At 70.4% G+C, this 55782-nt stretch carries 57 protein-coding genes and 1 tRNA gene (2 of these 58 only partly in view); 33 read left to right on the top strand and 25 right to left on the bottom strand.

Annotated features, from left to right (window positions below; genetic code table 11):
* A protein-coding gene (locus tag BA062_RS39945) for a hypothetical protein (protein WP_110340903.1) crosses the window boundary here: on the bottom strand, nucleotides 1-49 show its beginning. It extends 353 nt beyond the left edge of the window; only the first 49 of its 402 coding nucleotides appear in the window; the start codon lies at nucleotides 47-49; its stop codon lies off the left edge, out of view.
* A gap of 90 nt (nucleotides 50-139) precedes the next feature.
* On the opposite strand from BA062_RS39945, the gene BA062_RS25245 reads away from it, so the two are divergent.
* Nucleotides 140-424 carry a LysR substrate-binding domain-containing protein gene (locus tag BA062_RS25245; RefSeq protein WP_110341029.1) on the top strand — a complete coding sequence of 95 codons (285 nt, stop codon included), beginning with the start codon at nucleotides 140-142 and terminating at the stop codon, nucleotides 422-424.
* A gap of 785 nt (nucleotides 425-1209) precedes the next feature.
* On the opposite strand, the gene BA062_RS25250 is transcribed toward BA062_RS25245, so the two are convergent.
* The 4 genes from BA062_RS25250 to BA062_RS25265 all read right to left on the bottom strand — a co-directional run bounded on the left by BA062_RS25250 (nucleotide 1210) and on the right by BA062_RS25265 (nucleotide 6635).
* Entirely contained in the window at nucleotides 1210-2655 is a 1446-nt protein-coding gene (locus BA062_RS25250; RefSeq protein ID WP_110340904.1) for an amidohydrolase family protein, read from the bottom strand.
* A gap of 665 nt (nucleotides 2656-3320) precedes the next feature.
* Nucleotides 3321-3394 (bottom strand) — tRNA-Pro (locus BA062_RS25255).
* A 29-nt stretch (nucleotides 3395-3423) separates the two neighbouring features.
* The gene (locus tag BA062_RS25260) at nucleotides 3424-4365 is read right to left on the bottom strand and encodes a metallophosphoesterase (RefSeq protein ID WP_110340906.1); all 942 of its coding nucleotides are present in this window, start codon (nucleotides 4363-4365) and stop codon (nucleotides 3424-3426) included.
* Nucleotides 4366-4475: 110 nt separating this feature from the next.
* Nucleotides 4476-6635 (bottom strand): transglycosylase domain-containing protein, encoded by a 2160-nt coding sequence (locus BA062_RS25265; RefSeq protein ID WP_110340908.1) that lies wholly within the window; start codon nucleotides 6633-6635, stop codon nucleotides 4476-4478.
* 290 nt (nucleotides 6636-6925) lie between these two features.
* On the opposite strand from BA062_RS25265, the gene BA062_RS25270 reads away from it, so the two are divergent.
* Nucleotides 6926-7219 (top strand): WhiB family transcriptional regulator, encoded by a 294-nt coding sequence (locus tag BA062_RS25270; protein ID WP_110340910.1) that lies wholly within the window; start codon nucleotides 6926-6928, stop codon nucleotides 7217-7219.
* 18 nt (nucleotides 7220-7237) lie between these two features.
* Here BA062_RS25270 and bagB read toward each other — a convergent pair whose 3' ends face one another.
* The 3 genes from bagB to BA062_RS25285 are packed head-to-tail and all read right to left on the bottom strand — an operon-like array spanning nucleotide 7238 to nucleotide 9658.
* On the bottom strand, nucleotides 7238-8374 hold the full coding sequence (gene bagB / locus BA062_RS25275) for an ATPase BagB (RefSeq protein WP_110340912.1): 1137 nt from the start codon (nucleotides 8372-8374) through the stop codon (nucleotides 7238-7240).
* The gene (bagA, locus tag BA062_RS25280) at nucleotides 8371-9372 is read right to left on the bottom strand and encodes an ATPase BagA (RefSeq protein ID WP_110340914.1); all 1002 of its coding nucleotides are present in this window, start codon (nucleotides 9370-9372) and stop codon (nucleotides 8371-8373) included. Before bagA ends, bagB begins: the two co-directional genes overlap by 4 nt.
* Before the next feature lie 37 nt (nucleotides 9373-9409).
* Nucleotides 9410-9658 carry a hypothetical protein gene (locus tag BA062_RS25285; protein WP_110340916.1) on the bottom strand — a complete coding sequence of 83 codons (249 nt, stop codon included), beginning with the start codon at nucleotides 9656-9658 and terminating at the stop codon, nucleotides 9410-9412.
* A gap of 32 nt (nucleotides 9659-9690) precedes the next feature.
* Here BA062_RS25285 and sp36 point away from each other — a divergent pair, with 32 nt between their 5' ends.
* The 11 genes from sp36 (at nucleotide 9691) to pqqB (ending at nucleotide 16852) form a co-directional block, all read left to right on the top strand.
* Nucleotides 9691-9852: a Sp36 family protein gene (gene sp36 / locus BA062_RS25290; protein WP_003068074.1), complete on the top strand. Its 162-nt coding sequence runs from the start codon at nucleotides 9691-9693 to the stop codon at nucleotides 9850-9852.
* Nucleotides 9853-9856: 4 nt separating this feature from the next.
* Complete coding sequence (locus tag BA062_RS25295) at nucleotides 9857-10312, top strand: RidA family protein (protein ID WP_110340918.1); 456 nt, start codon at nucleotides 9857-9859, stop codon at nucleotides 10310-10312.
* Nucleotides 10312-10941, top strand: coding sequence for a hypothetical protein (locus tag BA062_RS25300; RefSeq protein ID WP_110340920.1), 630 nt, complete (start codon nucleotides 10312-10314; stop codon nucleotides 10939-10941). Before BA062_RS25295 ends, BA062_RS25300 begins: the two co-directional genes overlap by 1 nt.
* Before the next feature lie 36 nt (nucleotides 10942-10977).
* Nucleotides 10978-12111, top strand: a complete 1134-nt coding sequence (locus tag BA062_RS25305) for a hypothetical protein (RefSeq protein ID WP_110340922.1) — start codon at nucleotides 10978-10980, stop codon at nucleotides 12109-12111.
* Nucleotides 12112-12115: 4 nt separating this feature from the next.
* Nucleotides 12116-12928 carry an NUDIX hydrolase gene (locus tag BA062_RS25310; RefSeq protein ID WP_245959992.1) on the top strand — a complete coding sequence of 271 codons (813 nt, stop codon included), beginning with the start codon at nucleotides 12116-12118 and terminating at the stop codon, nucleotides 12926-12928.
* Nucleotides 12925-13701, top strand: coding sequence for an MBL fold metallo-hydrolase (locus tag BA062_RS25315; protein ID WP_110340924.1), 777 nt, complete (start codon nucleotides 12925-12927; stop codon nucleotides 13699-13701). The genes BA062_RS25310 and BA062_RS25315 overlap by 4 nt, the downstream gene beginning before the upstream one ends.
* Before the next feature lie 68 nt (nucleotides 13702-13769).
* Nucleotides 13770-13868: a pyrroloquinoline quinone precursor peptide PqqA gene (gene pqqA / locus BA062_RS25320; RefSeq protein ID WP_110340926.1), complete on the top strand. Its 99-nt coding sequence runs from the start codon at nucleotides 13770-13772 to the stop codon at nucleotides 13866-13868.
* A 104-nt stretch (nucleotides 13869-13972) separates the two neighbouring features.
* Nucleotides 13973-14653 (top strand): pyrroloquinoline-quinone synthase PqqC, encoded by a 681-nt coding sequence (gene pqqC / locus BA062_RS25325; protein WP_168214088.1) that lies wholly within the window; start codon nucleotides 13973-13975, stop codon nucleotides 14651-14653.
* On the top strand, nucleotides 14650-14901 hold the full coding sequence (gene pqqD / locus BA062_RS25330; protein ID WP_110340930.1) for a pyrroloquinoline quinone biosynthesis peptide chaperone PqqD: 252 nt from the start codon (nucleotides 14650-14652) through the stop codon (nucleotides 14899-14901). The genes pqqC and pqqD overlap by 4 nt, the downstream gene beginning before the upstream one ends.
* Nucleotides 14902-14927: 26 nt before the next feature.
* Nucleotides 14928-15977 (top strand): pyrroloquinoline quinone biosynthesis protein PqqE, encoded by a 1050-nt coding sequence (gene pqqE, locus BA062_RS25335; protein ID WP_245959998.1) that lies wholly within the window; start codon nucleotides 14928-14930, stop codon nucleotides 15975-15977.
* Nucleotides 15974-16852: a pyrroloquinoline quinone biosynthesis protein PqqB gene (pqqB, locus tag BA062_RS25340; protein WP_110340934.1), complete on the top strand. Its 879-nt coding sequence runs from the start codon at nucleotides 15974-15976 to the stop codon at nucleotides 16850-16852. The genes pqqE and pqqB overlap by 4 nt, the downstream gene beginning before the upstream one ends.
* 33 nt (nucleotides 16853-16885) lie before the next feature.
* On the opposite strand, the gene BA062_RS25345 is transcribed toward pqqB, so the two are convergent.
* The 3 genes from BA062_RS25345 to BA062_RS25355 all read right to left on the bottom strand — a co-directional run bounded on the left by BA062_RS25345 (nucleotide 16886) and on the right by BA062_RS25355 (nucleotide 19654).
* Nucleotides 16886-18136 (bottom strand): MFS transporter, encoded by a 1251-nt coding sequence (locus BA062_RS25345; RefSeq protein WP_245959993.1) that lies wholly within the window; start codon nucleotides 18134-18136, stop codon nucleotides 16886-16888.
* 372 nt (nucleotides 18137-18508) lie between these two features.
* Entirely contained in the window at nucleotides 18509-19183 is a 675-nt protein-coding gene (locus BA062_RS25350) for a Crp/Fnr family transcriptional regulator (RefSeq protein ID WP_005441764.1), read from the bottom strand.
* Nucleotides 19184-19402: 219 nt separating this feature from the next.
* The gene (locus BA062_RS25355; RefSeq protein WP_110340936.1) at nucleotides 19403-19654 is read right to left on the bottom strand and encodes a hypothetical protein; all 252 of its coding nucleotides are present in this window, start codon (nucleotides 19652-19654) and stop codon (nucleotides 19403-19405) included.
* Nucleotides 19655-19747: 93 nt separating this feature from the next.
* Between BA062_RS25355 and nth the strand changes: the two genes are divergently transcribed.
* Genes nth through BA062_RS25375 form a run of 4 tightly spaced genes read left to right on the top strand, consistent with a single transcriptional unit; the run spans nucleotide 19748 to nucleotide 23012 of the window.
* On the top strand, nucleotides 19748-20518 hold the full coding sequence (nth, locus tag BA062_RS25360; RefSeq protein ID WP_210406987.1) for an endonuclease III: 771 nt from the start codon (nucleotides 19748-19750) through the stop codon (nucleotides 20516-20518).
* Nucleotides 20515-21111 (top strand): TlpA family protein disulfide reductase, encoded by a 597-nt coding sequence (locus BA062_RS25365; protein ID WP_110340940.1) that lies wholly within the window; start codon nucleotides 20515-20517, stop codon nucleotides 21109-21111. Before nth ends, BA062_RS25365 begins: the two co-directional genes overlap by 4 nt.
* Nucleotides 21108-21818 (top strand): NUDIX hydrolase, encoded by a 711-nt coding sequence (locus tag BA062_RS25370; protein WP_110340942.1) that lies wholly within the window; start codon nucleotides 21108-21110, stop codon nucleotides 21816-21818. Before BA062_RS25365 ends, BA062_RS25370 begins: the two co-directional genes overlap by 4 nt.
* Nucleotides 21819-21827: 9 nt before the next feature.
* Nucleotides 21828-23012, top strand: a complete 1185-nt coding sequence (locus BA062_RS25375) for a MarP family serine protease (RefSeq protein WP_110340944.1) — start codon at nucleotides 21828-21830, stop codon at nucleotides 23010-23012.
* A 64-nt stretch (nucleotides 23013-23076) separates the two neighbouring features.
* Here BA062_RS25375 and BA062_RS25380 read toward each other — a convergent pair whose 3' ends face one another.
* From BA062_RS25380 to nhaA, 3 genes are read right to left on the bottom strand one after another with little or no spacing between them, the layout of a single operon-like run.
* Complete coding sequence (locus BA062_RS25380; protein ID WP_110341035.1) at nucleotides 23077-24024, bottom strand: alpha/beta fold hydrolase; 948 nt, start codon at nucleotides 24022-24024, stop codon at nucleotides 23077-23079.
* A gap of 20 nt (nucleotides 24025-24044) precedes the next feature.
* Nucleotides 24045-24560, bottom strand: coding sequence for a phage holin family protein (locus BA062_RS25385; protein WP_210406988.1), 516 nt, complete (start codon nucleotides 24558-24560; stop codon nucleotides 24045-24047).
* A gap of 12 nt (nucleotides 24561-24572) precedes the next feature.
* A complete protein-coding gene (gene nhaA, locus BA062_RS25390) occupies nucleotides 24573-25787 on the bottom strand; it encodes a Na+/H+ antiporter NhaA (RefSeq protein WP_110340946.1) in 1215 nt (404 codons plus the stop codon).
* A 181-nt stretch (nucleotides 25788-25968) separates the two neighbouring features.
* On the opposite strand from nhaA, the gene BA062_RS25395 reads away from it, so the two are divergent.
* On the top strand, nucleotides 25969-27429 hold the full coding sequence (locus BA062_RS25395; protein ID WP_110341039.1) for a peptide MFS transporter: 1461 nt from the start codon (nucleotides 25969-25971) through the stop codon (nucleotides 27427-27429).
* Nucleotides 27430-27435: 6 nt separating this feature from the next.
* Here BA062_RS25395 and BA062_RS25400 read toward each other — a convergent pair whose 3' ends face one another.
* The gene (locus BA062_RS25400; RefSeq protein ID WP_110340948.1) at nucleotides 27436-28161 is read right to left on the bottom strand and encodes a VIT1/CCC1 transporter family protein; all 726 of its coding nucleotides are present in this window, start codon (nucleotides 28159-28161) and stop codon (nucleotides 27436-27438) included.
* An 83-nt stretch (nucleotides 28162-28244) separates the two neighbouring features.
* Between BA062_RS25400 and BA062_RS25405 the strand changes: the two genes are divergently transcribed.
* Entirely contained in the window at nucleotides 28245-28718 is a 474-nt protein-coding gene (locus BA062_RS25405; RefSeq protein ID WP_110340950.1) for an OsmC family protein, read from the top strand.
* A 64-nt stretch (nucleotides 28719-28782) separates the two neighbouring features.
* Here BA062_RS25405 and BA062_RS25410 read toward each other — a convergent pair whose 3' ends face one another.
* Nucleotides 28783-29268 (bottom strand): DUF6319 family protein, encoded by a 486-nt coding sequence (locus BA062_RS25410; protein WP_110340952.1) that lies wholly within the window; start codon nucleotides 29266-29268, stop codon nucleotides 28783-28785.
* A 475-nt stretch (nucleotides 29269-29743) separates the two neighbouring features.
* Between BA062_RS25410 and BA062_RS25415 the strand changes: the two genes are divergently transcribed.
* A complete protein-coding gene (locus tag BA062_RS25415; RefSeq protein WP_210406989.1) occupies nucleotides 29744-30553 on the top strand; it encodes a L,D-transpeptidase in 810 nt (269 codons plus the stop codon).
* 82 nt (nucleotides 30554-30635) lie between these two features.
* Nucleotides 30636-31415 (top strand): choice-of-anchor P family protein, encoded by a 780-nt coding sequence (locus tag BA062_RS25420; RefSeq protein ID WP_110340954.1) that lies wholly within the window; start codon nucleotides 30636-30638, stop codon nucleotides 31413-31415.
* Nucleotides 31416-31486: 71 nt separating this feature from the next.
* On the opposite strand, the gene acs is transcribed toward BA062_RS25420, so the two are convergent.
* Complete coding sequence (gene acs, locus BA062_RS25425; protein ID WP_110340956.1) at nucleotides 31487-33478, bottom strand: acetate--CoA ligase; 1992 nt, start codon at nucleotides 33476-33478, stop codon at nucleotides 31487-31489.
* Between the two features lie 181 nt (nucleotides 33479-33659).
* Here acs and BA062_RS25430 point away from each other — a divergent pair, with 181 nt between their 5' ends.
* Together BA062_RS25430 and BA062_RS25435 are read left to right on the top strand one after the other, a co-directional pair.
* Nucleotides 33660-34154 carry a phosphoribosyltransferase gene (locus BA062_RS25430; RefSeq protein WP_110340958.1) on the top strand — a complete coding sequence of 165 codons (495 nt, stop codon included), beginning with the start codon at nucleotides 33660-33662 and terminating at the stop codon, nucleotides 34152-34154.
* The gene (locus tag BA062_RS25435) at nucleotides 34151-34885 is read left to right on the top strand and encodes an oxidoreductase (protein ID WP_110340960.1); all 735 of its coding nucleotides are present in this window, start codon (nucleotides 34151-34153) and stop codon (nucleotides 34883-34885) included. Before BA062_RS25430 ends, BA062_RS25435 begins: the two co-directional genes overlap by 4 nt.
* 5 nt (nucleotides 34886-34890) lie before the next feature.
* Here the strand turns inward: BA062_RS25435 and murQ are convergent, their stop codons facing one another.
* The 6 genes from murQ to BA062_RS25465 form a co-directional block, all read right to left on the bottom strand.
* Nucleotides 34891-35841, bottom strand: a complete 951-nt coding sequence (gene murQ, locus BA062_RS25440) for an N-acetylmuramic acid 6-phosphate etherase (RefSeq protein WP_110340962.1) — start codon at nucleotides 35839-35841, stop codon at nucleotides 34891-34893.
* Between the two features lie 56 nt (nucleotides 35842-35897).
* A complete protein-coding gene (locus BA062_RS25445) occupies nucleotides 35898-36884 on the bottom strand; it encodes a MurR/RpiR family transcriptional regulator (protein ID WP_245959994.1) in 987 nt (328 codons plus the stop codon).
* 171 nt (nucleotides 36885-37055) lie between these two features.
* Nucleotides 37056-38756, bottom strand: coding sequence for a serine hydrolase domain-containing protein (locus tag BA062_RS25450; RefSeq protein ID WP_110340964.1), 1701 nt, complete (start codon nucleotides 38754-38756; stop codon nucleotides 37056-37058).
* Nucleotides 38757-38801: 45 nt separating this feature from the next.
* On the bottom strand, nucleotides 38802-40061 hold the full coding sequence (locus BA062_RS25455) for an exo-beta-N-acetylmuramidase NamZ family protein (protein WP_110341045.1): 1260 nt from the start codon (nucleotides 40059-40061) through the stop codon (nucleotides 38802-38804).
* Nucleotides 40058-41872, bottom strand: a complete 1815-nt coding sequence (locus BA062_RS25460; protein WP_245959995.1) for a glycoside hydrolase family 3 protein — start codon at nucleotides 41870-41872, stop codon at nucleotides 40058-40060. Before BA062_RS25460 ends, BA062_RS25455 begins: the two co-directional genes overlap by 4 nt.
* A gap of 521 nt (nucleotides 41873-42393) precedes the next feature.
* Nucleotides 42394-43230, bottom strand: coding sequence for an HAD-IB family hydrolase (locus tag BA062_RS25465; RefSeq protein WP_110340966.1), 837 nt, complete (start codon nucleotides 43228-43230; stop codon nucleotides 42394-42396).
* A 391-nt stretch (nucleotides 43231-43621) separates the two neighbouring features.
* On the opposite strand from BA062_RS25465, the gene ssd reads away from it, so the two are divergent.
* A complete protein-coding gene (gene ssd, locus BA062_RS25470) occupies nucleotides 43622-44689 on the top strand; it encodes a septum site-determining protein Ssd (protein ID WP_110340968.1) in 1068 nt (355 codons plus the stop codon).
* Here the strand turns inward: ssd and BA062_RS25475 are convergent.
* Entirely contained in the window at nucleotides 44679-45383 is a 705-nt protein-coding gene (locus BA062_RS25475) for an SDR family NAD(P)-dependent oxidoreductase (protein ID WP_110340970.1), read from the bottom strand. The genes ssd and BA062_RS25475 overlap by 11 nt on opposite strands.
* Before the next feature lie 179 nt (nucleotides 45384-45562).
* Here BA062_RS25475 and BA062_RS25480 point away from each other — a divergent pair, with 179 nt between their 5' ends.
* The 7 genes from BA062_RS25480 (at nucleotide 45563) to BA062_RS25510 (ending at nucleotide 50577) form a co-directional block, all read left to right on the top strand.
* The gene (locus BA062_RS25480) at nucleotides 45563-46768 is read left to right on the top strand and encodes a TadA family conjugal transfer-associated ATPase (protein ID WP_110340972.1); all 1206 of its coding nucleotides are present in this window, start codon (nucleotides 45563-45565) and stop codon (nucleotides 46766-46768) included.
* The gene (locus BA062_RS25485; protein ID WP_110340974.1) at nucleotides 46762-47571 is read left to right on the top strand and encodes a type II secretion system F family protein; all 810 of its coding nucleotides are present in this window, start codon (nucleotides 46762-46764) and stop codon (nucleotides 47569-47571) included. The genes BA062_RS25480 and BA062_RS25485 overlap by 7 nt, the downstream gene beginning before the upstream one ends.
* Before the next feature lie 471 nt (nucleotides 47572-48042).
* Complete coding sequence (locus tag BA062_RS25490; protein ID WP_342768955.1) at nucleotides 48043-48603, top strand: type II secretion system F family protein; 561 nt, start codon at nucleotides 48043-48045, stop codon at nucleotides 48601-48603.
* Between the two features lie 30 nt (nucleotides 48604-48633).
* On the top strand, nucleotides 48634-48849 hold the full coding sequence (locus BA062_RS25495) for a DUF4244 domain-containing protein (RefSeq protein WP_110340978.1): 216 nt from the start codon (nucleotides 48634-48636) through the stop codon (nucleotides 48847-48849).
* Nucleotides 48849-49229, top strand: coding sequence for a TadE family type IV pilus minor pilin (locus tag BA062_RS25500; RefSeq protein ID WP_110340980.1), 381 nt, complete (start codon nucleotides 48849-48851; stop codon nucleotides 49227-49229). Before BA062_RS25495 ends, BA062_RS25500 begins: the two co-directional genes overlap by 1 nt.
* Entirely contained in the window at nucleotides 49210-49602 is a 393-nt protein-coding gene (locus BA062_RS25505; protein ID WP_168214089.1) for an Rv3654c family TadE-like protein, read from the top strand. The genes BA062_RS25500 and BA062_RS25505 overlap by 20 nt, the downstream gene beginning before the upstream one ends.
* 333 nt (nucleotides 49603-49935) lie before the next feature.
* Entirely contained in the window at nucleotides 49936-50577 is a 642-nt protein-coding gene (locus BA062_RS25510; protein WP_110340984.1) for a bifunctional DNA primase/polymerase, read from the top strand.
* Here the strand turns inward: BA062_RS25510 and BA062_RS25515 are convergent.
* Nucleotides 50541-52949, bottom strand: coding sequence for a DEAD/DEAH box helicase (locus tag BA062_RS25515; RefSeq protein ID WP_110341049.1), 2409 nt, complete (start codon nucleotides 52947-52949; stop codon nucleotides 50541-50543). The two genes, BA062_RS25510 and BA062_RS25515, sit on opposite strands and share 37 nt — an antisense overlap.
* 227 nt (nucleotides 52950-53176) lie before the next feature.
* On the opposite strand from BA062_RS25515, the gene BA062_RS25520 reads away from it, so the two are divergent.
* Both BA062_RS25520 and BA062_RS25525 read left to right on the top strand, forming a co-directional pair.
* The gene (locus BA062_RS25520; protein WP_110340986.1) at nucleotides 53177-55459 is read left to right on the top strand and encodes a sodium-translocating pyrophosphatase; all 2283 of its coding nucleotides are present in this window, start codon (nucleotides 53177-53179) and stop codon (nucleotides 55457-55459) included.
* Nucleotides 55460-55609: 150 nt separating this feature from the next.
* Nucleotides 55610-55782 carry the start of a hypothetical protein gene (locus BA062_RS25525; protein WP_146240068.1) on the top strand. The gene runs 457 nt beyond the window's last position, so 173 of the gene's 630 nt are visible here — the first part of the coding sequence; the start codon lies at nucleotides 55610-55612; its stop codon lies beyond the right edge, outside the window.

Consider the following 55782-nt stretch of genomic DNA (forward strand, 5'->3'; position numbering starts at 1 on the left):
GATTCATCTGCGCGACGTGGTCGGGGGACATGAATTCTGGGATCTGCATGCTCGCTACTCCTCCTCAGGGCTGGGCGTCGATTATCGCCGCCGCGTCACGCTGAGGGGCCCGCCAGTCGTCGAAACCTCGGGATCACTCATGCGACTGTTGTTTCGGGGCACCGTAGCGCTGGGCTGCTACACAGGGTTGGCCACGACCATCGTTCCTCCCGTGCTGAACGGACTGCGGGCCTCGCATCCCGAACTGACGGTGGACATCTCGGTTGGCGCCGACGACGACCTGCTGCCCGCACTCGATGCGGGCCGCCTGGATGTTGCCAGCCTGTACGGCAGGTTCTCTCCGGCCGATCTGCGCCGGGAGGTCGCCCACGAGACCGAGGTGATGGCGCTCCTCCCCGCAGACCACCCGCTGGCGGACGAGTAGTCCGTCGCCTCGACCACGCTGACGGCCGAGGAACGCCCGATCGCCACCCGTCCACTGCGCCCTCGTACCGGCGTGACCACCGTCGTCGCGGTGACTCCGCCGCACCTCGTGCTCAACCCGCGAGCGAGCCCGGGCGGCGGTCGACCACGCCGTGTCCGCCCTGCACCGTCCCGCAACGTGATCGGACACTCCGGAAAGGACTGTCCAGGACGGACGCTTGCAGGTCGCGTCGCCTCGCCGCCCACACCGAAATGGCGACTCGCCGCGCGCAGCCGAATGTGTGGGTTGTCAACAGCGCCCGTCCTCGGCGAACGCGCCGTCGGGCTAGAACCAACTCTCCCGTAGGCCGTCTCCGTGGAGAACAGCTCGCGCACCTGGCCGGTGGTGACATCGATGATGCCGGCCACCGAGTCCAGGTGCCGCTGACCGAGATAGCCGAGCTGCTCGTCGTTTATCCACTGCAGACGGGTGACATCCGTCGCCGTCGTGTCGACCGTGGACTGCGACCCGGTGCTCAACTCAACGATCGTTACATCGCCTGCGACCAGCCACCGGTCGCTGCTGACCGCGTGCACGACCGAGGCGTGCTTCCGTCGGGGGAGCCTGTGGAGAGGCCGAGCTGCACGTCGCTGCGCAACAGCGCTCGGCTCTCGCCGGTGGCAGCGTTGATAAGCCAGAGCGCCGCGTCGTACCAGGAGTCCTCACTGCCGTGCTTGATGTATGCCTATCAGGATGGCTCAGGACCACCGTCATCGATCCGTTCGCGGGCGTGGCGGGTGCACACGTCAGTGCCTTCCGTGCATGGAGGACGGGCAACCCGGCAAGCGCGCACCATGATGGAGAAATCGTTTGTAGTGAACCTCTTCCTCAAGCGGAGCTGGAAGCTCCGCAGTCAACAGCGGCTGCTCCGGGAGCGCGTCGAGGTTTACCAGTGCACCATCCTTGATGACGGCGTGGATGCTTTGGTAGCTCTTCGCGCCTTGTAGCGGGTCCTCGTCGAGGACCACCATGTCAGCGATCTTGCCCGCTTCGAGTGTTCCGAGATCGTCGTCGACCTTATAGGCCTGGGCGACGTTGCGAGTTGCCGCATGCAGCAACTCCAGCGGTGACATGCCTTTTTCTTCCATGGCTCTCAGCCAGACGAAATGACCTGTTGCCAGCCGCCCCAGGGCTTCGTCTTCGGGCAAGCCGTTCCAGGTGCCTTTGATCATCGGCTCCTGCAGGATTTCCGGAGCGAAAATGCCACCGTCGTTGGCGAGGAGGATCTTCGCGCCCGAGTCGATGAGATTACGAGTATTCGTATCCGAGGCCTTCCACATCGTCCATTCGAGGTCCGAACATGATGCCTTCAGGGTTTCCAGGCCATTATTGGTTAATGGGAAGACGACGGCGCCGCAGTTTTCTCGTGCAAATAGTTCGAGGGTCTCGTCCGGGATCTCGGTAGGCCCCGTCATGTTGCAATGCTGTACGAGGTCGCAGCCTGCCTCGATCGACATTCTCAAGCCCTCAACCGATGAACTGTGCGATTGTGCGGTCAACCCGGCGCGATGGGCTTCTTCGACGATGACGCGCTGTGTGCGCTCCGAAAATTGGATGAAGGCGCCGGCTGCGGTCGCACCATGTTCGTTCGACGCGTATTTGACGAAATCTATACCGCGCTCAATGTACCGACGCACCTCTTCGCCAACCCCCTCGGGGGTCATCCACATCAAATGCCGACCGGTATTTTCGACCCATGTCGCGTTCACTCGGTCGACGAAATGAGAGCTCCCAATCTCGGCTATTCTCCCATCGAAATCCCCGGAGAATGGACCGTCGAATCCGATTATGTTGCCAGCGCAGCGAATACGGCTGCCCGCGATCTCACCTCGGTCGATCTTGTCGCGAACTGTCATGAGCGCACGCCGCGGCCCCCAAGTGTCGAAAACTGTCGTCAATCCGCCTTTCAGGGCAACCTGGGCGGCCTCGACAATCAGATCCTCGTAACGCCCTTCATAGCGAACGAGCGTTTCGAGGAAGATGTTGATGAGGAGATGCACATTGGCGTTCATCAGCCCGGGAATGATGAACTTCCCGCTGAAATCGATGACTTCGGCGTCCGCCGGTACCGGAAGCTCGTCTGGTTGGCCGATCGCCACGATACGGCCATTATTTGCCAGGACAGCCCGACCGTCGATTCCCTTGTCGGAAACACCGTCGATGATGGTAGCACCGGTAAGCAGGAGTGACATTGTCTTCCCTCATGGGTCGGCTGGCGGATCGCCTCTAGCTATGAAGGCTCATAGTATGACCGCAAGCCCAGATCGGCTACGTACAGATGTAGCAGGAACGTGGTGGGACGCTCGACAATTGTCGATGTGGCCGTCAGCGACCGCTGCTCGGCTCGAAACCGAGGGTGTCCGGGAGGGCCGAATCGATTCGAGGAAATCGGCGGCCCGAAATGGCGACGGAGCCGAACTGACGCGAGATCAGCGAGATCCTCGATCGCCGACGGTTGTTGGCTGCCGGCTCCTTGGGCGGCAGGGAACGAACCAGCTCCGCCGGACCGGAGCGGGTGGAAGGGGGCGAGCTCGGGCAGGTCGGCTCCGGTCATGATCTGCCGGGCAGGCCGTCCGGCGTCAGGGGACGGAAGATCAGGTATCAAGGGTGCTCCTCGGCGCTACGGGTCAACCCCGCTGAAGCGGGGGAAGTGCTTCCGGCCCATATTTGTACTCGCGCCGGTAGTCCTCGGCGGATGCGGCGAGCATGAGTGCGTCGACGATCTCGTCGATGTAGGGCCTACCTCGGGGGTGCAGGGGCGTGCCCCCGGGCGGGGTGTGGGGGTTGCAACCCCACAAGGCACAAAGGAAGAGCCCTGCTTGTGCTTTCCACAAGCAGGGCTCTTCCAGATCTTCCGTCGGGGTGGCGGGATTTGAACCCACGACCTCCTCGACCCGAACGAGGCACGCTACCAAGCTGCGCCACACCCCGATGTACCGCTCACTGGGTCGGAAGACAGTCTAGCGGACGTCGCTGGCGGCTTTTCGGCGGGCTGCCTTCCTCGCCTTCGCGGGTGCTTCGTCGCGCGGGACCAGTGTCAGCAGGCTCGCCTCCGGCGGGCACGCGAAGCGCACCGGAGCGTACGGCGACGTGCCCAGGCCCGCCGAGACGTGCAGCCACATGTCGGCGCCCCAGCGAGACGCGCCGCGGGCGCGGGAGCGGTCGAGGTCGCAGTTGGTCACCAGCGCGCCGTAGCCGGGGATCCGCAGCTGGCCGCCGTGGGTGTGGCCGGCGAGCACGAGGTCGTAGCCGTCGGACGCGAACGGGTCGAGCACGCGCGGCTCGGGTGAGTGCGTGATCCCGAGGCGGAGCACGGCGTCCCGATCAGGCCGCCCAGAAATGTCGACATATCGATCTCGATGGAGGTGTGGGTCGTCCACACCGGCTGCGAAGATCCGCTGCCCCGCGACCGTGATCGTGCGGCGGACGTGGGTCAGGTCGTGCCAGCCGTGCTCAAGGAACGCCGCGCGCAGGTCGCGCCACGGCAGGTGCCTGCCGTGAATGCGCTTCTTGCGACCTCTCGGCATCAGGTACCTGGCAGGGTTCTTCGGCTTGGGCGCGTAGTAGTCGTTGCTGCCGAACACGAACACGCCCGGCCGGTCGAGCAAGGGGCCGAACGCGCGCAGCACCGACGGCACCGCCCGCCGGTGGGCGAGGTTGTCGCCCGTGTTGACCACCAGGTCGGGCTCCAGCCGGTCGAGCTCGGCGACCCAGCGCTGCTTGGAGACCTGGCTCGGCAGCATGTGCAGGTCGGAGACGTGCAGGATCTTGATCGGCCGGGCTCCGCTGGCCAGTACGGGCAGCTCGGCCGTGCGCAGTGTCCAGTGCCGCCGCTCGATGCCGGCGGCGTAACCGAGGGTTGCGGCCCCGAGCGCCGCTGTACCCGTCACGAGACGTTTCATTATCATCCTTGAGCGTGCCTGTGTTACCCAGCGTACACGCGTCATGCCGAAAACGTGTTCATCCGTGGGCAACGGTTCAGCCGATCGTCGCCGATGCGCTCAGCCAGGACTCAGTTGACCCGCTCGTACTTCGGGTCGGACCGGGGCAGCGGCGGCGCGGGCTGCCCCTCGAGGATCTTGCTCACGGCCCCGAACCATGTCCTGGCCGGCGTCTTGCCGCCGAACATGTTGCCGCTGTCGCCGTCGACCGCGACCACGTTGCCGGGCCCACCGTCCACCAGTCCGCCGTTGGGCAGGTCGGGCCGGAACACCATCCCGGCGCCCGCGATCTGCGGCGTCGCGCCGATGAAGGCGGCGGAGCCGTTGTTCTGGGTGGTGCCGGTCTTGCCGATCATCGGCCGGTTCCAGCCGACGCCCTGTGCGGCGGCCGCCGCGGTTCCGCCGGGGAGGTCGTCCTTGCTCAGCCCCACCACCATCGTGTTGGCGAGCCCCTCCGGCACGGCCTGCTCACAGGGCTCCTCCTTGATCGGCACCGGCTTGCCGCTGCGGTCGGTGATCTCGCCGATCGGCGTCGGCGGGCACCACACACCGCCGCTCATCAACGTCGCCGCGACGTTGGCCAGTTCCAGACCACTCGTCGGGCTCACGCCGAGCGTGAACGAACCCTTGCCAGGCGACCGCTCGCTCGGCCCGAAGAACTGGGTCTGGCTGAGCCTGACCTCCTGGCTCTCCGCGTTCGGGTCCGGCGGGCCGCCGGTCGCCGCGTTCGACGCCATCGTCTTGCGCAGCCCCAGCTTGCTGGCCATCTCCACGATCGGACCCATGCCGGTCTGTTCCTCGAGGATCACGAAGGCCGTGTTCGGGGAGGTCTGCAACGCCGTCTGCAGCGACATGCTGCCGCTGTAGCCCTCGCTCGCGTTCACCACGCAGTACCCGCGCGTGTAGGGAGCGATGTAGGGACACGGCGGAGGGCTGCCGCTGAAGATCTGCGACACGTGCGACGGTGGTGACTGGACGGTGTCGTAGATGCCGACCACTCCGCGTTCCACGGCGGCGGAGGCGGTGAACATCTTGTAGCTCGACCCCGCGCCGGTCACGTTCGAGATCGCCGAGGGCAGCGCGAACTCCGTCTGCCCCGCCTCCGCGTCGGGCCCGTAGTCGCGGTTGGCCGCCAGCGCCACCACCTCGTGCCGGTCCTTGCCCGGTTTCACCAGCGACAGCGTGTTGGCGACGTTCTCCTCCATCTTGTCCACCTGCTCCTCGGCCGACTGCTTGGCGAGGTGGTTGGACCGCGGGTCCATCGTGGTGCGGATGGTGTAGCCGCCCGTGTAGAGCTTTTCCTTGCTCATCCCGTGTTCGAGCAGGTAGTCCTCGACGTACTGGCAGAAGAAGCCGTGCTCGGGGCCCGCGCCCACGCAGTTGGCGGCCGGCTTGTTCGGCCCGTCGGGGACCACGCCCAACGGCTCGGCCTTGATGCGCTCGGCGTCCTGCCGCGAGAGCTTGAGGTTCTCCACCATCTTGTCGAGCACGAAGTTGCGCCGCTCCGTCGCGCGCTCCGGGTTGTTCCACGGGTCGTAGGCGGGCGGGTTGTTGGCCATGCCAGCGAGCAGGGCGCCCTGCGCGACCGTGAGCTTGTCCGGCGTGGTGTTGAAGTACGCGCGCGCCGCGCCGCCGACCCCGTAGATCTCGCGCGAGAACTCCACGACGTTGAGGTAGCCGGCGAGGATCTGCTCCTTGCTCATCTTCGTCTCGAGCTGGATCGCGATCCTGGCCTCGTTGAGCTTGCGGGCGATGGTGACCTCCTGCGCCCGCTGCTGGCCGAGCTTGTCGTTCCGGTAGACGACGTTGATGAGGTAGTTCTTCACGTACTGCTGCGTGAGGGTGGACGCGCCCTGGGTGTCGCCGCCCGAGGTGTTGCTGATCGCCGCGCGGATGGTGCCCTTCCAGTCGACGCCGTGGTGCTCGTAGAAGCGGCGGTCCTCCACCGAGATCAGCGCCCATTTCATGGCGTCCGAGATCTGGTCGGGGGCGGTGGGAATGCGGTACTGGTCGTACAGCGTCGCGATGGGTTGGCCTTCCCGGTCGGTAATGGTGCTGACCAGCGGCGGCGGCTCGTCGGCGAGTCCCGAGGACATCGCCTCGACGGTGTCGCTGGCCTGGTTGGACAGCACTCCGAGGCCCCCGACGACCGGGAAGAGGATCCCCGCGACCAGCACCCCCGCGAGTAGGCAGAGGCCGAGCATCTTCAGCAGACCGTCCCTCATGCGCACCCATATCAGGGTAGCCACGAGTGGCCTATCTCACCTGATTCGTTCACTGGTCCGAGCGGGTTGCGTTTCGCGGATACCGCATTGACAGGAATGTGACATCTGGTAACAAAACGCGGTTCGGGGGTTGGCGGACGGAACCAAGGCCCCCTACAGTCCGTCAACATCTCACGAATACGGCGCCTGGGGAGGCGCTACTGGAGGGACGTGAGCACAGGAGACCTGCTCGCGGGGGGCGAGGTCGAGGAACTTCGCTGCCTGCCTGCGGTCACAACAGGGTAGGAGCTGGGGGTATGGAGACCAACCAGTCGGACTGGCGGATCTATGCGTACTGCAGGGACACCGACCCCGACGGCCTGTTCGTCCGGGGCGCGGAGCAGAACCGGGCGAAGCTCGTCTGCATGGGGTGCCCGGTGCGCACGGAATGCCTGGCCGAGGCGCTGGACAACCGGATCGACTTCGGTGTCTGGGGCGGAATGACCGAACGCGAGCGGCGCGCGCTGCTGCGCAGGCGGCCCGAGGTGAGCAGCTGGCGTGAGCTGCTGGAGTCCGCGAAGCGCGAGTACGAGCCCGCCGCGGGCGCGTGACGATCGGCGGGGACCGCCTCAGTTTCCGGCGAGGCGGTCCCCGATGTCCCGTAGCCCGGCGAGGTCGTGCACGTCGCTGGGCAGCGCAGGAACCCGCACGACCGACACCCCGGGGTGAGCCCGGGTGAAGCGCGCGAGCAGGCGCTTCTCCCGTTCGGCCTGTGCGACACGGTCGGCGTGCAGGCGCAGGACCGCGGTGGCGAGGGGAGCGTTCTTGCCGCCGCGGTCGAGCGCGTCGGCCGCGGCCAGCGCGTCGACGGCCGAGAGCTCGGCGAGCACCGGATGGGTCCGGTTCGCCACGAGCCCGGCCAGCGGCATCGACTCCTCGGACAGCCGCTCCACGAAGTAGCTCGCCTCCCGCAGCGCGTCCGGTTCGGGCGCGGCCACCACCAGGAACGCGGTGCCCTTGGAGCGCAACAGCTCCGCCGTCTTGCGGGCCCGCTCGCGGAACCCGCCGAACGTCGTGTCGAACGCCTGCATGAACGCCGACGCGTCGGCGAGCAGCTGCCCGCCGAGGATGGTCGACACGGCCTTCGCGAACATCGAGAACCCGGCGCTGACGACCTTGCGCAGGCCCCAGCCGCCCGCCTTGGCCGGACCGGTGAGCAGGCGGATCATGCGGCCGTCGAGCGCGGCGGAGAGCCGGGTCGGCGCGTCGAGGAAGTCCAGCGCCGAGCGGCTCGGCGGCGTGTCGACGATGATCAGCTCCCACTCGCCCGCCGCGGCGAGCTGGCCGAGCTTCTCCATCGCCATGTACTCCTGCGTGCCGGAGAACGATGTGGAGATCGTCTGGTAGAAGCGGTTGGCCAGCAGCTGTTCGGCGCGCTCCGGCCCGGCGTGACGGCGCACCATGTCATCGAAGGTGCGGCGCATGTCGAGCATCATCGCCCACAGCTCGCCCTTCGGTTCGAAACCGGCGACCGAGACCTTGCGCGGATGGTTGCCGAGCTCCCGCAGTCCCAGCGCCTGCGCGAGCCTGCGGGCAGGGTCGATCGTCAGCACCACGGTCTGTCTGCCGCGCTCCGCCGCGCGCAGGGCGAGCGCCGCCGCCGTGGTCGTCTTGCCGACCCCGCCGGAGCCGCAGCACACGATCACGCGCGTCTCGGGGTCGTCGATCAATGTGTCCACGTCCAGGGTCGAGGTCGGGAAGGTCATCGAACCCCCTGTTCGACCAGTGCCTCGGCGAGCTCGTACAGCGCGGCCACGTCTACGCCGCCGTTCAGATCGGGCAGCTCCAGCGTAGGCAGGTCGCTCTCGGAGAGCTGCTCGCGTGCGCGTTGCTCGGCCGCGAGCCGGATCGCGTGCTCGACGGTCTCCTCGACGAGCCCGTCCAAGGTCGACTCGGGCAACTCCAGCCCCGCGGACGCGAGCCCGCTGCGGACGCGGGAGGCGTCGACCCTGCCGTCCGCGGCCGCGGGCACCGACCGCGCGGGCAGCCTCGGCGGGCGGACCCGGTTGATCAGCACCGCCCCCGGCCGCAGGTCGGCGCCGTCGAGTTCCGCGACCGCGTCGAGGGTCTCCCGCACCGGCATCTCCTCCAGCAGCGTCACGAGATGCACGGCGGTCTCGCCGGAGTGCAGCAGCCGCACCACGCCCTCGGCCTGCGCGCGGATGGGACCGGTCTTGGCCAGGTCGGTGAGGGCCTTGGTGACGTCGAGGAACTTCACCACGCGGCCCGTCGGCGGGGCGTCGACCACGACGGCGTCGTAGGTGTGCCTTCCGTCGGACTCGGTGCGCCCGACGCACTCCTTGATCTTGCCGGTCAGCAGCACGTCGCGAAGGCCAGGCGCGAGCGTGGTCGCGAACTCGATGGCGCCCATGCGGCGCAGGGTCCGGCCCGCGAAGCCGAGGTTGTAGAACATCTCGAAGTACTCGAGCAGCGCGGCCTCGACGTCGATGTGCAGGGCCCGCACCTCACCGCCGCCGGGCGCGGCGGCGATGCGCTGCTCGGCGTAGGGCAGCGGCTCGGTGTCGAAGACCTGGGCGAAGCCCTGTCTGCCCTCAACCTCGATGAGCAGCACGCGTCTGCCGTGGCTGGCCAGCGCGAGTCCGAGGGAGGCGGCGAGGGTGGTCTTGCCGGTCCCGCCCTTGCCGGTGACGAAATGGAGCCGGGTCCGTGCGAGCTCGTCGGTCCAGCCAGCCGGTGTGGTCACCTACGCAGGGTAAGCCAGGAATCCCGATCACCGCGGCTCAGGACGCGAGTGTGAGGACCGTGACGACCAGGGCGACGAGCCCGGCGACACCCCAGGCCACGGCACCGGGCAACACGGTGAGCGTGAGCACGCACAGCACGGCCACCGTGGTGAAGGACACGAGACCCGCGACGGCGACGGTCGGCGAGCTGTCGGTGCTGTCGCGCACCTTGGCCATGATGATCAGCACGCCTGCCACCCCGGCCACGGCCAGCAGGATCGTCGCGAGGATGCGCCATGTCTCCACGCGCTCAGACGGTACTGGCTAGGGTGTGCCGCATGAGTGCCACGAAGTGGGAGTACGCCACGGTTCCACTGCTGATCCACGCGACCAAGCAGATCCTCGACCAGTGGGGCGAGGACGGCTGGGAGCTGGTGACCGTGCTGCCCAACCCCAGCGGCGAGCAGCACGTCGCCTACCTGAAGCGACCGAAGGGCTGAGCCCGTGAGCTGGAGCGCGAGGCTCGCCGAGCTCGGCATCGAGCTGCCCGGCGTCGCCGCACCGGTCGCCGCCTACATTCCCGCCATCCGCAGCGGCTCGCTCGTGTTCACGTCGGGTCAGCTGCCGTTCGTCGAGGGCTCGCTCGCCGCGACCGGCAAGGTCGGCGGCGAGGTGAGCCCCGAGGAAGCCAAGCAGCACGCGCGCACCGCGGTGCTCAACGCGCTCGCGGCCGTGCACGATCTGGTGGGCATCGACTCGGTGGTCCGCGTGGTCAAGGTGACCGGCTTCGTGGCCTCCAGCGAGGGCTTCACCGGTCAGCCCGCCGTGATCAACGGTGCGTCCGAGCTGCTCGGAGAGGTTTTCGGCGACGAGGGCAGGCACGCCCGGTCCGCCGTGGGGGTCGCGGAACTGCCGCTCGGAGCCCCAGTCGAAGTCGAGCTGACCGTGGAGGTTTCCTGATGGACCCCGACATCGAGTACGCGTGTCACGAGCTGCTGTTGCGGCTGGCGGGGCGCATGCCCGACCAGATGCTGTGGCGGTTCCGGGACTGGCTGGGTGAGGGCGCGATGGGCACGCTCTCGCGCACGCTCCCGAAGTCTTTGCTTAAGCACAGGATTGACCTCGACCAGGCGGAGTATCGCCTGCTGGTCGCCGGTCTGATCCCGCACGGTGCCGATTGGCACCAGGTGAGTTCGACACTTGGGGTAGACGCCTCAGTCGAGAACCGGTACACATTCACGACGGGTGCACCCGATTGGGTGAACACCGTTGATTCGGTGTCCGTGGTGGTTCACGCAACGCTGCGTGGTCGCCCGGATGTGGGAGAGGTCCGGGAGAGCTGGCGGCACGACCGTGGGTCCGAAGAGGAGGCGAAGCGGATTCTGCTGGTCACCGCCGTGTCCGGGCTCCCACGACTTACTGGGGAGCTACAGCGGGTCCTCCGGGTCCTCGGCGACGAGGCGCCGAGCGTGGAGGTCCTGCCGGCGCAGTTCGACGTGCCCGCCTACCACCGGGCGGCGCTCGCGAACTCACGGTTCGTCTGTGTGGGCTCCGTGGACGCCGGTCACCACAGACTCGTACCCGCGTAACGCTCGCTCGGCCAGCGGGCTGGAGGGAGATCGGCGATGGTGGATGTCCACGATGGCCTGCCGAAGGACGGCTTCGCGGTACCGCTGCGACTGCACAACGTCCTGCTGGCACTGGCGGGCCGACTGGACGACAGTGCGCTGTCGGAGGCACGTGAGCTCGTCGCTCGTTCACACCTGGACGACGCGGCTGAACTCGCCGTCGGCGCGCTGATCGCCGGCCGGATCATGGTCCGGCCTGCCGAGCAGCGCGAGCTGGCGCTCGTGCTGGAGATGAGCAGGTCCGACGCCACGCTGGCCGATCAGCTCACCGTCGGCGACGCCATTCCCGGCTACGCACACCGGTTCAGCCGGGAGAACGAGCCGGAGCGCGGCATCTCCGAGGCGCTCGACCGCACCCTGCAGGTGCTGCCGGACCTGCGCTCCGTGCACGCGGTGTGGCGTAACACGCCCGCCGGCAGCGTGCCGGGACCGCTGCCGCAGCGCGTCGTGCTCGTCGAGATCGGCCCCGAGGCACACCCGCCCGCCGTCGCGTTCCGCGTCGACGACGCGCTGCGCAAGGGCGGCATCCGCTCGGTCGTCGAGGTCACCGGACCCGGGGCCGAGCGCACCGAGTACCACGAGGCGGCCCTGGCCGCCGCGACGCCGGTGTGGCTGGCCACGGGCCAGTCGGCGGGCGGCTCGGCCTCGTGGAGTGCGCGCGGGTCGCGCCCGGTCGGCGGCGCCCACACGGTCGCCGAGACCCCCACGCCGCGCGAGCCGTCCCACGCGGCGCCCGACTTCGAGGAGCCTGCCGTAAAGGTCTCCACCGAGGAGAAGCCCACGGACGAGGCGCCCGGGAAGGAGCCGGAGCCCACTCCGGCCGAGCGGGAGAACCGCGCGGCGGCGACCACGGAGATGACCAAGGAGGAGGTCGCGCAGCTGCGCGCCGCGATCGCCGAGGACCCCGAGAAGGGCCGCGCGATCGCCGCCGTGAACCTGCGCTCCGACGAGATCGTCGAGCTGCCGGAGCTCGATCTCGACGACCCGCAGCTGTCCGACCGCGACCGGCAGCTGCTGCGTGAGCTGCACGCCGAGCTTGCCGAACGCGAGCGAGCGGAGGCCGCGAAGAGCGCTCAGGGCAGGACGAACGGCAGCGAGCACCGCTGGGCGGACGGTTTCTCCGGCAGTTGAAGGTATGTTTCGGGGCGTGCCAGCGAACTTTCACGTGCCGAAGCAGTCCGTGTTGTCGTTGCCGACCGAGCCTCCGGAGCAGCCCGTCGTCGCCAAGGACGCGGCGACCGTCCTGCTGCTGCGTGACGCCGGTGACGGCGTCGAGGTGTTCCTCCAGCGCCGCGTCACGGCGATGGCCTTCGCGGGCGGGATGACCGTCTTCCCCGGCGGCGGTGTCGACAAGCGCGACGCCGATGCCTCGGTGAGCTGGGCCGGCCCGCCACCCGCGCGGTGGGCGGAGTGGTTCGGCTGCTCGGAGCCGGTGGCCAGGGCGCTGGTGTGCGCGGCCGTGCGCGAGACGTTCGAGGAGTCCGGCGTGCTGCTGGCGGGCTCGGGGTCGAGCATCGTCACCGACACCTCGCCGTACGCGGCCGCCCGCGAGCAGCTCGTGTCGCGGGAGCTGTCGCTGGCCGACTTCCTCGCGGGCGAGGGCCTGACCCTGCGCGCGGACCTGCTGCGGCCGTGGGCGAACTGGGTGACCCCCGAGCAGGAACCGCGTCGCTACGACGCGCGGTTCTTCCTCGCCGCCCTGCCGGAGGGGCAGCACGCCGACGGCAGGACCACCGAGGCCGAGTCGTCGGGGTGGAGCAGGCCCGCCGACGCCATCGCCGACGCCGAGGCGGGCCGGAGCACGCTCATGCCGCCCACGTGGTTCCTGCTCGACGAGCTCACCTCGTGCGCGTCGGTCGCCGAGGCGCTGGCGCAGGAGCGGTCCGTGCGCAAGGTCACGCCGCGGCTCGTGGTGGACGGCGACGTAGTGAGGGTGGAACTGCCATGACTCATCCCGCGTACGGCGAGCTGCGCGAGGTTTCGCCCGCCGCCTCGGTGCTGTTGGAGAACAACCCCTCGATGATGACGCTCGAGGGCACCAACACGTGGGTGCTGAGGGCGCCCGGCTCCGATTCGTGCGTGGTGGTGGACCCCGGCTACGAGGACGTCGAGCACCTCGAGCGGATCTCCGCCGTCGAGCCGGTCGAGCTGATCCTGCTCACCCACCACCACCCCGACCACTCCGAGGGCGCGCCGTGGCTCGCCGAGCGGGTCGGCGCGCCGGTGCGCGCGTTCGAGGCCGGCCTGTGCCTCGGGGCGGAGCCCATCGCACACGACGACGTCGTGACCGCCGCCGGGCTGGAGATCGGGGTGCTGCACACGCCCGGCCACACCGACGACTCGGTGACGCTGCGGTTCGACGCGGCCGGGCGCACACACGTGCTCACGGGCGACACGGTGCTCGGCAGGGGCACCACGGTGCTGACCGATCTCGGACACTACCTGCGCACGCTGAAACTGCTCTGCGCGCTGCCGGACGGGGCACTGGGCCTGCCCGGTCACGGGCCGGAGCTGGCCGACCTCACGGCCACCGCGCGCGAGTACTCCGCGCACCGGGAACAGCGGCTCGACCAGGTGCGATCCGCGCTCCGGCGGCTCGGCCCCGAGGCGACGCCGCGGCAGGTCGTGGAGATCGTCTACGCCGACGTCGACCCCTCGCTGTGGGGTCCGGCGGAGTCCAGCGTGGTGGCTCAGTTGGAGTATCTGAACTCCGAGGGATAGCGCTTTCAGCGCGAATCCCGTTACCGTGGTGGCGTTTTCATCGACATCCCAATGGAGGGAGGCGCACCATGGTCGAGTCGGGCGAGCTGGAGGTCTGGACCACTCCGGACTTCGAGGAGTACGAGACCCCGATGGAGGTCACGGCGTACTTCGGCCGTATGGAGTGACGAGTGTTTCGGCGTGGCCGATGGGAAAGCGCTTACAGCTTCTGTCGGCCACGCCCCACCGACCCGGGAGGACGGCAGTGCAGCCGCTGGAGCCGAAGCCACCGATGACCGAGCAGGCCTTCGTCGCCGCGCTCAAGGGACTCTCGCACCGCTACTGGGGCACCCATCCGTTCCACCACCGGATGCACGCCGGTGAGCTCACCGAGCACGAGCTGCGAGTCTGGGCGGCCAACCGCTGGTACTACCAGCGCATGCTGCCGCAGAAGGACGCGGCGATCATCAGCAACTGCCCGCTGCCGGAGATCCGCAGGCAGTGGCTCGACCGCATCGTCTACCACGACGGCCGGGCCGAAGGCGAGGGCGGAGCCGAGCGCTGGCTGCGGCTGTGCGCGGCGGTGGGCCTGGACCGCGAGGAGGTGCTGGACGAGCGGCACGTCGCGCCGGGAGTGCGGTTCGCGGTCGACACGTACGTGACCTTCGCGCGCACCAAGCCGTGGGCCGAGGCCGTCGCCTCCGGGCTCACGGAGATGTTCTCCGGACATCTCATGCGGCGCAGGGTCGGCGACATGCTGGCCCGCTACGCGTGGATCCGCAGCGAGGACCTGGCCTACTTCACGAACCGGATCGACGCCGTGAGCGGAGAGGGCGAGGAGACGCTCGCGATCGTCGTGGCCCACTGCGTCACCCGGGAGCAGCAGGAGGCGGCCGTCGCGGCGCTGTCGTTCAAGTGCGACGTGCTGTGGTCCATGCTCACCGCCATCGAGCACGCGGCGGCGAAGGAGTGACGCCCCGGCTGCGCCGCGGCGTGCGGCTGACCTACGACCGCACCAGGCGGACCCATGTGCTGTTGTTCCCCGAGGGCGTGCTCGTGCCCAACGCGACCGCGGCCGCCGTACTCGAGCTGTGCGACGGCGAGCGCACGGTGCCCGACATCGCGGCCTCGCTCGGCGAGCGCTACGCGGGCGTGCGCGAGAGCGACGTCGGCGACGTGCTCGCCAGGCTCGTCGACCGGCAGGTGGTCGAGTGGGCGTGACCGAGGAGGTGCGGCCGCCGCTGGGCATGCTCGCCGAGCTGACCCACCGCTGCCCGCTGCACTGTCCGTACTGCTCGAACCCGGTCGAGCTGGTGACCCGCGAGCGGGAACTGGGCACCGAGGAGTGGTGCTCGGTGCTCGACCAGGCCCGCGACCTCGGCGTGCTGCAGGTGCACCTCTCCGGTGGCGAGCCGCTGGCGAGGCCCGACCTGCCGGAACTGGTCACGCGCGCGTCCGGCCTCGGCTGCTACGTCAGCCTCGTGACCAGCGGACTCGGGCTCACCGAGGCGCGGCTGGCCGACCTCGTCGACCGCGGGCTCGCACACGTCCAGCTGTCCGTGCAGGGCGCCGACGCCGCGCGGGCGAACCTCCTCGCGGGTGCGAAGGCCCACGACCACAAACTCACCGCCGCGGCGCTGGTGAAGCGCTTCGAGCTGCCACTGAGCGTCAACGTGGTGCTGCACCGGGCCAACCACGACCAGCTGGAGGGCATGATCGCCCTCGCCGAGCGGATGGGCGCCGACCGGCTGGAGCTGGCCAACACCCAGTTCTACGGCTGGGCGCTGCGCAACCGCGACGCGCTCCTGCCCACCAGGGAGCAGCTCGCGGCGGCGGAGCCGGTGGTGCGCGCCGCGATGGAGCGGCTCAAGGGCACCATGCAGGTCGTCTACGTGCTGTCCGACTACTACGAGCAGTACCCCAAGCCGTGTATGTCCGGCTGGGGCGCGCAGCAGCTGACCGTGGCCCCGGACGGCACGGTGCTGCCCTGCCCCGCGGCCACGGCGATCACCACGTTGCCGCTGGAGAACGTGCGCGACCGGCCACTGGCCGAGATCTGGTACGACTCCGAGTCGTTCAACGCCTACCGTGGCGAGGACTGGATGCGCGAGCCGTGCCGCACGTGCGAGCGGAGGACCGTCGACTTCGGCGGCTGCCGCTGCCAGGCGTTCCAGCTCACCGGCGACGCCGCGGCGACCGACCCGGTGTGCCGCCGCTCGCCGGACCGAGGGCTGGTGGACGTGCTGCTGGAGGCTCCGCGCGGCTCCGGCGAGTTCGTGATGCGAGGTGTGCGGTGAGGGTGCTCCTGCTGGGCACGGCCGCGGGCGGCGGGGTGCCCCAGTGGAACTGCGCGTGCGCGAACTGCGAAGCCGTGCGAGCCGGGACCGCACCGGCCCGAACGCAGGACTGCCTCGCGGTGAGCGCTGACGGCCGCACCTGGTACCTGCTCAACGCCTCGCCCGACATCCGCACGCAGCTGACGTCGTACGCGGCCCTCGCGCCGCTCCCGCCGAGGGAGAGCCCGCTTCGGGGCGTGCTGCTCACCGACGGCGAACTCGACCACACGCTGGGACTCTTCCAGCTCAAGGAGGCCGCCGGACTGCGGGTGTGGGCTCCGGCCGCGGTGGCGGCGACCGTGCCGGCGCGGGAGATCGCTGGGCGGTACCACGGCTGGGAGTGGCCTCGCCTTGAGGAAAGGTTCGAGCTCGGCGGCCTGGTGGTCACCGTCTTCCCGGTCAGCGGCAAGCGCCCGAAGTACGCCGGAGACTCGGCGCTCGACGGTCCGTGGGTCGTGGCGTACCGGATCGAGGACCCGGCGACCGGCGGCTCGCTCGTCTACGCGCCGTGCGTGGCGCAGTGGCCGGAGGGCTTCGACGACTTCTGTGCTGGGGCGAGCTGTGTGCTGCTGGACGGCTCCTTCTTCGCGCCGGACGAGATGGCGGGCGCGACTGCCGGGGACGTCGGCTCCGGTGCCCAGCTCGCGATGGGTCACCTGCCGATGGCCGGTGAGCACGGCAGCCTCGCGCGCATCCGCCGTTCCCGGGACACCCGGTGGCTCTATACGCACGTGAACAACACGAACCCGGTGCTGAGCCCGGCGTCACCAGAACACGCGGCCCTTCTCGAAGCGGGAGCCGAACTCCCGCCGGACGCCACCGAGCTGCTCCTCTAACAGCCCCAAAGGTGGCCTTGGGGGCAGGCGGGGTCAGGCGAGTGCGGGCGCCGCAGGTTCGGCTGGCTGCGGTGGGCGGATGGTGTGGCGGAGGAGCCAGACCACGGCCGCCAGCGCCAGCGCGCACGCCGCCGCAGTGAGGAACGCGGCGGGCGGGCCGCTGTGCTCCACCAGGTAGCCGCTCACGGACTGGCCGAAGGCCAGGCCCAGCGTCACCGCGGTGAGTACCCAGCCGAACGCCTCGGCCGCCGTGCCCTTCGGCGCCACGATCTCGATCGCCGTCGAGTGGGCGGTCGACTGCGGCGTGATGAGGGCACCGGCGCCGAGCATCGCGAGCGCCAGCGCCCACAGCGTCGTCGGCAGCGCGAGCAGGGCCACCAGCGCACCGAACAGGGCGAGCAGCACGGGCAGCCGCAGCCTCATCGGCCGGGGCCACGGGCGCAGGCTGTAGGCGACGCCGAAGCCGACGGAGCTCACCGACCACGCCGACAGCAGCAGCCCGCCAAGGGCGACGTGCCCCGCCTCGTCGGCCGCCGCGGGCACCGCGACCTCGACGAACCCGATCACCATGCCGAAGCCCAGCGCGGCCAGCGCGAGCGTGCGCATGCCGGGGCTCGCGAGCGCGCCGAGCAGGCGCCCGCCGGTGCGCTCCTCCGCGGGACCCCACGCCCGCACCGCCGGGCTCAGCGCGAACAGCACCGCACCGGTGACCATGCAGACGGCGCCGAGCACCATGCCGGTTCCCGGCCACGGCGCGGCGATCAGCAGCCCCGCCAGGCCGGGGCCGAGGATGAAGAACGTCTCCATGCTGATGGCCTCGTAGGAGAACGCCGCGTCCCGCGCGGGCCCCTCGGGCACGAGCCGCGTCCACAGCGCCCGCGAGGCCGAGCCGGTCATCGGCTCGGTCACGCCGATGCCCACGGCGAGGGTCACCAGCAACGGTGTGGGCGCGTGCGCCTCGATGGCGAGCACCAGCGCGGTCATGGCGACCGAGAACAGGGCCGCCACCAGCAGCAACGGCCGTGTGGGCCCGAACCGGTCGATGATCCGGCCCTGCACCACCGAGCCCGCCGAGACGCCGACGAGCGCGCCCGCCGACACGAGCCCCGCCGCGGCGAACGACCCCGTCTCCCGCTGCACGAACAGCAGCGCGGAGATGCCGATCATGGCGATGGGCAGCCGGGCGAACAGGGAGGCCACCATCGGCCTGCGGGCGCCCGGCGTGCTCAGCGCGATGCGGTAGTCGGCCAGCGTCGTGCGGCCGTGGGAGTCGGATTGGGACACGCGTACCAGTATGCCTCTCGCTGGTACGCGAGTACCACTTGTTTCACCGAACGCGACACGCCGACTCGAAGAGGTGTGAGATCCGTCCCGGATGGGTACTTCTGTCTCAGTTGGATAACAGAGTGCGGGTTCAGGGCATCAAACCATCACATTGGGCGTCCTTGAGGGTGAACGGCCTTGAGTTGGTGGGTAGGGGTCGTGGATCGTGGAAGTTACGAATAGCGCCGCAGTCTCCCTCCGGGAATCGGGTCGGGGCCTACAACCGGAGGGCGGGGAGCGCGGACTGTCGGGGGATGGTCCGCGCACAGCAAGGGGCCGGTGCGCCACGTCGGGGGTGGCGCCCGGCCCCTTGTTATGTCTGGAGCGGCTTGCTCAGCGAGCCCGGCGGGCGAGCCGCTCGGGGTCGAGAATCAGCACGCTCTTGCCTTCGAGCCGCAACCAGCCGCGGTGCGCGAAGTCGGCGAGCGCCTTGTTGACGGTCTCGCGAGACGCGCCGACGTACTGGGCGATCTCCTCCTGCGTCAGGTCGTGAGTGACCCGCAGCAGACCGGCCTCCTGGCTGCCGAAGCGCTGCGCGAGCTGCAACAGCGCCCTGGCGACGCGGCCGGGAACGTCGGTGAAGATCAGTTCCGCGACCATGTTGTTCGTGCGGCGCAGCCTGCGCGCGACCACGCGCAGCAGCTGCTCGGCGATCTCCGGACGCGTCGAAATCCACTGCCGGAGGGCAGGCCGGTCCATCGTCACGGCGCTGACCTCGGTCACGGTCGTCGCGGTCGAGGTACGCGGGCCGGGGTCGAAGATCGACAGCTCACCGAACATGTCGGAGGGGCCCATGATCTGGAACAGGTTCTCGCGGCCGTCCGCGGACTTGCGCCCGATCTTCACCTTGCCCGACTTGATGATGTACAGCTTGTCGCCCGGCTCGCCCTCGTTGAAGATCACGTGGCCGCGGGGAAACTCCACAGTCTCCAAGGTCTGCGCAAGCGCCTCGGCCGCTGCCGGTTCCACACCCTGGAAAATGCCCGCGCGGGCCAGGGTCTCGTCCACCTCGTGCCTCCTTTGAGAAGCGACCGCGATCCTCGAACTCAAGGAGCGTGTCGCCGATCACTACGTGCAGTGTAGGGCGTGCTCCCGAGATCGCCTCCCGGCTCGCCGCCCCGAGGCAAACCCACCCTGCGCGGGTGATACCTCAGCGCATTCGTGCCGATACCGCCTGTCAGAGCGGTGTGGAATCGATCTCGTCCGATCGAACAGCCTAACTCGCTGTTAACCGCGGACGCGGCGCGGCTTCAGTTTGGCGGTCTTCCCGCCGAGCCTGCGCAGCCGGAAGAGCTCCAGCGCGCGGCCGATCCCGTGCCCGTACAACGCCCTGACCTCGTCGGGCTGGGCCTGCTCCAGGAACTCCTCGACGTCCTCACCGCGGACGGACACGTGCCGGAGCCGGTTCTCGACGCGCTCCATGCCGAGCGCGAACAGCATGACCACGAGGGGCACCGCGATGACGAACCATACGGTCATGAGTCTCCTCATCCTCGCTCGTGGCCGGCCACGGCTCTCGACCTTAGCCAAGCAGGTATCCGTCTGCTCGGACGGCGCACGTAGGCTAGCGGTGTGTCGTCAGCCGTCGGTCGCGCCCCCCGGAAGCGGCGCTCGTTCGCTGAAGAGAGCCGATTGTCATTGGTGAGACGCGCCCGGCGTATGAAACGTTGCCTCGACGAGGCCTATCCAAACGCTCACTGCGAGCTGGATTTCACGACACCGCTGGAACTTCTCGTCGCGGTGATCCTTTCCGCACAGTGCACCGACCAGCGCGTCAACCTGACCACGCCCGCGCTGTTCGCCCGCTACCGCACCGCCGCCGACTACGCCGGTGCCGACCGGACCGAACTGGAGGAGCTGATCCGGCCGACCGGGTTCTATCGCAACAAGGCGACGTCGTTGCTGGGGCTCGGCGCCGCGCTCGTCGAGCGGCACGACGGTGAGGTGCCGGGCAAGCTCGACCAGCTCGTGAAGCTGCCCGGGGTCGGCCGCAAGACCGCGAACGTCGTGCTGGGCGAGGCGTTCGGCGTTCCGGGGATCACTGTGGACACCCACTTCGGCAGGCTCGTGCGCCGCTGGGGCTGGACCGCCGACGAGGACCCCGTCCGCGTCGAGCACGAGATCGGCGAGCTGATCCCGCGCAAGGAGTGGACGATGCTCTCCCACCGCGTGATCTTCCACGGCAGGCGCGTGTGCCACGCCCGCAAGCCCGCGTGCGGTGCCTGCCCGCTCGCGAACGACTGCCCCTCCTACGGCGCGGGGCCCACCGAGTTCGACGTCGCGGCGAAGCTCGTGAAGGGCCCCGAGCGCGACCATCTGCTGTCTCTGGTGACGAAGTCTTGACCACTGCGACCAAATGGGCACTGGCCGTGGGCGTGCTGGCCCTCGCGGTGCTGGTGGCCGTGCTGCCGAACATCGGCAACGACCCGGCGCCGCCGCAGGCGGGCGAGGACCTCGGACCCGCGCGCACGGCCGCCGCGCTGCAGCCGTGCCCGCGGGGCAGCGGCACCGTCGAACAGCTCGCCGGCGTGGAGGTCTCGTGCCTCGGCGACGGCTCGCGGGTCGACCTCGGCAGCGCGCTCGCCGGCGAGACGACACTCGTCAACGTGTGGGCCACCTGGTGCCAGCCGTGCCGGGAGGAGCTGCCCTTGCTCCAGTCCTACGCCGGGCAGCCGGGTGCCGCGCGCGTGCTCGCCGTGCAGGTGCAGAGCGACGCGAAGGATGGCCTCGAACTGCTGGCCGAGCTGGGCGTGCACCTGCCGTCCGTGCACGACGGCGACGGCGCGACCGGGCCGGTGCGGGAGGCGCTGAGGGTGCCGAGGGCGCTGCCCGCGTCGTACCTGGTCACCGAGGACGGGCAGGTCCGCTTCGTCGACGATCCGCGCCTGTTCACCTCCGTGACGCAGATCGGCGAGACCGTGGAGGCGCTCCGGTGACCGGCCCGCTCGTCGACCCCGGTGACGTCCCGGAATGGCTGCGCGGCCTCGTTGAGGTCAGTGGTGAGCTGGACGCGAGGACGTTCACGCGTTTCGCCGCGCCGTCGGGCACCAGGACCAGGTCCGCGGCCGTGCTGATCCTCTTCGGCGAGGCCGGCGAGCGGGGCCCCGACGTGCTGCTGCTGCGCAGGGCCGACACGCTCGGCTCCCACGCGGGCCAGGTCGCGTTCCCCGGCGGCGGCGCCGAGGACGGTGACGACGGGCCCGTCGGCACGGCGCTGCGGGAGGCCGAGGAGGAGACCGGCGTCGTTCCCTCCGGCGTGCGGCCGCTCGCCGTGCTGCCCGAGCTGTACGTTCCCGTGTCCGGTTTCGCCGTGACGCCCGTGCTGGCCCACTGGCACGAACCGTGCCCGGTGCACGCGGTCGACCCGGCCGAGACGGCCGCCGTCGCGCGGGTGCCGGTGGCGGAGCTCACCGATCCCGCCAACCGGTTTCTGGTACGCAGGTCCGGTGCCGACTGGAAGGGCCCTGCCTTCGAGGTCGGCGAGATGTTCGTCTGGGGCTTCACCGCGGGCCTGCTCTCCGTGCTGCTCACCCTCGGCGGCTGGGAGCGGGAGTGGGATCACACGGACGTACGTGACCTTGACGTAGCGTTGGCGCGACACGAGGCCCGCGTCAGGCGCGCGGAGGCCGGCTCGCGCGAGTAGGGAGAGACGTTGAACTGGGTCGACGTGCTGGTGATTCTGCTGGCATTGCTGGCGGCGGTCTCCGGCGCTCGCCAGGGGGTCGTGATCGCGTTGCCCGCCTTCCTCGGGGTGATCGCGGGCGCGGTGGTCGGAATCCAGCTCGCGCCGATGATCGTGGACTTCTTCGACCATCCCGCCGCGCGCGTCGCGTTCGCGGTGGGCACCGTGGTGTTCCTCGTCGCGCTGGGCGAGACGCTCGGGGTGTGGCTCGGCAACAAGCTCAAGAGCAGGATCCGCTCGCCGAAGCTGTCCGGCGTGGACAGTACGCTCGGCGCCGTCGTGCAGGGCGTCGTCGTGTTCGTCGTCGCGTGGCTCATCGCGCTGCCGCTCACCAGCGTCGCCGCGCTGCCGGGACTGGCGAGGGCGATCAACAACTCGGTGGTGCTCGGCGGCGTCAACTCGATGATGCCCGACGCGGCGCAGGGCCTGCCCGGCGAGCTGCGCCAGCTGCTCGACGCCTCCGGTTTTCCGTCCATTGTGGACCCATTCCAGAAGGCGCCGGTGCGGGAGATCGGCCCGCCCGACGCGGCGTTGCAGAACAGCGCCGTCGTGCAGGACCTGCGGCCGAGCGTGCTGAAGATCCGCGGCATCGCACCGTCGTGCTCGCGGTCGCTGGAGGGCAGCGGCTTCGTGGTCTCGCCGGAGCGCGTGATGACCAACGCGCACGTGGTGGCGGGCACCGAGGAGGTGGCGGTCGAGACCGACGCCGGGCGCCTCGACGCTCACGTCGTCTACTACGACCCCGAGACCGATGTCGCGATCCTCGCCGTGCCCGGCCTCACCGCGGCCCCGCTGTCGCTCGACCCGCAGCCTGCGCAGGAGGGTGACGACGCGATCGCGCTCGGCTACCCGCTCGACGGTCCCTACACCGCGTCGGCGCTGCGCGTGCGGCAGCGCATCAACCTGCGCGGTCCCGACATCTACGACGCCAACACCGTGGAGCGCGATGTCTTCACGGTGCGCGGTCAGGTCCGCAGCGGCAACTCCGGCGGGCCGATGGTAGACCCGGACGGCGACGTGATCGGCGTCGTCTTCGGCGCGTCGGTGGAGGACCCGGAGACCGGGTTCGTGCTCACCGCCGACGAGGTCCGCGACGAGGTCGAGGCCGCACCGGGCCTCGGCGCCCAGGTCAGCACGGGCCCCTGCACCTCCTAGCCGGGCGACCGCCGCCCTGCAGTGAAGGCCACCTTCACTGCGTTCAACGCAGTGAAGGTGGCCTTCACTGCGGTTGGCGGGTCTCGCGCAGGAACGCCACGAGTGCCTTGGCCGTGTTCTCCGGATCTTCGAGCTGCGGGTAGTGGCCCACACCGGGCAGCGTCTCGAAACGCGAGCGGGGGCCGAGCCACGGCGCGGAGTCGTGTGCGGTCGAGGGGAGCACCACGGGATCGGCGGCGCCGTGCAGTTGGAGCACCGGCATCCGCAGCCGCGCGTCGACGGCGTCGCTGAACCGCCTGCCCTCGCCGCGGAACTGCGCGCGGAAGGCCCAGCGGTAGTACTCGAGCGCGCTGTGGGCGACGCCGGGCACGAGCATCGCGTTGCGGAACGCCCTCGCGGTCTCGGCGAAGTCCCCTTCGCGCCGCCACGTCTCGCCGGACCAGTCGTGGAGCAGCCGTTCGACGGCGGCGGCGTCATCCTTCATGAGCCAGCGTTCCGGCCGCATCGGTATTTGAAACCGCAGCAGGTGGGACATCGCGCGGGCCTGGCTGCGCCGCCTGCGCAGGGCCGAGCGGCCGAACGCCGACCGCAGCGCGAGCGGGTGCGCCCCGCCGAGCACGCTGACCGAGCTGACGACGCGGGGGTGCAGCGTCGCGGCGGTCCAGGCGAGCAGGCCGCCCCAGGCGTGGCCGACGAGGTGTGCGCGCCGCTCGCCCAGTGCGCGGACGAGCCCGGCGACGTCGCCCGCGAGCGTCCAGGCGTCGTAGCCTCTCGGCGGCTTGTCCGAATCGCCGTAGCCGCGCAGGTCGGCCGCCACCACACGGAACCCGGACTCGGCGAGCGAACGCAGCTGGTGGTGCCAGGCCCACCAGAACTCCGCGAACCCGTGCAGCAGCAGCACCAGCTCACCGGATCCGGCCTCGGCGACGTGCAGGCGGATCCCGTTCGCGGAGACGTCGCGGTGGGTCCAGGGACCCACCAGCCGGACGGTCGACGGGTCGGGCGCGGGCACGGCGACCTGCGGCACTGCCGTCAGCGCTGCGCCGGCAGGCCCGGCTCCGCCGCGGCGGGCTCGGGCTCGCGCCGGGGCTTCAGCGCGGCGGCCGTCTCCTTCAGACTGTCGATCGAGCGCTGCGGCGCCCTGACCTTCTTCCACTTGCGGTAGCCGAGCAGGCCGAACAGCGCGGCGGTGACCAGCATCAACAGGAAGACGATGCCGAACGCCGCCCAGCGCTGCAGCCACTCCGACAGCAGCTCGCCGAGGAAGAAAAAGAAGAAGAACGAGCTGTACAGCGCGACGACGCCGGCGATGACGAAGAAGACACTGCCCTTGGCCGCCTTCTTGGCTTCCCCGACGGTCTCGGCCTTGACGAGCTCGACCTCGGCCCTGAACAGGGTCGACAGGTGCGCTGTCGCGTCCTTGACGAGCGCACCGATCGACTGGCCGTCGGCCGCGGATCCGTTCTCTTCGGACAGCGGGATGTAGGGCACGGAACCCACACGATCGCCGCCGACCGGTTCGTGTTTGGGGCTGCTCACGGGCCTCATCGTGCCATGTGATCAATCCGAGGGCTCGGTGGGCGCGCTACTGGCGTGCGCCTTGCTCCGCCTGACGAGCAGCAGCGCGGCGGTCAGCGACGCCACGGCCGACGCGATGAGCACGGCCGCCTTGGCCAGTTCGACGGCCTCGCCTTCGAGCGAGAGCTCGGCGATCAGCAGGCTCACGGTGAAGCCGACGGCACCGAGCATCGACAGCGCCCCGAGATCACGCCAGGTCAGCGAGCCGGGCAGCCGCGCGAGGCCGAGCCGGACGGCCAGCGCGGAGAACCCGAGGATGCCGACGACCTTGCCCGCGAGCAGGCCCGCGATCACGCCGAGCGGGATGGCGCTGGTGAACACGGCGCCCAGCGCGTCGGCGCTGATCGTGATGCCCGCCGCGAACAGTGCGAACACGGGGACGGCGAACCCGGCCGACCACGGCTGCAGGCGGTGTTCGAGCCGCAGTGCGGGTGCCTCGTCCTCGCCCCGGTCGGCCCGCACGCGCGTGAGCAGCCCGAGTGCGACGCCCGCGATCGTCGCGTGGATGCCCGCGGCGTGCACCGCGGCCCAGACGACGACGGCTAGCGGCACGTAGAGCCACCACGCCCGGACGCGGCGGTGCTGGAGGTAGGCGTAGCAGGCGAGGCCCGCCACGGCGATCGCAGCGGCGACGAGACTGAAGGTCTCGGTGAAGAGCACGGCGATGACGATGATCGCGCCGAGGTCGTCCACCACGGCGAGGGAGAGCAGGAAGACGCGGGCGGCGGCGGGCAGGTTCGAGCCGGTCAGCGCGAGCACCCCGAGCGCGAACGCGATGTCCGTCGCCACCGGGATCGCCCACGCCCGCTCGATGCCCGGCTCGCCCCACGCGATGGTGACGGCGATCAGCGCGGGCGCGATCATCCCGCCGAGCGCGGCGATGATCGGAAGCGCCGCGGACTTGAGGTCGGACAGCTCGCCGACCACGAGCTCCCGTTTCAGTTCAAGCCCCGCGACGAAGAAGAACAGGGCGAGCAGGCCGTCTTTCGCCCAGTCGCCGATGGAGAGGTTCAGGTGCAGCGACTCGGGGCCGATGTGGAAGTCGCGGACGGTTCGGTAGACGTCGTCCAGCGGGGAGTTCGCCCACAGCAGGGCGATGGCCGTGGCGGCGAGCAGGAGCATGCCGCCGGTCGTCTCGACCCGGAGAAACCGGGCGAACTCGGAGACGGCTTGAGCGGGTCGGCGGGGGGTGTTCACGGGCGGCTCCAGGGATCGGCTACGAGACCGCCGACCAGACTTCCCGGCACACCTGGCCCCCAGCCTAGCCGTTCGCCGGGCGTAGCCCGACCCGCCTCGGTCTGGAATTTACCCGGCAGTAACCTACCGTGTTGGTGGTTTTCCATACCCGGCACGACAAGGGCGGACGCACGTGAACTCCGTGGAAACGGCCTCCACAGAGGCCAACAGGGACACCAGGTTCTTCGGGCACCCACGAGGGCTCGCGAACCTCTTCGGCGTCGAGATGTGGGAGCGGTTCTCCTACTACGGGATGCTCGGCATCCTCCCGCTGTACCTCTACTACGCGGTGGCCGACGGCGGCCTTGCGATGTCGAAGGCGACGGCGCTGAGCATCGTCGGCGGCTACGGCGGGCTCGTCTACCTCTCGACGATCGCGGGCGCGTGGGTGGCCGACCGGCTGCTCGGGCCCGACCGGACCCTCTTCTACAGCGCGATTCTCATCATGATCGGCCACGTCAGCCTCGCGGTGCTGCCCGGCTACGCCGGCATCGGCGTCGGCCTCGCGTGCGTCGCGCTCGGCAGCGGCGGGCTCAAGGGCAACGCGACCGCGGTGGTCGGCACGCTCTACAGCGAGGAGGACCAGCGCCGCGACGCCGGCTTCACCCTCTTCTACATGGGGATCAACCTCGGTGCGTTCGTCGGCCAGATCCTCACCGGCCTCGCGCAGAAGGAGGTCGGCTTCCACCTCGGCTTCGGGCTCGCCGCGGTCGGCATGGCGCTCGGGCTCATCCAGTACACGCTGGGTCGCAAGAACCTCGGCGAGAAGGCTCGCGAGGTGCCCAACCCGCTGCCGTCCTCGCGCCTGCCGCTCGTCGGTGTCGGCGTGCTGGCACTGGCCGCCGTGATCGCGGTGCTCGTGCTCAGCGGCGTGATCACCGCGGCGAACCTCTCGGACGTGACCGTCTGGGTCGTCGGCGTCGCCTCGGTCGCCTACTTCGCCGTGATCCTCACCAGCCGCAAGATCACGGCCGTCGAGCGCAGCCGGGTGCTGTCGTTCATCCCGATGTACATCGCCAGCGCGGCGTTCTTCGCCCTGTACCAGCAGCAGTTCACGGTCGTCACGGTGTACTCCGACGAGCGGCTCGACCGCGACCTGTTCGGCTGGGAGATGCCGGTGTCGTGGGTGAACTCGGTGATCCCGGTGTTCATCATCGTGCTCGCGCCGGTGTTCGCGACGATGTGGACGAAGCTCGGCCAGCGGCAGCCGTCGACCCCGATCAAGTTCGCGCTGGGCACCGCGCTCATGGGTGTCGCGTTCCTGCTGTTCCTGCCGATGGCGGGCGGCACGGGCAACACGAGCCCGGTGCTCGCGCTCGTCGGCATCCTGCTGGTCTTCACGCTGGCCGAGCTGCTGCTCTCGCCGGTGGGGCTTTCGCTGTCCACCAAGCTCGCGCCGAAGGCGTTCCGCACGCAGATGGTGGCGCTCAACTTCCTGTCGGTGTCGCTGGGCACGGCGCTGTCGGGCTCGCTGGCGGAGTACTACAGCCCCGACTCCGAGGGTTCGTACTTCGGCATCGTCGGTGCGGTCGCCGTGGTGATCGGCGCGCTGATCGCCCTGCTCGCGCCCTTCATCCGGAAGCTGATGCGCGGCGTCCGCTGAGCAGCGTCAACCCACCGTCACGCCGAACAGCAGGCCCACCAGGTACGTCACCAGCATCGTCAGCGCGCCGACGCCGACGTTGCGGGCGACGGCCCTGAGCTTGCGCGCGTTGCCGAGCTTCGCGCTCGCCCAGCCGGTGAGCGCGAGGCCGGCGATGACGCCGCCGCCGCACGCCCACACGCGCAGCGACACGGGTGGCAGCGCGATCGCCAGCAGCGGCAGCAACGCGCCGATCGTGAACGCCGCCATCGAGGCGAACGCCGCCTGCCACGGGCTCGTGAGGTGATCGGGGTCGATGTGCAGCTCCGCCTCGGCGTGTGCCTGCAGCGCGTCCTGCTCGGACAGCTCCTTCGCCACCCGGGCCGCGAGGTCGGGGGAGAGCCCCTTTGCCTCGTAGATCTCCGCGAGCTCGCGCTCCTCGGCCTCGGGCATGGTGCGCAGCTCGTACTTCTCCAGCCGCAGCATCGCGCGCTCGGTGTCGCGCTGGGTGCTCACGGAGACGTACTCGCCGCCCGCCATCGACAGCGCACCGGACACGAGCCCGGCGATGCCGGCGATCATGATCGCGGTGCGGTCGGCGGTGGCACCCGCGACGCCGACGACGATGCCGGCGACGGACACGATGCCGTCGTTGGCGCCGAGCACGCCCGCGCGCAGCCAGTTGAGCTTGCCGCTGAAGTCCTCGTGGTGGTGCTCGCCGGAGTGCGACTCGGTTTCCGATCGGTTGCTCACGGCGACATTCAACGCGTTGTGGGGCGAGCCGCAAGTGCGAAAACCCGTACGGCCGAGCCCTTTCGCTCCGGTATACCGGACACATGGGACAACGCGAGCACTCCTACGCGCTCACCGTGCGGTGGACGGGGAACCAGGGCACCGGTACGTCGGGCTACCGCGCCTACGGCCGTGAGCACGAGATCAGCGCGGACGGCAAGCCGGTGCTGACCGGCTCGGCGGATCCGGCTTTCCGGGGTGACCCGGCGAGGTGGAACCCCGAGGAGCTGCTGGTCGCGGCGCTGTCCGAGTGCCATCTGCTGTGGTACCTCGCCCTGTGCGCGCAGGCGGGAGTCGTGGTGACGGACTATGTCGACTCGGCGTCGGGGACGATGGCCGAGCAGGCCGATGGCGGCGGGCAGTTCACCGAGGTGACGTTGCGGCCGACTGTGACGGTCGCCGACGCCTCGATGGTGGACAAGGCCGCCGAGCTGCACGGCCCGGCGCACGAGAAGTGCTTCATCGCGCGCTCCGTGAACTTCCCCGTGAAGCACGAGCCGACGATCGTGGTGGGCTGAGCCCGGAGAAGGCGACGGCCCTGGCCCCGGATGCTCCGGGACCAGGGCCGTCAGGGAGAAAGTCTCAGCTCTCCAGCTCGGCGAGCGCCTGCTTGGCCTGCTCCAGCTGGGCCTCCAGCTCGGCGACCTTGGCGGCCTGCTGTTCCCTGGCCGCGTTGATCACCTCGTCGATGGGGGCCGACAGCTCCTCATGGAGTTCCTTCGCCGCCCGCGACACCGCGGATGCCGGGATGTCGAGGCCCCGTGCGACCCACTTGCTGCCGTGCTTGAGCTCGGCCTGCCACTCGCCGTCGGCGGTGCCCGTGACCGTGAGCGTGAGCTCGACGGTGCGGGTCTTGCGCGCACTGCTCGAGCCCTTCGGGCGGCCCCGCTTCGGCTTGGTCTCCTCGGCGGGAGCGGACGGCTCCGCGTTGCCCGTGGATTCGGTGGATTCCGTGGATTCCGTGGACTGCACCTGCTGCGCCGCCTGCGCCGGTTCCGCCTGCTGCGCGGGAGCCGCTTCGGCGGAGTTCACCTGCTCGTCCGGCGTGATGGATGTGTCCAAGCTCATGCGGGGTGGTCTCCCTGTCGGTGGCGTGCGGCTACGACGGCCGAAAGTATAGAACACACGTTCGAGATCAGCATGCGCAGGGTTGGGGCGCTCGCGATTGTTCCGCGCCCGTTGACGCGGGGCCAATGTGGCGCTGCTCGCACTTTCCGGGTAGGAATTCCACGGGAGAAGGATCCCGGTGTGGTGACGTGCGCCGCAGGGGGTGACGACGTTCCCCCGGGGGTCACGTTGCATCGCCTGACGAGGGTTAACACTATCGAGTGATCCACTAGCGAGTGTCTGGCCTGCGTAAACGCGCTGTTTGCCCTGTTGCCGGGGTTGTGGTGGAAAAGCAACGGGTTTGATCCGCCGTTCTTCACGGGATAACAATGCGAGTCGTCTCGTACGCATGCGGTAGTCGGCGCGATTTTTGGCGCCGTCGTTGGGGTTCCGCGTGTGTGTACCCGTGTACCTACTGCTTCAGGACAAGTGATCGATGGATAGATCTGGCACCTCCCGTGCCCTCGGGAGGAAAAGGTCGGCACGACTGCTGGCGGTCGCAGGCGCGGCGCTGCTGGCGTTCCTCGTCTCCGCGTGTGGCGGCGGCGAGGAACAGAACACCGTCGAACCGTCGGCGGTGAGCCAGGAGGAACTGACTCGCCTGCCCGACGCCACGACGTACGGCGACCTCGCGGATGCACCCCTCGACCCCGGCGCCGCCCCGACCGGGCAGGTGCTGCACCCGAAGAAGGATCTCGTCGTCTACAAGGCCGTGAACGGCGAGCCGTTCGCGAAGCTGCCGACCCGCCAGATGGGTTCCCCGACCTGGGTTCCGGTGATCGCCACCCAGGGTGAGTGGGCGCAGGTTCTGCTGCCGACGAGGCCCAACGGGGCGAGCGGCTGGATCCACGCCGGAGACTCCGATGTGGAGTCGGCGCGCAACAACTTCGTGGTCAACGTGAACCGCGAGGCGTTCGAGCTCGAAATCACCGAGGACGGCAAGTCGCTCGGGAAATGGACCATCGGCATCGGCAAGGAAGAGCACCCGACGCCGATGGGGCGTGCGTACATCATCGCCTCCATCGCGGAGACGGTGAACGACTACAGCCCCATCGTGCTTCCGTTGAGCTATCACTCGGATTCGCACGAAACGTTCGGCGGTGGCCCCGGCACCGTCGGCATTCACACCTGGCCCGACGACAGCTTCGTCGGCCAGGCGAACAGCGACGGGTGCATCAGGGTGACGCAAGAGGCCCTCGACGAACTCGTCAAGCTTCCGCTCGGCACGATCGTCAACATCGTCTGACGCCGTTTTTCCGGAAGCCTTATTTCGCACGAAGAACCGCTATTCGCGGTAATTGTACGCAATTTCTTTGAAGGGTAGTTCATTGTCCAAGAGAAGACTGGCCGTAGCCGGTGTCGGTGCCCTTTCCGCCGTGCTGACCGCCGGTGTCCTGCTCGCCCCCACGGCCTCGGCCGCCGGTGGCGAGAACTCGGCCTTCGCGATCTCCGCCGACGGCCTGCTCAAGATCTCGCAGACGCCCTACGTGGACGACACGAACGGCGCCACCGAGGAGTCGGTCGTCAGCCTCGACGTGCCGCAGAACCTGCTGAGCCTCGGCGTGCTGAACGCGCGTGCCGGTGACGGCTACGCCAAGTCGAGCATCGCCGACCTGCGCGTGAGCCTCAACGCCCTGCCGGATCTCGGCCTCGGCCTCTCGCAGCCGCTCGTCGCGGCCGAGGCCATCGAGGCCAGCTGCGAGGACGGCGTCGCCTCCTCGTCGGTCGCCGGCGCGTCGGTCGCCGGGATCGCCCTGGACGTGGCCGCTCCCGCGAACACCGAGATCGCGGTGCCGGGCCTCGCCTCGGTGACGCTCAACAAGCAGGTCACCAACGACGACGGCTCCACCACCGTCACGGCCATCGCCATCAAGGTCAACAACCTGCAGAGCCTCGACCTCGCGTCGGCGACCTGCGCGAAGGGTGACGACGACGGCGGCGAGCCGTCCACCCCGCCGACCACCCCCGGTGACGACGGCGGCGACGACGGCGACAACGGTGGCGACAACGGCGACGACTCGAACGGCGGCTCGGGCTCGCAGGCCGACGAGGACGGCATGGCTCCCGTGCCGACCCCGGTCGAGGCGCACCTGGACGTGACCGGCTGATCGGCTGAACACGCAACGAGAAGCGGCCTCCACCCACGCCGGGTGGAGGCCGCTTTCGCGTGCGCCAGTGGTTACTCGTCGCCCTTGCCGGACTTCAGGCCGCTGGAAATGAGGTCCATGACCGAGCTGTCCGCGAGCGTCGTCACGTCGCCGATCTCGCGGTTCTCCGCGACGTCGCGCAGCAGCCGCCGCATGATCTTGCCCGAGCGCGTCTTCGGCAGCTCCGGCACGATCATGATCTGCCTCGGCTTGGCGATCGGGCCGATCTCCTTCGCGACGTGGTTGCGCAGGGCCTGGATGGCCTCCTCGCCGCCGGCCTGGTCCTCGACGACGCCGCCGCGCAGGATCACGAACGCGACGATGCCCTGCCCCGTCGTCGGATCGGTCGCGCCGACCACGGCCGCCTCGGCGACGGTCGGGTGTGACACGAGCGCCGACTCCACCTCGGTGGTGGAGATCCGGTGCCCGGAGACGTTCATCACGTCGTCGACCCGGCCGAGCAACCACACGTCGCCGTCGTTATCGTACTTCGCGCCGTCACCGGCGAAGTAGTAGCCCTGGTCGGCGAACCGGGACCAGTAGGTCTCGCGGTAGCGCTCGTCGTCGCCCCAGATGCCGCGCAGCATCGACGGCCACGGCTTGTCGAGCACGAGGTAACCGCCGCCGCCCTTGCCGACCTCCTGGCCCTTGTCGTCCACGACCTTCGCGGAGATGCCCGGCAGCGGCCGCTGCGCCGAGCCGGGCTTGGTGTGGGTGACGCCGGGCAGCGGGGAGATCATGATCGCGCCGGTCTCGGTCTGCCACCACGTGTCGACGACCGGGCAGCGGTTGGCGCCGATGTTCTCCCGGTACCACATCCACGCCTCGGGGTTGATCGGCTCGCCCACGGAGCCGAGCACGCGCAGCGAGGACAGGTCGTACTTCGCCGGGATGTCGGCGCCCCACTTCATGAACGTGCGGATGAGCGTCGGCGCCGTGTAGTAGATGGAGACCTTGTACTTCTGGACGATCTCCCAATGCCTGCCCTCGTGCGGGGTGTTGGGCGTGCCCTCGTAGACCACCTGCGTCACGCGGTTGGCGAGCGGCCCGTACACGATGTAGGAGTGCCCGGTGACCCAGCCGATGTCGGCGGTGCACCAGTAGACGTCCTCGCCGGGCTTGTGGTCGAACACCGCGTGGTGGGTGTAGGCGGCCTGCGTGAGATAGCCGCCCGAGGTGTGCAGGATGCCCTTCGGCTTCCCGGTGGTGCCCGAGGTGTAGAGGATGTAGAGCGGGTGCTCGGAGTCGAACGCCTCCGGCGAGTGCTCCTCGGACTGCCCGTCGACCAGTTCGTGCCACCACACGTCTCGGCCGTCGGTCCACGGCACGTCGCCGCCCAGGTCGTCGCCGGTGCGGCGCACCACCACGACCTTCTCGACGCTCTCGGCGCCCGCGAGCGCCTCGTCGACGTTGGCTTTCATCGGCGCGGCCTTGCCGCGGCGGTACTGCCCGTCAGAGGTGATCACGACCTTGGCCTGCGCGTCGTCGACCCGCTGGCGCAGCGCGCTCGGCGAGAACCCGCCGAACACCACGCTGTGCAGCGCGCCGATGCGGGCGCACGCGAGCATCGCGACGATCGCCTCGGGGATCATCTGCAGCTGGATCGCCACGCGGTCGTTGGCGGACACACCCAGCGAGAGCAGGGCGTTCGCGGCCTTGGAGACCTCGCGCTTCAGCTCGGCGTAGGTGATGTCGCGCGTGTCGCCCGGCTCGCCCACCCAGTGGATGGCCACCTGGTCGCCGTGCCCGGCCTCGACGTGCCGGTCGACGCAGTTGTACGCCACGTTCAGCTTGCCGCCGACGAACCACTTCGCGAAGGGGGCGTCTGACCAGTCGACGACCTGGGTCCACTTCGTGTCCCAGTGCAGTCGTTCGGCTTGTTCCGCCCAGAAGGCGTCGCGGTCCTCGTCGGCCTTCGCATACCACTCGGAGGTCGCGTTGGCGTTCGCGGCAAACTCCTCACTCGGAGGGAAGGTCCGGCTCTCGGTCAACAGGTTGTCGAGTGCCGGCGACTGCTCTGTCATGGTGCTTGGCCTCCTGCTACGCGAATCGTGGCGGCGTCCGTAGTGACGTTAGTACGGCATGTAGAAGGTTGCAGCCAGGTTGCCGGTGCGACAAGGAGCGGGCGACGAGCGGCTGACAAGCGGTTGACGGGCGCTGCCTATGCTCGTCGTACCCGGTAGTAGGCGGAAAGGGACGGCGCGGATGGCTGAGCGCGAGGAGCTCACGTGGGAACTGTTCGGCACGGCCGGCCGTGAGCTGGCCATGCAGGTGGCCGACAGCGGGTTCCGGCCCGATCTGATCCTGTCGATCGCGCGCGGTGGCCTGTTCGTCGCCGGTGCGCTCGGGTACGCGCTGGACGTCAAGAACCTGCATGTCATGAACGTCGAGTTCTACACGGGCGTCGACCAGCGGCTCGACCTGCCGGTGATGCTGCCGCCCGTGCCCAATGCCGTTGACCTCGCGGGCGCCACCGTGCTCGTGGCCGACGACGTCGCCGACACCGGTGCCACGCTCAAGCTGGTGCGCGACTTCTGCGCCGACCACGTCGCCGAGGTGCGCTGCGCCGTCGTCTACGAGAAGCCGACGTCGGCGGTGGCGTGCGAGTACGTGTGGCGGCGCACCGACAGGTGGATCAACTTCCCGTGGTCGACGCTGCCGCCGGTGGTCGCGAAGGAAGGCCAGGTGCTCGACGCATGACGGACCCGCTCGCTCCGCTGCTGGAGCTCGACGGCGTCGCCGCGGCGGCCAAGACCGCGCAGGACGCCGTGTTCGCGGTGCACCGGCATCGCGCCAACCTGCGCGGCGGCTCGGCCACCGCGGCGGAGGCGTCGGTGCGCGCGGCCCGCGCGTCGGCCGGAACCGAGGGCGCCGACCCGGACCTGCCCGACGAGGGCGCCGTGACCGACCCGGTGCTCGCGGGTGCGCTGCGCGTGGCCGAGGCCGCGGAGTCGCTGCTGCCGACGTGGCGGCGGGCGCCGTTGCAGGCACTGGCGAGGATGCACGTGCTCGCCGCCGCCGACCTCACCACCGACGCCGACGCGCTCGGCAGGCCCCGCACCGCCGCGGGAGTCGGTGCGCGGCTGGAACTGCTCGCCCAGCTCGTCACGGGTGCCACGGCGGTGCCGGGCCCAGTGCTGACCGCCGTGGTGCACGGCGAGCTGCTGACGCTGCGGCCGTTCGGCTCGGCCGACGCCGTGGTCGCGCGCGCCGCGGCCAGGCTGACCATGATCGCCACCGGCCTCGATCCGAAGGCGCTCACCGTGCCGGAGGTCGCCTACTTCCGGCGCACCAGCCGCTACCACGAGGCCGCCGAGGCGTTCGCGAGCGGCGAGCCCGAGGGCGTGCGGCAGTGGCTGCTGTTTTCGTGCGAGGCGTTCGAGGCGGGAGCACGGGAGGCGACGAGCATCGCCGATGCCGCCGCCTCCTGAGCCGGCTACGAGGCCCTTGCCCGCACCGACTCCAGCGCCTTGCGGACGTGCCCGTCGGTCGCGGCCAGCGCCTTGCTCGCCACGGCGACGTCCACTCCGGACAGCAGATGGACGAGTGCGACCTTGAGATCACCGTCCGCCTTGGTCAGTGCCTCGTCGCAGTCCTGCGCGCTCAGCCCGGTGGCCTCGCGCAGGATGCGCAACGTGCGGCCCCGTAGCTTCGCGTTCGTGGCGCGCATGCTGACCATCAGGTTCGAGTAGGTGCGGCCGAGCTTGACCATCGTCGCCGTGGAGAACGCGGTGAGGACGATCTTCTGGGCGGTACCCGCCTTCATCCGGGTGGAGCCCGCGATGGTCTCCGGCCCGGTGTCCACGGCGATCAGCACGTCCACACCCGGCGGTTTCGGCGCACCCGGGTTGCCGGACACGAGCCCGGTCCGCGCGCCTCGCCGCTTGGCGGCCTGCAGCGCGCCCAGCACGTAGGGCGTGCGGCCGGACGCGGTCAGCCCGAGCACGAAGTCGCCTGCCGCCGCCGTGGAGCTCAGCTCCGCGGCGCCGGCGCTCTCGTCGTCCTCCGCGTTCTCGACGGCGTGGCGCAGTGCGCGCTCGCCGCCCGCGTGGTGTGCGACGAACCAGTCGGGCGGCACGTTGAACGTCGGCACGAGCTCGGCCGCGTCCAGCACGGCGAGCCTGCCGGATGTGCCCGCGCCCACGTAGTGGACGCGGTGCCCGCCCCGTAGCGCCTCGGTGGCGTAGTCGACGGCCGTCGCGAGCTGCGGCAGCACCGCGTGCACGGCGCGGGGGACACGGCTGTCCTCGGCGTTGATCGCCGTGAGAATGCCCGCGGTGGACATCTGGTCGATGTCCGTCGTGCGGGGGTTGCGTTGCTCGGTCGGCGAGTCGACGTGCACCACCTGGGGCGGTACCGCACCGACCCCCCTGCGGCTTGTGGTCATTGGCCTCACCGTCTTCGCAGTTCTGTCGGAACGCGCAGCCGTATCCACCGCGTCGCTCATTTACCGGTGTCCCTCGGCCGCCTCCTGCCGTCGGGCCTGACCCCGAGCCGGTGGGTGCCCACCGCGTCGCGGGTGGCGTCGAGCGCGCTGACGGCGTCGTCCATGTGCCGTTGCGCGACCCCGATGAACAGGCAGTCGATCACCGTGAGCTGGGCGATCCGGCTGGCTGTGGCACCGGAGCGGAACGTGGTCTCGCGGGCCGCCGTGGTGAGCACGTGGTCGGCGACCTCCGTGATCGGCGAGCGCGGGAAGTTCGTCACCGCCACCGTGGTGGCGCCGTGTTCCCTCGCCACGCGCAGCGCCTCGACGGTGTCGGTGGTGGCGCCGGTGTGGGACACGCCCACCGCCACGTCGCCCGCCTTCAGCACGGCGGCCGAGGTCAGCATGATGTGCGTGTCGGACCACGCGAAGCTGATGCGGCCGATGCGGTGCAGCTTCTGCTGCAGGTCGGCGGCGACGAACGCGCTCGCGCCGACGCCGTAGACGTCGACCCTGCCCGCCGCGGCGAGGATGTCGATCACGCGTTCCAGCTCGGCGACGTCGAGCTGTTCCGCTGTCTCCTCGACGGCGCGCGCGTCGGCGAAGCTGACCTTGCTGACCACGGAGGCCAGGTCGTCGTCCCTGGTGATGTCGCCGCCGAGGTTGCGCGTGGTACGCGCGGCCGAGCGGGCGGTGTCCGCGGCGAGCGCGATGCGCAGCTGCGGGTAGCCGCCGACCCCGATGGCCTTGCAGAAGCGGGTGACCGTGGTCTCGCTGGTGTTCGCGGCGAGTGCGACCTCGGTGATGCTGCGCCTCGCGACGGCCGAGGGATCGTCGAGGACGACCTTCGCCACGCGCTGCTCGGCCCGCGCCAGGCCCGGGAGCAGCGAGCGGATGCGCACGAGCGGGCTGGCGTCAGCGTCGAGACCCTGACCCACGGTGCCCTCGGGACCGTCGGCGGACGGATCCGGGACGGCCTGGTCGTCAGGGTGGACGCTGCTCATCGTGGGAAACTTACTAACCGTAGGCATCTGCGACAAGGTTACCCACACCTTTCGGAATGATCGCAACCTGAGAGTGTTCCCACGTCCCGTGCTGCTGCTTCGTAGTTGCTGAGAAAGTCGCCAACCGGGTCGTGGTCGTTAACCTCGCTTGGCTAACGACTCTGCAACTAATTACCGGCTGTGCAACGAGAAGCCCACGGCCTCGAACGCGTCGGGCCGCCGTTCGCCATCCAGCAGCGTGCGTTCTCCATCGGTCACCGTGATCGCGTCGACGGCCACTCCGCGGGCCGTGTAGTTCCCATCCGTGGTGAATCGCCAACGAAGAGTGAGATTTTCAGCACGGGGAAGTTCCGCGCGCACGGACCACCACGTCCGGTGACCGGTTCCGGCCAGAAAAGGGACGGCCTCCCGCGGCGCGCCGAGCCCCGTCGCCGTGACCGTGACCGGTTTCCACGTCGTCCCATCGGTGCTCGCCTCGAGCACGAGCGGGTCCGTCGGCTCGCAGTCGACGAAGGCGGAAAACCGCACCGAGCTGTAACGGCCACTCGTCGTGATGGGCCGTGTCGTCAGCGTCGCCGTTCCCTCGTCGCCGAGCCCGCTGAACCAGAACGTGCGCCCCTCGGCGGGGAGCACCGCCATCGCCCGTGACAGCGCGGTCGCCCACGCCTGCCTCGCCACGTTGATCGAGCCCCATTCCCGGCTGGGGTGAACGCGGTTGGTCAGCAGGATCGCGATCGAGCTGGACTTCGGATCGACGACGAACGACGTCCCCGCGTAACCGGTGTGCCCCGCCGTGACCGTGGACGTCAGCCCGCCCATGTACCAGAGCTGGTTCAGCTCGAAGCCGAGCCCGTGGTCGTCGCCGGGAAAGCCGAGGTTGTAGTTGGTGAACATGGCGCGCACGCTCCCCTCGCTGAGGATCCGCTCGCCCGCGTACGTTCCGCCGTTCAGCAGTGACTGGCCGAGCACGGCCATGTCCCTCGCGGTGGAGAACACCCCGGCGTGCCCGGCGACGCCGCCGAGCGCCCAGGCGTTCTCGTCGTGCACCTCGCCGCGGACCATGCCCCGCCTCGGGTTCGTCTGGTACTCGGTCGCGGCGATCCGGTCGCGTTTCGACGCCGGCGGGTTGAAACCGGTGTCGGTCATGCCCAGCGGGCCGGTGATCCGTTCGGCCACGACCTTGTCCAACGTGGACCCGGTGAGGCGCTCGACCAGCACGCCGAGCGTGATGAGGTTGAGGTCGGAGTAGGTGTAGGTGCTGCCCGGCTCGGTCTCCGGCGCGACGTTCATGACGGCCTTGATGCGCGACGCCTTATCCGGCCAGTCCCGCCACAGCAGCAGGAACGGTTCGAGGCCCGACGTGTGGGTGAGCAGCTGCTCGACGGTGATGGACCTCTTGCCGTTGACCCCGAACTCGGGCAGATAGCGGGCGACCGGCGCGTCGAGGTCCACGCGGCCGCGTTCCACGAGCTGCATCACCGCGATCGAGGTGAACAGCTTCGTGACCGACGCCATGTCGAAGATCGTGTCGGCACGCATCGGCACCTGCCGTGAGCGCGGCAGCTCCCTGCCGCTGCCGTCGGCGTAGCGCACGGCTCCGCCCGTGGCGTGGGTGTCGACGATCAGGCCGTTGTGCACGAGCATGCCCACGGCACCGGAGAACAGCGGATGCCCGTCGGCGGCGTCGGCCCGGCTCCAGTCGTCGAGCTGCCGTTCGGCCGTGCGGATCGGTTCGGGGTCGAGTCCGGCCTGCTCGGGCAGCGCTCCCCTCAGCACCGTCGACGCGGGGGCGAAGCCCTCCCTCGGGCGGTCGAAGCGCCCGCCGTCCTCAGGAAGGGCAGAAGCCATCGCCGTCGCTCCCGTGAGCACCATGACCGCGGCCAGCGCCGCAATTCTCCCCCGCACGATCGTCCCCGCCTATCGGTAGATCAAGTACTCCTGCCGTCTGCGCTCGAACTCGGCGAGCTCCCCCTGCCACGCCCCCACGATCTCGTCGGTGCCCGCGCCCGCGTCGACCATCGTGCGTAGTCGCGCCGAGCCGGCGAGCTTGTCGATGAAGTCGTCCGGCCGCCAGCCGAATAGCCGCGGATGCACCCGCTTGGCCGTCACGAGCATCGCCACGGCCGTCCGGATCGGATCGAAGGCATGGGGGTCGGTGACGCTGAGCTGCACCCCGCCGCACGTCTCGCCCGAGAACTTGCCGAACGTCGGCACGAAGTAGGTCTCCCGGAAGCTGACCCCGGACAGTCGTTCCTTCCCGAGCGCCTCGCGCCACCGCCAGTCGACACCGGGTGCGCCGACGATCTCGAACGGCCGCGTGGTGCCGCGTCCCTCGGAGAACACCGTGCCCTCGAACAGGCACGTGCCTGGGTAGACGAGCGCGGTCTGCTCGGTGGGCACGTTCGGGCTCGGCGGCGTCCACACGAGCCCGGTCTCGGAGAACAGCTGGGAACGCCGCCAGCCGTGGGTCTCCACGATCTCCAGCGATTCCAGGCTGCCGCCGTCGCCGGGCAGGAACTCGGCGTCGAAGAACCGGGCCAGCTCGCCCACGGTCATGCCGTGCTGCTGCACGATCGGCTTGAGTCCCACACCGGAGCTGAACGCGGGATCCAGCATCGGCCCCCTGGCCTCGCCGCCGACCGGGTTCGGCCGGTCGAGCACCACGAACGCGGCGCCCGTGCGCGCGGCGGCGGCCATCGCGGTGTACATCGACCAGATGTAGGTGTAGAAGCGGGCGCCGATGTCGGCGATGTCGAACACCACCGTGTCCACACCCGCCTTGGTGATCATCGCCGCGAGCGTGTCGGCCGTGGCCCCGTACGCGTCGTAGACGGGAACGCCCGTGCGCGGATCGGCGTAGTCGCCCTCGGAGCCGCCCGCCTGCGCGCTGCCACGGAACCCGTGCTCGGGGCCGAACGCGGCGACCGGCCGGATCCCGGCGGCCACCAGCGAGTCGACGATGTGGTCGCGGTTCGCGAGCACGCCGGTGGGGTTGGAGAGCACGCCCACCTTGCGCCCCGCCAGCCGCTGCCAGCCTTCTGCGGCGAGCACGTCGGCGCCCGGCGTGACCCGGCCCGACTGCGGGATCGGCGCCGCCGCGGCGAACTGCGACCCCGTGGTGAGCATCGGGGTCGCCAGCGCGCTCGCGGCGAGGAAGAGCCGCCGGTTGACCATCACCACGTCAGCCCGTGGCCGAACGGGAACAGCACCGGGCCGGAGTCTCCGGCCGGGATCGTCACCGGAAGCCTGCCCTGCGGCGACAGTTCGCCGAAGAGCACCTTCGCGAGGGAGGACATGGTCACGCTCCGCCAGTCGTAAGTGGCGACCCACGTCGGCACGTCCGCGTACCCGGGGTCGTACGGTTCCTGAACCGACACTGCCACGACGGGCTTGCCGGTGGCCATGAGTTCTTCGACGAGTGCGCGCTGGCCTTCGCTGCCGCGCAGATTGTTCGTCAGCACGATCACGACGTTTGCGCTGGTAGCGGCGGTCGTGGCACGGTCGATGGCCGCCGCGTCCGGGTTGGTTCCCGTGGGCAGGGGCGTCGCGAACGGGCCGATCGCGTCGGCGAGAGCGTCCACCGGCTCTGCCGGATAGCCGGGATAGTCGGGCCGGTTCCACCCCGTCACGAGCACCTTGCCCGGCTCGGTGATCGGCAGGACACCGGCGTCGTTGCGCAGCACGGTCGTGGTGCGGTCGGTGACCTCCTGGATCCGGGCGAGGTGCTCGGGATTGCCCACCGTCCGCTCCACCGCGCGCTCGTTCACGAACGGCTTCTCCACGATCCCGCGCTTGGCCTTGAGCTCCAGGATCCGCAGCACGCTCTGGTCGATCCGCTCCTCGGTGAGCCTTCCGTTGCGCACCGCGTCGAGCACGCCGCCGATCGCGACACCCAGATCCGGCGGCATCAGCATCTGGTCGACCCCGGCCTCGATCGCGCGCACCGGGATCTCGGCGTCGGAGTACAGCTCCCGCACACCCTGCATCTGCAGGGAGTCGGTCACCACCACGCCCTCGTAGCCCAGTTCTTCGCGCAGCAGCCCGCCGATGATCGGCTTCGACAACGTGGCGGGATCGCCCGACGGGTCGAGGCTCGGCACCGCGATGTGCGCGGTCATGATCGAGTCGATGCCCGCGTCGATGGCGGCGCGGAACGGTGGCAGGTCCGTTTCGCGCCACTCCTGTTCCGTGCGCTCGATGGTGGGCAGGCCGGTGTGGCTGTCGGTCGCGGCGTCGCCGTGGCCGGGGAAGTGCTTCGCCGCACCGGACACGGTTTCCGTGGCGCTGCCCGCGTTCTGGTAGCCGTCCACCTGCGCGGCCACCAGCTCGCTCGCCAGCGCGGGATCGGCCGAGAAGGACCGCGAGCCGATCACGGGGTTGAGCGGGTTGGAGTTCACGTCGGCGTCGGGCGCGAAGTCCTGCGCGATGCCCATCGCGCGCAGCTCGGCGCCGTTGATCGCCGCGGCGGTGCGGGCGCCGCCGGCGTCCCGGCCAGCGCCCAGCGCCATCGCGCTCGGGTACTCGGTGGCCGGGTCGCCGATGCGGGTGACGCGCCCGCCCTCCTGGTCGATCGACAGCACCAGCGGCACGTGCGGCGCGTGCGTGAGCGCCGCGCGCTGCAGCCCGTTGGACAACCGGGCGACCTGTGCCGGGTCGTCGACGTTGTCGGTGCCCGCGTTGTTGAAGTAGATGACGCCGCCGACCTGGTAGCGGTGCACGACCTCGGCGGGGGTGTCGACTCCGTACTTCTCCCGGTTCGAAGGGTGGGCTTCGTTCGCGCCCTTGCCGAACACGTCGGCGACGAAGAGCTGGCCCACCTTCTGTTCGAGGGTCAGCCCGCGCAGCGTCTCCTCGGCCCAGTTGCCCGGCCGCGGCTCCTCCGCCGCGGCGGGTGCGGCGCTCGCGGTCACCGCGAGCAGTCCGGCGATCGAAGCGGTGGCGCATCTTCTGGCATACGTCGTCCTGTGCCGGGCGCGGGGGATGGTCACGGAAAGCCTCCCAGGGCGTGTGCGTTCGTGGGATTTCCACGAGAACTCGCCGACGCCGGAAAGCTACTGACGAAACGGGAGCCGGTCAACGACCGAAAGGCGGCACTACCGAGGGAAAACCTGCCGCATACGCTGGCGGCGCCCGTGACGTTGAACGTCAACGGGCGCCGCCTGCTCGCGCGGACTGCTCGGGTGACCAAGCTGCAACTCGTGTCGTACTCAGTGGGGACTCGGCGTCCGGCGTCCCGGTACGCAGTCCCTCGACGACAAGCCTCCCGCGGCATGCCCAGCGTGGGTGCCCGGAGTCCGCGCACGGAGATCTTTCGGGGTGGATCGGGCTTCTCTTCGCCGGATCCCTGGCCGACCAGATGTCCGCAACCCCCTTTCTACCGAGTGATGGCCGTCACTTCAAGGGTGCTGCGGGGTGCACCGGTACAGAGCCTCTATCCAGTGACTTTCATGGGTGTGAGCCGGTCTGTTTCCGTGACCCGGCAAGCACAACAAGCCGCCGGGTGGGTGGTCTACGGCGTGTCCCGGCGGCGGCGTCGCGACAGTCCGTAGAGCGTCGCCCCCGCGGCCACCGCGCCCACTCCGAGTCCCACCGCCATCACCGCGGGCGACGGCGCGGGGATGCGGGCGCGCAACGAGACCGGGTTGGTGAACGTGTGCACGGGCCAGTCGCGCTCGACGGCCAGCTTGCGCAGTGCCCGGTCGGGGTTGACCGCGTGCGGATGCCCGACGACCTCCAGCAGGGGCACGTCGGTGCTCGAGTCGGTGTAGGCGTGGCACGCGGTGAGGTCGTAGCCGTGATCGGCGGCGAACCGTTTCGCGGCGACGGCCTTCTGCTCGCCGTAGCAGTAGAACTCCAGCTCGCCCGAGTAGCGGCCGTCGACGATCTCCATCCGGGTGCCCATGCTCCTGGTCGCCCCGAGCATCTCGGCGATCGGCGAGACCACCTCCTCGCCCATCGCGGACAGCACGATCACATCCTCGCCGCGTGCCTTGTGGTCGGCGATGAGCTCCGCGGCCTCGGCGTACACGAGCGGAGCCACGACGTCGTGCAGCGTCTCGTTGACGACCGCCCGTACCTGGGCGACGTCCCAGCCCGCGCACTGCGCCGAGATCGCCGCCCGCAGTCGCTCGGTCCGGTCGGCGTCGGCTCCGGACAGCGAGAAGATCAGTTGTGCGTAGGCGCTCTTGAGCGCCGCCCGCCGGTTGATCAATCCCTGGCGGAGAAAGGGTTTGCTGAACGCGAGCGCGCTGGACGAGGCGATGATGGTCTTGTCGAGGTCGAAGAACGCCGCCACCGAGGCAGGTGCTTCAGACGCGCTCCGCGGTGAGCTGCTGGGTTCGGCCACGGCTCCACCATAGTGATCGGTTCCGCCGCCGCTGCGACCCGGCGAGTGAGCGACCGGCGACGGTCGGTGTCGGGAGGGGATTTCCCGGGCAGGGCAACGGAACGTGCGCCCGTGTGCCGTTACCGAATTGCGGTACTCGGGGGCACGCGACCCGGCGTTGGCGGAGTTAGAGTTGAACAGTCCGGTCCAGCCGGACCCCGGTTCAGTCCGACCCCCCGGGACTGAACCCCAGGCGGTCCCCGCTCCTCCCCCCTGGCGGGGGCCGCCCCTTTATCCACGGAGTTGTCCACATCGGGGCGGTTGTCCACAGGTTTGCGAACCCGGGCTTGCCGTGTCCTGCGACGCCGCGTGACCGTTGGGGTGATCGCAGAACCGGCTCTGGGGGTGGAGAATGCGGCAGGCCGACCGTCCGCTCGTCGTGGTGCGTGACGACGCCGTGCTCGACGAGATTCAGCGGATCGCGGCGGCGGTGGGGTGCGAGAGCGAGTGGGTGAGCGACCTTGGCGCGGCGCGCGAGCCGTGGGCGACGGCTCCGCTCGTGCTGCTCGACGACTCCGCACTGGCGGAGGACCCCGATCCCGCGCTGCCACGCCGGGAAGGGGTACTGCTCGTCTGCAAGGGCGCTCCGGCCCCGCAGTCCTGGCAGCGTGCGTTCGCGCTCGGTGTCCAGGACGTCGTCGCCCTCCCCGAAGGCGAGGACACGCTGGTGGCCGCACTCGCCGACGTCGCAGAGGGGCCGAGTCAGGGAAGGGGCCAGGTGCTGGCCGTCGTCGGTGGATGCGGCGGGGCGGGGGCATCGGTGCTCGCGGCCAGCGTGGGGCTGCGTGTGGCGAGGACCGGCGGTTCCGCGCTGCTCGTCGACTGCGATCCACTGGGCGGCGGCATCGATCTGCTGCTCGGCTCCGAACGCGCCGAGGGCTTGCGCTGGCCGCAGCTGCGCGTGCGGTCGGGACGGGTGTCGATGCCGGAGCTGGAGGCCGCGTTGCCGGCCAGAAAGCACGGCGAGGGAAGGCTTTCCGTGCTGTCGTGCGACCGGGAGGGCCCGGGCCCGACGGCCGATGCGGTCGCGGCCGTCGTCGAGGCGGGCAGGCGAGCCGGCCGGGTGGTGGTCTGCGACGTGCCCCGGCAACCCGACACCGCCGCGGAGGAGGCGCTCCGGCGCGCAGATCTGGCGGTGCTGGTGGTACCCGCCGAGGTGCGGGCGTGCGTCGCGGCGACCCGGGTACTCGCCCGCCTCGCTGAGCTGACCGGCGACGTGCGTGTGCTCGCGCGCGGCCCCGCCCCGGACGGGCTGACCGCCCACGACGTCGCGGACGCCGTGGGCGTGCCCCTGCTCGGCCGGATCCGCACGGAGCGCGGGCTCGCGCGTGCCGTCGAACGCGGCGTGTTCAACCCCAGGCCGGGCGGTGCGCTCGGCACCGCGGCCCTCACGGTGCTGGAGACACTCGCTAGCTGCTGAAGCCACCGTCCACAGTGAGCACCGTGCCGGTGACGTAAGCGCCGCCGTACCCCGCGAGGAAGGCCACCGCGGCGGCGATCTCGGCGGGTTCGGCGTAGCGGCCGAGTGCGGTGAAGCCGCGGATGGTGCCGGCGTTCGGGCCGTCGGCCGGGTCGGTGTCGGTCGGCCCCGGATGGACCAGGTTCACGGTGATGCCCCGCGGACCCAGTTCCCTGCCGAGTCCCTTGGTGAGCCCGATGAGCGCCGTTTTGCTCAGCGAGTACAGCGATATCCCAGGGAACACCGCGCGCTCGGCCATGTTGCTGCCGATGTTGATGATCCGGCCGCCGCCGGACAGGTGCCGCGCCGCTGCTCTGGCCGCGACGAACGGAGCGCGAACGTTGACGGCGATCGTCCGGTCGAACTCCGCGACGTCGAGTTGCTCCAGCGGTGCCACGGGAAACCGGCCGGCGTTGCTGACCAGGATGTCCAGCCTGCCGAACTCCGAGACCGACGACTCCACGGCCTCGGTCACGGCCGCCTCGTCAGCGCTGTCGGCGCGGAGGACGAGCGCCCTGCGTCCCGCCGCCTTGATCCGATCGGCCACCGCGCGTGCCCGGTCCTCGTCGTGCCGGTAGGTGAGCGCGACGTCGGTGCCGTCCTCGGCGAGCCGGAGTGCGATCGCCGCGCCGATTCCCCGGCTGCCGCCGGTCACCAGCGCGTTCCATGCCTACAGCCTTGTCTTCGCGGGGCCGGGATTCCGGCGGGAATCGGACACGTCGTTCGGTCGAGTTATCCACATCGGACCGGTTATCCACAGCTCCGCGAAATGCCTCTTGTGACGCATCGCCTCGCCCTCGAAGGTGAATGTACAGCCGATCCGAGGGGGTCCCGATGGATGCGACCACAGTCCACTCAAGACAGTCGAGCGCGACCGCCGACACCGCTCTGGTCGAGCGCGTCCGCAAGCGGCTCGCCGGGGCCGGGTCCGGCACCGACCCGCGCACCGTCGCCGAAGCCGTGCGCGCCGAAACCGGTGGTGTGGCAGGGCATCTGGACATCCTCGACGCGCTCCGTCTGCTCCGGCACGAGTTCGTCGGCGCGGGCCCGCTCGAACCGCTGTTGACCGATCCTGGAGTTTCCGACGTGCTCGTCACGGCGCCGGACGAGGTGTGGATCGACGGCACGCAGGGCCTTCGCCGCACCGACGTTCGGTTCACCGACGAGGAGGCCGTCCGGCGGCTCGCCCAGCGGCTCGCGCTCGCCGCGGGCCGCAGGCTCGACGACGCGCAGCCGTTCGTCGACGGCTGGTTGCCCGGCACGGGTCCGCACGGCCGGGTGCGGCTGCACGCCGTGCTGCCGCCGATCGCTGCCGAGGGCACCTGTCTGTCGCTGCGGGTACTGCGTCCCGCGGTGCACGACCTTCGCGCGTTGCGCAGGCTCGGCACCGTCGACGACAGCGGACTCGCGCTGTTGCGGGCGATTGTCTCTGCGCGACTGGCCTTCCTCGTAAGCGGAGCGACCGGGTCGGGCAAGAGCACGCTGCTCGCGGCCCTGCTCGGCGCGGTCTCACCCGCCGAGCGGATCGTCTGCGTCGAGGACGCGGGCGAGCTGCAGCCCTCGCATCCCCAGTTCGTCCGGCTCGTCGCCCGTCCGCCGAACGTCGAGGGCGCGGGCGAGGTGACGCTGCGCGAACTCGTGCGCGAGGCGCTGCGCATGCGCCCTGACCGTCTCGTGGTCGGCGAGGTGCGGGGCCGAGAGGTCTGCGAGCTGCTGACCGCGATGAACACCGGGCACGACGGTGGCGCGGGCACCCTTCACGCCAACTCGCCGAGCGAGGTGCCCGCCAGGCTGGAGGCGCTTGCCGCGCTCGGCGGGCTTTCTCGTTCCGCGCTGCACAGTCAGCTCGCCGCGGCGGTACAGCTCGTGCTCCACATGCGCCGGCTGGCGGACGGTCGCCGCGCGCTCGCCGAGATCGGTGTCGTGCAGCGTGACGGCGACACCGTGCGGGTCGCGCCCGCGTGGCGGCCCTCCGGTTGGACCGGCAGGCGGCTGGTGGCCGACCTCCTCGGCGCGAAGGGGGTGGAGCTGCCGTGCTGACCGGGTCCGCGCTCAGCGCCGCACTCGCCCTGCTGAGCTGGCCGTCGCCGACCTGTTCCCGGAGGCTCGCTTCACTCCGTGCGCGCCAGTTCCCGGCCCCGTGGCGGGCCGACCCGAAACGGTGGGCCATCGCGCTGCTGCCCCTCGGCTCGGTACCGGCCGTCCTGCTGTCCGGCCCGGCTGCCGCGATCGCCCTGCTGTTGCTGACGGGCTCCGTCTTCCTGCACCGCCGCACCCGCCGCCGAGCCAGGGCACGGGTCGAGGCGGCCGCCGCGCTCGCCGAGGCCGTGCGCACGATGGTCGGCGAGCTCAGGGCGGGAGCGCATCCCGCGACCGCCGCGGAAGCCGCCGCGGCGGATGCGGATCCCGTCGCGGCGAGCACGTTGCGTGCGGTCGCGGCTTCGGCCCGGCTCGGCGGGGATCTCGACGGTGCGCTGCTCGCCCGGTCGGCCTCGGACCCCGGCGGCGAGGTACTCACCCAGCTCGCCCACGCCTGGTCCCTCGCCCGCGAACACGGCCTGCCACTCGCGACCGTGCTCGACGCCGTCCAACGCGACGTGGACGCCAAGGTGCGGCTGGCGAACCAGGTGGACGCCCGCATGGCGGGTCCGCGCGCCAGCGCGGCGATCCTCGCCGTGCTGCCCGCGGCGGGCATCCTGCTGGGCGAGGCGATGGGCGCGCGGCCGTTGCACGTGCTCGGCACGACCTCGGCGGGACAGCTCCTGCTGGTTCTCGGCGCCGCACTCGTGCTGGCCGGGGTGTACTGGAGCGCCGCCATCACGAACCGGGTGTTGCCGCGATGACCGCGCCGACGCGCGTGCGCGTGCCGTGGTTCGATCCGGTGCGGCCCTTGAGGCGAACGGCCGGGCATCCAGGCAATGCCGCTTGGACCCGAGAGCAGGGGGCGGCCGCTGTGACCGCGCCGTGCGTCGTCGCGGGGCGCTGGTTTCCGGCCCGGTGTTCCCGGAATCCGAGTGCCCCGGCAATCCCGGGTGGACCCGGTGTCCGGGGGTGGTTGCGATGACCAGGCTCAGCCTCGTCGCGACGTTGCCGTCTGCCCCGGTCACCGCAGCGGCGTTGCCGCGCGCTGACAGCGGCGGGTGGTCGCGATGAGCACGCCGAGCGTCGTCGCGGCCTTGCTTGGCGCCGCGGTGCTGACGGCCCCGCAGCCCCGGACGAACCGCTTGCGCTCGGTACTGCCGCGTCCGGACCCTCCGCGAGCCACGCCCCCGGCGGCCCGGCTGGCGCGATCTTCGGCGGGACGATCCGCCTGCGTGGCAGTCGCCGTCGCGGTGCTCGTGGCCGCGGCAGGGAGCTGGACGCTGGCGCTGCCGGCCGGTGCGCTCGCCGGGTTCGCCGCCCGGAGGCTGCTCTCGCCTCGACGGGTCGCCGCGGCGGATCCGCTGCGACTCGCCGCGACCGGCGACCTCCTCGCGGCGTGCCTCACCGCCGGGCTACCGGTGCCGACCGCGGTCCGCGCCGTCGCGGGCACGGCACCACCGGACGCGGCCGCCGCGCTGCGGGCGACCGCCGACCTCCTCACCCTCGGCGCCGAGCCCGCCGAAGCGTGGGAACCATCGCGACGGTGCCCGTCGACCGCGGAGCTGGCTCGTGCGGCCTGCCGCACCGCCCGCTCGGGCAGTGCGCTGGCCGAGGTGGCGTCGGGCATGGCCGAGCGAGCGCGCTCCGCCGTCGGCGACGAGGCCGAGGCCCGCGCGCAGCGCGCGGGCGTCCTGATCACCGGACCACTCGGCCTGTGCTTCCTGCCCGCCTTCCTGTGCCTCGGTGTCGTCCCCGTCGTCCTCGGACTCGCCGGACGGCTGACCGTCTTCTGACCCAGCACGACGAACGAAAGGAACACGACCATGAACTCGATCCTGTGGCACGCCCTGCTGCGCCGCCGCGGTCCGCTGCCCCGCGACCGCTTCCGCTCCGACGACGGCATGAGTACGGCCGAGTACGCCATCGGCACGCTCGCCGCGGCCGCCTTCGCGGCGCTCCTCTACACGGTGATCACCGGCGACTCGGTGGTCAGCGCACTCACCTCGCTCATCGAGCGGGCGATCTCGGTGAGCTTCTGATGCGCCGGTTCCGAACCGCAGGGGACCGGGGCACCGCCACCGTGGAAGGCGCCATCGCGCTGTGCTCGCTCGTGACGGTCTTCGGCCTCGTGCTCGTTGGGATCATGGCGATCTCGAAGCAGATCCGATGCACCGACGCCGCGATGGAAGCGGCGAGGCACCTCGCGCGCGGGCAGCCCGCGCTCGCCGAGGAAGCCGTCCGGAGGCTCGCGCCCGGCGGTGCCACGCTCGATGTGCGGACGCGTGACGGGACCGTCGAGGTGACGGTCGAGGCCCCCGCGGTGAACGCCTTGCCGGGCGTCGCGGTGCGGGCGGAGGCTTTCGCCGAACTGGAGCCCGGTGAGCGGGAGGCGGCCACCGGTGCCGCGCCCGGAAGCTGAGCCCGACGGCGGATCGGCAACCGTGTGGGCGGCCGGTGCGATCGCGGGCCTGCTCGCGGTGGCCGGCTTGCTGTGGCTGCTGGGTGGTGCCGTGGTCACCCGGCACCGGGCCGCGAACGCGGCGGACCTGGCCGCGCTCGCCGCCGCCGGCCATGCCGAGCGGGGCACTGCCGAGGCGTGCGCGCACGCCCACCGAATCGCCGAGCGCATGCGCGCCCACGTCCGCGAGTGCCGCTTCGACGGCTGGGACGCGCTCGTGGTCGTCGAAGCGGTGGGTCCCGGGTCGCTCGCCGGGTTCGGGCCCGTCACCGCTCGCGCGCGGGCAGGGCCGGTCGGTTCGCCCGCGATGAACGGGCGAATGGAGCCGGACTGACCTGCCTGCCGAAGCGGTCACCGGCGAGCAGCGGTCACCGGCGTGCGACGAGCGGTCTTCGGCCTGGACGAACGGACCGAACGGCCGCAGGCCGGAGTTGATCACGGCCTGGTGGGTGAGACGAGGCGGCTGCGACGAACGGCCAGCTCAAGGGCGCCTGTCGCCGACGATTGACACGCGGGATTCAGTCGAGCCGTTGTGTCGGTGCTCACTCGTCGTCTGTCAAGCACCGGTTGTCGACGGGGGCCTTCCGGCCAAGTGCAACTTGCCGTTTATTCATCTGTGACACCGCGAACGAGGCGGTGGAAGTTTCTGAGGAGGCTCGAGAAAGACATGTTGGACACGGAGTGGCCGGACAGCTGGCGCGGCGCGTTCCGCATCGAGTTGCGCGCCGAAGCCATCGGCCTGGCCTGGCGAGGCTGGCCGGTGCTGCCGGGTACCTACCCCGGCGCCGGTGACGACACGGAGTCCGGCTCCGCGTGGACGCGGCCGGTCCCGGTGCACGAGGACTGGCACCAGCGGATCGGCGCCCACCCGCAGCAGGTGGCCGCGTGGTTCACCGGCAGGCCGCACAGCCTGCTCGTCGCCACCGGCACGATGATCGACGCGATCGAGGTGGACGACCAGCTCGGCCGCCGCGCCGCCACGCTGCTGCGGGCTACCGGGCACCCGGCGCCGATCGTCGCGATGCCGAACGGCCGGTGGCTGTTCCTCACCACGTCGACGGACCGCGTGCCGTCGGTGCTGGCCACGAACGAGAACGTGCGGTGGCACGGTGAGGGCAGCTACGTTCCGCTCCCGCCGACGCCGTTCGAGCACGGCGTCGTGCACTGGCGGGTCAAGCCGGAGATCTGGGGCTGGCGGCTTCCCGCAGCCGGCGCGGTGCACGAGGTACTGGTGCGTGCGCTGCTCGGCGAGGCCGCCGACCACGTGACGGCTCAGCCCGTCTTCGTCGCGGGATCCTCCGCGGCGTGATCGACCCCGTGGCCGTGCCGACCATCGTGGTTCACCGCCCCGAGCACGATGTCCAGCACGGTCACCGCCCCCGCCTTGTCCAGCGGATCGTTGCCGTTCCCGCATTTAGGCGACTGGACGCAGGACGGGCACCCAGCCGGGCACTCGCAGGAGACGATCGCCTCCCGCGTAGCGGCCAGCCAAGGGACGAGCGCGGCGAAGCCGCGGTCGGCGAATCCGGCACCCCCGGGATGACCATCGTGCACGAACACCGTCGCCTCCCCGGTGTCCGAGTGCATCGCGGTCGAAACTCCGCCGATGTCCCAGCGGTCGCACGTAGCGAACAGCGGTAGCAGGCCGATCGCCGCGTGCTCGGCGGCATGCAGGGCGCCGGGGATGCGCGCCGGTTCGAGACCGGCGCCCCCCGGCGCCCTGTCCCCATCGTCGGCCTTCTCCAGCAGCTCGTCGCTGATCGTGTACCAGACCGCGCGCGTGCGAAGTACCTGTTCCGGCAGGTCCAGCGCGACGTGGTCGAGTACCTCGCCCGACGGCAGCCTGCGCAGGTAACCGACCACCTGTGAGGTCACCGCCACCTCTCCGAGGCACACGGTGACGCCGCCGTACCGCTCCTCGCGAACCGTGTTCAGCACCGCGATGTCGACGATCTCCCTCGCCGAGGTGTTCCACTCCGGGTCCTCCGCGTGCACGAGCGCGAGACCCTGCTCGAGGTCGAGATCGTCTACGACGTACGACGAACCCTGGTGCAGGTACAACGCTCCCTGGTGCACGGTGCTACACGCCGAGCCGGGATCGACGGTGCCCAGCAGCCGCGACGTGTCCGCTTCCACCACCGCGATCTGATCACCGCCCGAGCCGCGGATGTCCACCTGGTGCTGCGGGCGGTCCCGCGTCGTCCAGTACCAGCCGCTCGGCCGCCTGCGCAGCACCTTGTCGGCCACCAGCTCGTCGAGCACCTCGCGCGCCGCCGCGCCGCCGAACGCGTCCAGTTCCTCGGCGGTCAGCGGCAGCTCGGCCGCCGCGCACGCCAGTTGCGGCGCCAGCACATACGGGTTCGCGGGATCCAGCACCGCCGTCTCCACCGGGCGGTCCAGCAGCGCCCCCGGATGATGCACGAGATAGGTGTCGAGCGGGTCGTCCCTCGCGACGAACACGACGAGCGCGTCGTCACCGGCCCGGCCCGCGCGGCCCGACTGCTGCCAGAACGACGCGAGCGTGCCCGGGTAGCCCGCGAGCACCACGGCGTCCAGGCCGGCGATGTCGACGCCCAACTCCAGCGCGTTCGTGGTGGCGACCCCCAGCAGCTGCCCGGACAGCAGGGCCTTCTCCAGCGCTCGCCGCTCCTCGGGCAGGAAACCCGCCCGGTACGCCGCCACCGCCTCGCCCAGCTCGGGGTCCACCTCGGACAGAATCCGCTTCGCGCCGAGCGCGGTCAGCTCCGCTCCGCGCCGCGAGCGCACGAACGCGAGGCTGCGGGCGCCCTCGATCACCAGCTCCGCCAGGATCCGCGCGGCCTCCGCGCCCGCGGAACGCCGCACGGGGGCGCCGTTCTCCCCGGCCAGCTCCTCCAGCAACGGCGGTTCCCACAGCGCCACCGTGCGCGCGCCCCTCGGCGAGGCGTCCTCGACGACAGGCGAGCACTCGCGCCCCGTGAGCCGCGCCGCGAAACCGGCGGGTTCCGCGGTGGTGGCCGAGGCCAGCACGAACACCGGGTCCGCGCCGTAGTGCCTCGCCACGCGCCGCAGCCTGCGCAGCAGCAGCGCCACGTGCGAGCCGAACACGCCGCGGTAGCTGTGGCACTCGTCCACGACCACGTAGGTGAGCTTGCGGAAGAACTTCGCCCACCGCGCGTGGGCCGACAGCACGCCGCGGTGGAGCATGTCGGGGTTCGTGAACACCCAGCGCGCGTGGTCTCGCACCCAGTCGCGCTCGTTCAGCGGCGTGTCGCCGTCGTAGGAGGCCGGCCGCACGCCGTCGAGGTCCAGCGCGGACACCGCGCGCAGCTGGTCGGCGCCCAGCGCCTTGGTCGGTGCCAGGTAGAGGGCCGTGGCTTTGGGGTCGGCGTGCAGTTTCGAGAGCACGGGCAGCTGGTAGACGAGCGACTTGCCCGACGCCGTGCCGGTGGCGATCACGACGTCGCTGCCCGACCACGCCAGCTCCGCGGCCTCCGCCTGATGCGTCCACGGCCGCTCGACGCCGGTGGCCCTGATCGCGTCGACGACGGCGGCCGGGACCCATTCCGGCCAGTCCGCGAACTTCGGTTCCCTGGCCGGGAGGTCGGCGACATGGGTGACGGGGTTGCGCCGTTCCGGAATGCCCGCGGTGGCGCGGCTCAGCAGGCGTCGCGCCCGCAGCGACTCGCCTCGACCGCTCATGTGTTCGAGCATCGCACACCGGCGGCCGCGCCCCGATCGGCGGTACCGTGAGCGGTTTCACATGAATACGCAGCGTATGTGACATGGGACGCCCTGCCGGGGCGTCCATCTCTACCAATAGACTCCGCCAAACCACACCAGAAGTGGTGTAGATCCCATGTCAGCGTCGGCACAGTGGTCAGCCCGCTCGTCGGCGCTGGCAACAGGCGACGTTTCCAGGAGGACGAATGTCCCGGCACTTCCTCGCGGAGGGCTCACCCGAGCTCTCCGGAGGTGACTACGGCATCGTGGCCGTGGTCGCCGTGGTCGCCCTTGCTGCGCTCGTCATTGGATATCTGCTGCTCAAGGAGGTCCTGGCCGCCGGTCAGGGCACCCAGAAGATGCAGGAGATCGCCAAGGCGGTGCAGGAAGGCGCGGCTGCCTACCTCAACCGGCAGCGGAACACCCTCGCCATCTTCGGCGTGATCGTGTTCCTCCTGCTGTTCGCACTCCCCGCGGAGGACTGGAACGAGCGGATAGGCCGTTCGCTGTTCTTCTTGGTCGGTGCGGTGTTCTCGTTCTCGATCGGCTACCTCGGCATGTGGTTGTCGACGAGAGCGAACGTCCGCGTCGCGGCAGCGGCACGCGAGTCCGGTGGCCGGGAGAAGGCGATGCGGATCGCGTTCCGCACCGGTGGCGTAGTCGGCATGATCACGGTGGGACTCGGCCTCTTCGGCGCTGCCGTCGTGGTGCTCGTGTACGCCGGGCAGGCTCCGAAGGTCCTCGAGGGCTTCGGCTTCGGCGCGGCCCTGATCGCGATGTTCATGCGTGTCGGTGGCGGCATCTTCACCAAGGCCGCCGACGTCGGCGCCGACCTGGTCGGCAAGGTGGAGCAGAACATCCCCGAGGACGACCCGCGCAACGCGGCCACGATCGCCGACAACGTCGGCGACAACGTGGGTGACTGCGCCGGCATGGCGGCGGACCTGTTCGAGTCGTACGCGGTGACCCTCGTCGCCGCGCTGATCCTCGGCAGCGCCGCGTTCGGGGCGACGGGCTACGGCCTGGTGTTCCCGCTGATCATCCCGGCCATCGGTGTGATCACGGCCGTGATCGGCATCTACATCACGCGCGCCAGGGCGGGCGAGAGCGGGCTGACGACGATCAACCGCTCCTTCTACATCTCGGCCGTCATCTCCGCGGTGCTCTCCGCCATCGCGGCGTTCGTGTTCCTGCCCAGCTCGTTCGACGGCGCCGAGGGCAACCCGGCCGTCATCGCGACGGTCTCGGTGATCATCGGTATCGCGCTCGCCGGCGTGATCCTGTGGCTGACGGGCTACTACACCGGCACCGAGCACGGGCCGGTGAAGGACGTCGGCAAGACGTCGGAGACCGGTGCGGCGACGGTGATCCTCTCCGGTATCGGCGTCGGTTTCGAGTCGGCGGTGTTCACCGCGCTCGTGATCGGAGCCGCGGTCTTCGGGGCCTACCTGCTCGGTGGTGCGGTGGCGCTGTTCGCCGTCGCGCTCGCCGGAACGGGTCTGCTCACCACGGTCGGTGTCATCGTCGCGATGGACACGTTCGGCCCGGTGTCGGACAACGCGCAGGGCATCGCCGAGATGTCGGGCGACCTCGAGGAAGGCGAGGGCGTCCAGATCCTCACCGAGCTCGACGCGGTCGGCAACACCACGAAGGCGATCACGAAGGGCATCGCGATCTCGACGGCGGTGCTCGCCGCGACCGCGCTGTTCGGGTCCTACTCCGAGGCCATCCTCGGCGCGCTGCGCGACGTGGGCACGGGCCTCTCGGACGTCCCGGACTCGTTCATCGACAGCATCATCGTGCCGAACACGCTGGTCGGCGTGATCATCGGCGCGGCGGTGGTGTTCCTGTTCTCGGGCCTCGCCGTCAACGCGGTGTCGAGGGCGGCCGGTGCCGTGGTCTACGAGGTGCGGCGCCAGTTCCGCGACATCCCGGGGATCATGGAGGGCACGACGCGGCCCGAGTACGGCAAGGTCGTGGACATCGTCACCCGCGACTCGCTGAGGGAGCTGGCCACGCCGGGTCTGCTCGCGGTGTTCGCGCCGATCGCGGTCGGCTTCGGTCTCGGCACCGGGGCGCTGGCCGGTTACCTGGGCGGTGCGATCGCCACCGGCACGCTGATGGCGGTGTTCCTCGCCAACTCCGGTGGCGCGTGGGACAACGCGAAGAAGCTGGTCGAGGACGGTCACCACGGTGGCAAGAACTCGGAGGCCCACGCCGCGACGGTCATCGGCGACACCGTCGGTGACCCGTTCAAGGACACGGCGGGCCCGGCGATCAACCCGCTGCTCAAGGTGATGAACCTGGTGTCGCTGCTGATCGCGCCCGCGGTCGTGCAGTTCACCGTCGGCGAGGACGCCTCGATCGGCGTCCGCATCGCCATCGCGCTGGTGGCCGTGGCCGTCATCGTGGCCGCGATCGTGGTGTCGAAGCGCCGTGGCACGGCCATCGCCGAGACGCCTGCCCCGCAGCAGGCGACGAACGCGTAGCGTCACCGTCAGTCCGGGCCCGGAGCGCTCGCCGCTCCGGGCCCGGCTCGTGTTCGGGTAAGGACAGGGCCGGTTGCAGGCTGCAACACGACCGGTACCGTCGGACGAAGATCGTGCTCGAATGGACACCGTCTGTCAGGAGGTGTGGGCGTGCGGCCGCGGATGACCGTTCTCGCCGCTGTGGTGCTGGCCCTTGGGGGCCTTGGGCTCGCAGGGTGTGGTCAGCCGAGAACGCAGCCCGGTGCCCAGCAGGCGGCGGAGTCGTCGGGCCCGGGTTTGACGGCGGACGAGGTTCGCCGCGAGGACGCCACCACCGCGTGGGC

The sequence above is a fragment of the Prauserella flavalba genome, assembly GCF_003202235.1.
In the GTDB taxonomy this organism is placed as follows: Bacteria; Actinomycetota; Actinomycetes; order Mycobacteriales; family Pseudonocardiaceae; genus Prauserella_A; species Prauserella_A flavalba.

What these genes read in the sequence shown, in the direction of transcription:
- pqqA (WP_110340926.1), top strand. Translation starts at nt 13,770, where the DNA reads ATGGTCGAGTCGGGCGAGCTGGAGGTCTGGACCACTCCGGACTTCGAG.
- BA062_RS25450 (WP_110340964.1), bottom strand. Translation starts at nt 38,756, where the DNA reads ATGGTGCTCACGGGAGCGACGGCGATGGCTTCTGCCCTTCCTGAGGAC.
- BA062_RS25520 (WP_110340986.1), top strand. Translation starts at nt 53,177, where the DNA reads ATGTCCCGGCACTTCCTCGCGGAGGGCTCACCCGAGCTCTCCGGAGGT.
- BA062_RS25385 (WP_210406988.1), bottom strand. Translation starts at nt 24,560, where the DNA reads ATGAGGCCCGTGAGCAGCCCCAAACACGAACCGGTCGGCGGCGATCGT.
- BA062_RS25435 (WP_110340960.1), top strand. Translation starts at nt 34,151, where the DNA reads ATGACGGACCCGCTCGCTCCGCTGCTGGAGCTCGACGGCGTCGCCGCG.
- BA062_RS25510 (WP_110340984.1), top strand. Translation starts at nt 49,936, where the DNA reads ATGTTGGACACGGAGTGGCCGGACAGCTGGCGCGGCGCGTTCCGCATC.
- sp36 (WP_003068074.1), top strand. Translation starts at nt 9,691, where the DNA reads ATGAGTGCCACGAAGTGGGAGTACGCCACGGTTCCACTGCTGATCCAC.
- BA062_RS25495 (WP_110340978.1), top strand. Translation starts at nt 48,634, where the DNA reads ATGAACTCGATCCTGTGGCACGCCCTGCTGCGCCGCCGCGGTCCGCTG.
- BA062_RS25410 (WP_110340952.1), bottom strand. Translation starts at nt 29,268, where the DNA reads ATGAGCTTGGACACATCCATCACGCCGGACGAGCAGGTGAACTCCGCC.
- BA062_RS25270 (WP_110340910.1), top strand. Translation starts at nt 6,926, where the DNA reads ATGGAGACCAACCAGTCGGACTGGCGGATCTATGCGTACTGCAGGGAC.
- BA062_RS25310 (WP_245959992.1), top strand. Translation starts at nt 12,116, where the DNA reads ATGTTTCGGGGCGTGCCAGCGAACTTTCACGTGCCGAAGCAGTCCGTG.
- BA062_RS25300 (WP_110340920.1), top strand. Translation starts at nt 10,312, where the DNA reads ATGGACCCCGACATCGAGTACGCGTGTCACGAGCTGCTGTTGCGGCTG.
- BA062_RS25415 (WP_210406989.1), top strand. Translation starts at nt 29,744, where the DNA reads ATGGATAGATCTGGCACCTCCCGTGCCCTCGGGAGGAAAAGGTCGGCA.
- BA062_RS25250 (WP_110340904.1), bottom strand. Translation starts at nt 2,655, where the DNA reads ATGTCACTCCTGCTTACCGGTGCTACCATCATCGACGGTGTTTCCGAC.
- BA062_RS25315 (WP_110340924.1), top strand. Translation starts at nt 12,925, where the DNA reads ATGACTCATCCCGCGTACGGCGAGCTGCGCGAGGTTTCGCCCGCCGCC.
- BA062_RS25480 (WP_110340972.1), top strand. Translation starts at nt 45,563, where the DNA reads ATGGATGCGACCACAGTCCACTCAAGACAGTCGAGCGCGACCGCCGAC.
- BA062_RS25405 (WP_110340950.1), top strand. Translation starts at nt 28,245, where the DNA reads ATGGGACAACGCGAGCACTCCTACGCGCTCACCGTGCGGTGGACGGGG.
- BA062_RS25260 (WP_110340906.1), bottom strand. Translation starts at nt 4,365, where the DNA reads ATGAAACGTCTCGTGACGGGTACAGCGGCGCTCGGGGCCGCAACCCTC.
- pqqE (WP_245959998.1), top strand. Translation starts at nt 14,928, where the DNA reads ATGCTCGCCGAGCTGACCCACCGCTGCCCGCTGCACTGTCCGTACTGC.
- acs (WP_110340956.1), bottom strand. Translation starts at nt 33,478, where the DNA reads ATGACAGAGCAGTCGCCGGCACTCGACAACCTGTTGACCGAGAGCCGG.
- BA062_RS25430 (WP_110340958.1), top strand. Translation starts at nt 33,660, where the DNA reads ATGGCTGAGCGCGAGGAGCTCACGTGGGAACTGTTCGGCACGGCCGGC.
- BA062_RS25305 (WP_110340922.1), top strand. Translation starts at nt 10,978, where the DNA reads ATGGTGGATGTCCACGATGGCCTGCCGAAGGACGGCTTCGCGGTACCG.
- pqqC (WP_168214088.1), top strand. Translation starts at nt 13,973, where the DNA reads ATGACCGAGCAGGCCTTCGTCGCCGCGCTCAAGGGACTCTCGCACCGC.
- ssd (WP_110340968.1), top strand. Translation starts at nt 43,622, where the DNA reads ATGCGGCAGGCCGACCGTCCGCTCGTCGTGGTGCGTGACGACGCCGTG.
- BA062_RS25355 (WP_110340936.1), bottom strand. Translation starts at nt 19,654, where the DNA reads ATGACCGTATGGTTCGTCATCGCGGTGCCCCTCGTGGTCATGCTGTTC.
- BA062_RS25245 (WP_110341029.1), top strand. Translation starts at nt 140, where the DNA reads ATGCGACTGTTGTTTCGGGGCACCGTAGCGCTGGGCTGCTACACAGGG.
- BA062_RS25500 (WP_110340980.1), top strand. Translation starts at nt 48,849, where the DNA reads ATGCGCCGGTTCCGAACCGCAGGGGACCGGGGCACCGCCACCGTGGAA.
- BA062_RS25445 (WP_245959994.1), bottom strand. Translation starts at nt 36,884, where the DNA reads ATGAGCAGCGTCCACCCTGACGACCAGGCCGTCCCGGATCCGTCCGCC.
- bagB (WP_110340912.1), bottom strand. Translation starts at nt 8,374, where the DNA reads ATGACCTTCCCGACCTCGACCCTGGACGTGGACACATTGATCGACGAC.
- BA062_RS25515 (WP_110341049.1), bottom strand. Translation starts at nt 52,949, where the DNA reads ATGAGCGGTCGAGGCGAGTCGCTGCGGGCGCGACGCCTGCTGAGCCGC.
- murQ (WP_110340962.1), bottom strand. Translation starts at nt 35,841, where the DNA reads ATGACCACAAGCCGCAGGGGGGTCGGTGCGGTACCGCCCCAGGTGGTG.